We start from the raw sequence: 55,768 nt of genomic DNA on the forward strand, positions 1-55,768 counted from the left end.
AAACCAAAATCACATCCTCCCATTCCCCTCCAAGGGGACCAAATCCCCAGACAAGTGTCGCCTTGGGGGGGGGTTTATTTCTTGGGGGGGGGGGGGGGCCCCCCCCCTCCCCCCCCCCCCCGCCGCGCAGCGCGGCCGGATCCCCGGCGGGGCCTCCCCCGGGCGGACGTCTCCCCGAGGTGTCGACGGAGCGCAGGCGGGCACCCGGTGCGCATGAATGAGACGCGGGCAACCGGGGGATCGTATTGGATCGAGACCGCTCCCGGCGGCACTCCGTACCCACCCCTGGACACGGACACCCGAGCCGATGTGGTGGTCGTCGGAGCGGGCATCGCCGGTCTGAGCGCGGCGCGCGAGCTCGCCCGCGCCGGCCGCAGCGTGGTCGTCGTCGAAGCCGGCCGGATCGCGCAGGGCGTCACCGGCCACACCACGGCCAAACTCACCGCCCTGCACAGCCTTTCGTACGCCCGGCTGACCCGCACCCGTGACGCGCAGGCCGCACATCTGTACGCGCGGTCGCAGACCGACGCCCTGGAGCACGCCGCCGCCGTGGTGGACGACCTGGGCATCGACTGCGACTGGGAACGCGTCCCCGCCTACACCTATCTGCGCGACACCAGCCGTATCGAAGAGCTTCGCGCGGAGGCGGAGGCGGCCCGGGCGGCGGGGCTGCCCGCCGAGTTCGTGCGGGAGACCGGGTTGCCGTACCCCGTCGCGGGCGCCGTACGGCTGGCGGACCAGGTCCAGTTCCATCCGCGCAAATACCTCCTGGCACTCGTCGACGACCTGCTCGCCCACGGCGGGAAGATCTACGAACACACCACCGTCGTCGACTTGGACGAGGGCGAGCCCTGCCGTGTGACCACCGATACGGGAGTGACCGTGACGGCCCGCGATGTCGTCGTGGCCACCCACTACCCCATCTTCGACCGGGCCCTGCTCTTCACCCGCCTGGCCATCCACCGCGAACTGGTCGTCGCCGCGCCGATTCCCGCCGACCGGGACCCGAAGGGTATGTACATCACCCCCGAGCTGAACACCCGCTCGGTACGGACCGCGCCCTACGAGGACGGCCGGCGGCTGCTGATCGTCACCGGCGAGAGCTTCACCCCGGGCGCCGAGGACACCCCCGCGCGGTTCGACAAGCTGGCCGAGTGGGCGCGGCAGCACTTCCCCGGCATCACCATCACCCACCGCTGGGCGGCCCAGGACACCGACCCCACCGATCAGGTGCCCATGGTCGGCCGTCTCCACGCACGGGCGTCGCACGCGTATGTGGCGACCGGCTTCGGCGGCTGGGGCATGAGCGGCGGCATCATGGCCGGGCGCCTGCTCACCTCGCAGATCACCGGCGAACCGCTTCCGTGGAGCGGCCTGTACGACCCGACGCGCATCCTCAGCGCCGTACGCCAGGCTCCCGAGTTCCTCCAGAACCAGGCGAAGGTCGCCCGCCACTTCGTGGGCGACCGGCTGCGTCCGCCGAAGGTCGGGGACGTCTCCGAGATCGAACCGGGCAGTGGTGCCGTGGTCCGCGTCGACGGCGAGCGGTGCGCGGTCTACCGTGACGAACGGGGCGAAGCGCACGCAGTGTCGGCGCGCTGCACCCATCTGGGCTGCCTGGTCGCCTTCAACAGCGCGGAACGCACCTGGGAATGCCCGTGCCACGGCTCCCGCTTCGACACCGACGGCAAGGTCATCCAGGGGCCCGCGACCCGTCCGCTCGGGCAGCGGAAGGTCTGAAGGTGTAGAGCCCCCGGTTGTGAAAACAGCCCCCCACGGCAGTGCCGTGAGGGGCTGTTTCCGTTCCGGACGGAACCACCGGGTCAGCGCAGCAGCGCCGGCCGGTTCCAGTGCCGGTGTGCGGCGACGGCCTGGATGAAGCGTTCGGCGAACTCCTCGCCGTCGGCGGAGGGCCGGGCCGTGGGATCCGTGACCACGCCGTGGTCGGCGGCGACACCTTGGCCCTGCTCGGTGGTGACACCCAGCCGGTCCAGGAGGGCGACCGCCGAGCCGAGGGCGCCGATCGGCTTGCCGTGGCGGTAGGCGTCCCGGACGAAGCGGACGGCGGCCTCCTCGGTGAGCAGCGGGGAGTCACCGGGCGGGCCGTCCGGCAGCAGGACCGCGTCGTAGAGCACGGAGGCGACGGTGGGCAGGGCCCGGTCGACGACGTAACCGCTGCCGTCCAGGCCGGTGATCTTCCCGTCGTGCGGGGCGATGGCCTCCACGATGGCGCCCTGGGAGACGAGTGCTTCGCGGATCGGCGCGAGGTGTTCCGTCTCCAGCCCGTCGGCCACCAGCAGGGCGATCCGGCGGGTGCTGATGGAGCCCTCGCCGCGCAGGGATTCCAGGCTGAGCGCGGGGGAACTCCCCTTGTGCCGGTCCGCGCCCTGACGCGGGGCGGGGACACCGATGCCCTCGGCCACTGCCCGGGCCAGCGCCCCGTCCACCGAGGCCAGGACCTCGACGGTGCGGGCGCGGACGCTCATCGCCTCGACCTTGCCGAGCTCGAAACGGAAGGCGTCGATGATGTGCTGCTTCTCCCAGCCGCTCATGCTGTTCCAGAACAGTGCCGCCTGGCTGTAGTGGTCCTGGAAGCTGGCGCTGCGGCGACGGATCTTCTCGCCGTCCACCCGTTCGGCGTGGTGCCGGTACGCGTCGGCGTGACCGCCCGCGACCGCGGGGCAGCCGCCGCCGAGCGAGTTGGGGGTGTAGCTGGTGGCGCCGGAGTGGACCACGCCCTGGTGCGGGCCGTCGCGGTGGTTGGTCCGTACGGGTGCGAGCGGCTGGTTCACCGGCAGCTGGGCGAAGTTGGGGCCGCCCAGTCGCAGCAACTGGGTGTCCAGATAGGAGAAGTTCCGGGCCTGGAGGAGGGGGTCGTTGGTGAAGTCGATACCCGGCACCACGTTGGCCGTGTGGAAGGCGACCTGCTCGGTCTCGGCGAAGAAGTTCTCGGGGTTGCGGTCCAGGACCATCCGCCCGATGGGGCGGACGGGCACCTGCTCCTCCGGGATCAGCTTCGTGGCGTCCAGCAGGTCGAAGTCGAAGGCGAACTCGTCCTCCTCCGGCACGAGCTGGACGCCGAGCTCCCACTCGGGGTAGTCGCCCGCCTCGATCGCCTGCCACAGGTCGCGGCGGTTGAAGTCCGGGTCGCGCCCCTGGCACTCCTGGGCCTCGTCCCATATCAGCGAGTGGACGCCGAGCTTGGGCTTCCAGTGGAACTTGACGAAGGTGCCCTTGCCGTTCGCGTCGACAAAACGGAAGGTGTGCACCCCGAAGCCCTGCATCATCCGGTAGCTGCGCGGGATGGCGCGGTCCGACATCAGCCACATGATGGCGTGCAGCGTCTCCGGCTGGAGCGACACGAAGTCCCACAGCGTGTCATGGGCGGAGGCGCCGGTGGGTATCTCGTTGTGCGGCTCGGGCTTGAGCGCGTGGACGAAGTCCGGGAACTTGATGCCGTCCTGGATGAAGAAGACCGGGACGTTGTTGCCCACCAGGTCGTAATTGCCCTGCGAGGTATAGAACTTCGTGGCGAATCCGCGCACGTCCCGTACGGTGTCGGCCGATCCGCGCGGGCCCTGCACGGTCGAGAACCGGACGAACACGGGTGTCTTGACTTCGGGGTCCTGGAGGAACGCGGCCTGGGTGAAGTCCGCGCACGACTCGTACGGCTGGAAATACCCGTAGGCACCGGCGCCGCGCGCGTGCACCACGCGCTCGGGTATCCGCTCGTGGTCGAAGTGGGTGAGCTTCTCGCGGAAGTGGAAGTCCTCCAGCAGGGTGGGTCCGCGTTCACCCACCCGCAGGGAGTCGTCGGTGTGGTCCACGACGACTCCCTGGTCGGTGGTGAGCGGGCCCGATGCCGGGTCGTGCGCCCGGAAGGCGTCACGCTGTGTCCGCTTGGGGTCGGTCACCGAACGGTCCTCCCGGCCTTGTCGAACGCGGTTGTCAGCGCCTCGCAGAAGGCGGGCAGGTCATCGGGCTTGCGGCTGGTGATCAGGACGTTCGGCCCGTGGTCGCAGATCTTCACCTCTTCGTCGACCCATTCACCGCCGGCGTTGCGGATGTCCGTACGCAGACTCGGCCAGGACGTCAGAACCCGTCCGCGCACCACATCGGCCTCCACCAGCGTCCAGGGGGCGTGACAGATCGCCGCGACCGGCTTGCCCAGATCGAAGAACGCCTTGGTGAACGCCACGGCCTTCTCGTCCAGCCGCAGGAAGTCGGGGTTGGCGACGCCGCCCGCGAGGACGAGTCCGTCGAACTCCGCCGCGTCCGCCTCACCGACGACCTCGTCGACGGGGAACGTATCCGCCTTGTCGAGGTGGTTGAACGCCTGGATCTCCCCCTTCTCGGTGGAGACCAGCACGGGCGTGCCGCCCGCGGCGTCCACCGCCTGCCACGGCTCGGTGAGCTCTTTCTGCTCCACGCCCTCGGGCGCGACGAGAAATGCGATCCGCATGTCTGCTCGGTCCTTTCGTGTTGGTGCTCTGTGCGTGCCCCGGCCTCAGCCGGTCGACAGCGCCTCAAGAAGGTCGCCGACCTCCGGCGACGGCAGCGAGCGCGCCACGTCCGCCAGGGCGACCATCCCGACCAGGGTGTGGCCGTCGATGACGGGCAGCCGACGCACCTGGTGGGTCCTCATCGTCCGGAAGATCTCGTCCACGTCGTCGTCGGCGCCGATGGTGACGGCCTCGCCCTGGGCGAGGTCACCTGCCGTCGTCGCGGCGGGGTCCTTGCCCGCGCCCAGCACCTTGACGACGATGTCACGGTCGGTGATCACGCCTTTCAGGCGGTTGTCGCTGCCACAGATGGGCAGCGCGCCCACGCCGAGCTCGGTGAGCTTGACGGCCGCCTCCAGGACGGACTCCGTCGCCGAGGCGCACTCGGCGCCGGGCGTCATGATGTCGCGTGCGGTGGTCATGTCCGGTCCCTTCACTTCGGTGTGCGGCGCATGGGTCTGTCGGCCGCCGGGTGCCCCGGACCACCACCGGATAACGTGCGGAACGGGCCAGGCCGGCGATCGACGCCGAAAGCCGCGGCGTGCGCCGCCCGGAAGCGGGCCGCCTCACGCGCCGACGACCCGGCCGCCGCGCCGGTCGACGATCACTCAGCGCGTCACCGATCGCGGTCGTCCGTCGAGGGTTCCTGCTGCGACCCCGCCCGCCGGGTGCCGGAGTTCCCGAATCCGTGCAGTCCGTGCGGCTTCAGCCGGGCGCCGTCACGGGGTACCTCGTCCGGCTCGCGGCGCTCGACGATCTCGCCCACGGGCCCGGACTCGGGAAGCCTGGGCTGCTCCTCCGGACGGGGCACCCGGGCCCGGCGCCTGCGCTGGCCACGCCACACCAGGGCGATGAGCAGCGCCACGAGGAGTACACCGACGACGAAGGGAGCCACGCCGACAGCCAGGTCTCGGCCGGCGGCCAGTTCTGTGTTGCGCAAAGTCATGACAGGCGGATACCCGGCAGCCGGGCGCGAAACGGTGGGTTCCCCTCCGGAGCGGACTCGGTGCGTACGGTTCACACAGCGCGACACGGGTACTCGCAGGCCATGCTCACGTTTGGGGTCGAAGAAGAGTATCTCCTGGTGCATCCCACCACCGGGCTGCCGGTCGCGCGCTCCGAAGGCGTACGTGCCGCCGCCGGTCTGGGGAAGACCGTGGACGAGGACGAGGTCCAGCCCGAGCTGCTCCAGGCCCAGGTCGAGGTAGCCACACCGGTCTGTCAGGCACTTGAGGAGGTCGGCGGCCATCTGCTGCGTCTGCGGCACGCGCTCGGGTCCGCCGCCGAGGGCCTCGGCTGCCGTCTCGCCGCCGTCGGAGCGGCTCCCGTCGTGGGGGAGACCCCCGTGCCCGTCACCGAGCGCCCCCGCTACCGGGCCATGCATATCAGTGCGGGGCAACTGGTCGACGAGCAGCTGATCAACGGTATGCACGTGCATGTGGGGGTGCCGGACCGCGAGGTGGGCGTCGCGGTCCTCAACCGCATCCGCGTCTGGCTGCCCACCCTGCTCGCGATGTCGGTCAACTCCCCGTTGTGGGACGGCCATGAGACCGGATTCGCCAGCTGGCGCACGCTCGTCTTCAGCCGCTGGCCCGTCAGCGGACCGCCGCCGCGCTTCGCCGACCTCGACGACTACGAGAGCCGCGCGCAGGCGCTCAAGGCGGCGGGGGCCGTCATGGACAGGGGCCAGCTGTACTGGCACGCCCGTCTCAGCGAGAACTACCCGACCGTCGAAGTGCGCTGCCTGGACGTCCAGTTGCGGGCCGACGACGCGGTGCTGCTGGCCGCCATCGTCCGGGCGCTGGTGGCCACCGCGATCCGCGAGCACAAGGAGGGGCTGCCCGTTCCGGAGTGTCCGGGCGAGCTCGTGCAGGCCGCCACGTGGCGCGCCGCCCGGGACGGCCTGACCGGCAAACTGGTCACCCCCGACGGACAACTGCGCAGTTGCGGCGACGTGCTGTGCATGCTCATGAAGCACATCGGCCCGGCGCTGGAGGCGCTGGGCGACACCCGGGAAGTCGACGCCCTGCTCCACCGGCTCCTGCGCGAGGGGACGGGTGCGGACCGGCAGCAGAAGGCCTTCGCCGAGGGCGGGCTCGCAGCGGTACGCGAGCTGATCACCAGCCAGAGCCTGCTGGCCTGAGTCGGCGGCGTCGGGCGGCGCGCGGGAGGCGGGTCAGCGGCTGCGCAGATGGAGCTGCACATCCACTTCCTGGTCGCCCGACGCCGTACCGTCGTCGCTCACCGCGAAGGCCAGCGCGAAGGTGTCGCGCAGCCGCCCCACCGGCCCGGGGCCGCCCTGCATGTTGACGGTGACACTCTCGCCCAGCGTCACCGGCTCCACCTCGCCGGAGCGGTGGGAGGTGTCGACCATCGCGGTCCACACCGTGGGGTGCGCGGAGATGTCCCGCGTCGAAGGGGCCGTGACGCCCCGCTCGGAGGAGTACCACCGGTGCAGGCTCGTGAGGACCGCTTCGGCGTCGCCGGCTGAGCAGCCGCCGAGGACGACATGCACATGTTGCGCCGATGGCGCCTCGGTCCCGAGGGTGGGTTCCATGATCCGTCCCTCCTCACTGGTTTCACCAGGGGCGGCTTCCCGCAGGTACCCGTATGGCGGCGGCGAAACCGGAATGGGAAACCGAGTGATCGCGTGGGAGCGGGGTACCCGCTGTCCGCAGAAGACCCCGATACCCACCCGAGACGCAGGAGGCAGTGCATGTCGCAGGTTGAGCAGTCCGTCGAGGTGGCCGTCCCGGTCCGCACCGCGTACGACCAGTGGACCCAGTTCGAGTCCTTCCCGCAGTTCATGGACGGCGTCGAGCGCATCGAGCAGCGCACCTCCACCCTCACCCACTGGGTGACGAGTGTGGACGGTGTGAAGCGGGAGTTCGACGCCGAGATCACCGAGCAGCGTCCCGACGAGCGCGTCGCCTGGACCACCGTCGGCGGCGACGTGCGTCAGGCCGGTGTGGTGACGTTCCATCGCATCGACGACACGACCACCAAGGTGATGCTCCAGATGGACTTCGACCCCGAGGGCATGGCCGAGACGGTCGGCGACAAGCTCGGGTTCGTCAAGCGCCAGGTGAGCGGTGACCTGAAGCGCTTCAAGGAGTTCATCGAGTCGCGCGGCGCCGAGACCGGCGCGTGGCGCGGACAGGTCTGAACCCCGCCGGAGGCGAACACCCGGGACCCGACCCCTTGCTGATGCCGCCCGCGCACTTCTGTGCCGGACCTGGAACAGCAGGGGGTCGGCCATGTGTCGGCGCCGCCGACGGCTTCCCTGCCCCCCAGCCTGCTAGTCGGCGCGGCCCGTCGCCGCCACGGTCACGCCCAGGCCGATCATCGCGAGGCCGCCGGCACCGCCCACCATCGACAGCCGACGGTCCGAGCGCGCGAACCAGGAACGGGCCGCGGCGGCGCCCAGGCCCCACAGCGTGTCCGTGATCATGCCGATGGCGACCGGGACCAGCCCCAGCACCATCATCTGAAGGGGAACACGGCCGGCCGAGTGGTCCACGAACTGCGGCAGTACCGCAGCGAAGAAGACCACACCCTTGGGGTTGGTGACGCCGACGAGAACGCCGTCCATGACCGTACGCAGATCACCGCGCCGCTCCCCCGCGGGGGCCGCCATGGCCGCCGCGCGCATCTCCTTGCGGTGCCGGAAGGCCTGCACGCCGAGGTGGACGAGGTACACCGCCCCGGCCAGCTTCACGCCCATGAAGACCGTGGCCGAACTCTCCACCAGCGCGCCGAGCCCCCAGGCGACGGCGACCACCAGGAGATACGAACCGAGCAGGTTGCCGACGACGGTCGCGAGCGCCACGCGTCGGCCGTGCGCCAGGGCCCTGCCGATCACGAACAACACGCTCGGCCCGGGAATCACGATCACCAGCAGCGACATCGCCGCGAACGCCAGAATGCTCTCCGTGGACACCATCTGTCCGCCCCCTCATGCTGCTTTGTCCCGGAGCCCATACAAACAGGCGCCCAGCCGTCCACTCCAGAAGCGTCCACCCATTGATACCGCCCCACGGGCGCCCGCGCCGGGCAACGGCAGCGGGCTTGTGAGCCCGGCCCCTCAGCCGGGGGGGGGGGACGATGCGGCGGTGTCACGTGGCGTTCACCGCCCGCTCCCCCTCCCCCTCCTCGGCCTCCTCCTTCCCTGCCGTCCCCGTCGCCGCCCGTCGCGGCAGCAGCAACGGGGTCGCCAGCAGTAGGACGCCCGCGGTGGCGATCGCGGTGCGGGGGCCGGTGGTGGCCGCCAGCAGGCCCCACGCGGCGGTCAGGGCCGCGATCGCCGCGCTGCTGCTGATCGACCATGCCGCCAGGGTGCGGGCCAGCTTGCCGGGGTCGGTGTGTTCGAGGCGGTAGGTGGCCAGCAGCGGGTTGAACAGGCCGCAGCACGTCACCAGCCCCAGCTGGACGGTGATGATCAGGACGGCTCCGGACGCGCCGGGGCCGGCGAACGCCAGCCCGACCGGCCAGCACGCACGCAGCACCCCGGCCGTGCGCATCACCCTGTGCTGTCCGAAGCGCGCCGCGAGAGGGCGGGCGAGGCGGGAGCCGATCAGGCCCCCCACGCACGGGGACGCGAACACGAGACCGTACTGCCACGGGGCGTACCCGAGGTGGTCGAGCAGGAGGACGGCCATCAGCGGCTCGGTGACCATGATCAGACCGTTGACCGCGACGGTGTTGAGGAACAGGGGGCGCAGGGCGGGGTGGGTCAGGATGTGGCGCCACCCTTCGAGGAGGTCGCCCGCGCGCAGCCGCGGTGCGGCGGGCCGGGCGGGGCGCGGCTCGTTTCCGCCGATGGCGCGGATGCCCAGGGCCGAGAGCAGATAGCTGACCGCGTCGGCCACCACGGTCGTGACCGGGCCGAGGAGACCGATCGCGGCCCCGCCGAGCGGGGGTCCGACCGTGGTCGCGCTCCACGTGGTGGACTCGAAGCGGCTGTTCGCGACGAGCAGGTCCTCCGGCGGCACGAGCGCCTTGACGTACGCGCCGCAGGCCGCCTTGAAGGCGATGTCGGCCGCGGCCGTCACGACGGAGACGACCAGGAGCTGGACGAAGGTGAGGCGGCCGAGGGCGAACGCGAGGGGGATGCTCATCAGTACCGTGAACCGGATCAGGTCCATCGCCACCATGACCGGCCGCTTGCGGCGGAACTCCATCCACGGCCCCAGCGGCACCGCGAGCAAGGCGCCCACCGCCCGCCCCGCCGCGGCCAGCGCCGCCACCTGGGCCGGTCCGCAGTGCAGCACGATGACCGCGATCAGCGGAAAGGCGCCGAAGCCCAGCCCCGATCCGTACGAGCTGACCGCGAACGCCGCCCACAACCACCCGAAGCGCCGCCCCAGCGCCCGCCGACCCCGCATGCCCCGCCCCGCCCCTCGACCGTTCCGCACAACCACACGCTGACCACCGGTATCCAAGCGAGTGGCGGGCGCCGAAATCAAACAACCGGACGGCCCCGGCCGCACAACCACTGGTTGTCCGCATACGATCGCGGCCGTGGACCTCGACGCCGTACGCACCTTCGTGACCGCTGCCGACGGGGGGCGTTTCCAGGACGCCGCCGCGGCATTGTCGGTCACCCAGCAGGCCGTCTCCAAACGGATCGCCACCCTGGAGAAGACCCTCGGCGTCCGGCTCTTCACCCGCGGCGCGCGGGGAGCGAAGCTCACCATCGACGGGCAGGCGTTCCTGCCCCACGCCCGTGATCTCCTGCGGGCCGAGGAGCGGGCCCTCGCCTCCGTCCGTCCCGGCAGCCGTGCGCTGCGCGTCGACGTGATCGGCCGGCGGCTCGCGCCGGCCTCGCTGCTGCGTGACTTCCGCCGGGGACATCCCGAGGCCGAGCTCGACGTCGTGACGCTCTTCGACGCCGACGCGGCGGTGGACGCCATTCGCTCCGGCACGATCGACGCGTCCTTCCGCGCCGTCACCATGCCCGGCCGGCGCCTTCCCGACGACATCGAGACCGCGCGCGTCTACGACGAGCCCATCCAACTGCTCACCGGCCCGGCCCACGACCTCGCCTCCGTGCGCGCGGTCGCACCCGCCGACCTCGCGGGCCGCCGGATCTGGATGCCCGGCCTCGTTCCCGGCACCGAATGGGGCGCCTACTACGACGCCCTGGCCGCCGCGTTCGGGCTCACCATCGAGATCACCGGCCCCGACTTCGGCACCGAACCCCTGCTGGACACCATCGCCGACTCCCGGTCCCTGGCGACCTTCGTCGGCGAGCGGACCCATCTGGTCTGGCCCGCGGACCACGGTCTGCGCCGCATCGCGCTGCGGGATCCGGCCCCGGTGTACCCCCACTCACTGATCTGGCACCGGGACAACACGCACCCGACCCTCGCCGCGCTCCGCGCCGACCTCCACGCCCGGCGAGCGGGCCACTCCCCGGTCGGGACGTGGGCGCCGACGTGGGCTTAGTGCGGGGCGAGCGCCGAACGACTTGACGACGTGGTGCACACCCGGCCGGCGGATCAGCCGGTGGCGTCCGTACCCGTACCGGTACCCCCGCCCGTACCCGTGGCCGCGTTCGGGAGGGCGTCGAGCCGGGCGGCGAGGTCGGGGTGGGGGCCGGCCAGATAGGGCCGGGTCGCGGTCAGGGGAGGGAGGAGGTCGGCCGGGTCCTCCTGGCCGAGGGCCGCGTCGAGGTGGCGGAGCGGTATCCGGGCCGCGGCGGGGAGGTCGGTGAGCGCGGTGATCTGACCCGCGAGACGGCGCAGGTCGGCGGCGTTGTGGCGGGCCCAGGTGGCGACCGTGCGCTCGGCGGCGCGCTTTTCACGAGCGGCCTGGACACGCTGTTCGCCGGTGCTCCCGGCGAGGCCGGGCCGGTTGCGCAGATAGCGGCGCTCGGCGGCCTGGCGGCTGGCGACGCCGAGGGGGTGGGCGAGGTCGGCCCAGCTGGCGCCGGCCTCACGGGCGGTCTCGATCAGACCGGTCTCCCACCCGGCGAGCTGCTCGCGGACCTGCCGCAGCAACAGCAGGGAGGCGAGCGCCTGCTCCGGGCCGTCCCCGCCGGTGGCGGACGTACCGCCGGACCCTTCGTCCCGGGCCGCGCGCAGGGCGTTGTCGATGGTCTCCAGCGCCGCGGCGGCGGCGAGGAACGAGGCCGGGCTCCGGGCCTCGTCATTCGCCGAGGGCGGCTGGTGGGCGCCTGCCATGGGGGCCTCCTTCCCTGCTGTCGTCGTGTCGACGACACCGCATTTGTCATCCATCGGATGACATGCTACAACGTTTTCCGTGAGGCGCATTGGCAGGTACTGCCCGAACCTTCTGGAGGTGTTTCACGATGTTGATGCGCACCGACCCGTTCCGTGAACTCGACCGGCTGGCCCAGCAGCTGATCAGCCCGGGCACCGGCACCTGGACCCGGCCGTCCGCGATGGCGATGGACGCCTACCGCGAGAACGACGAGTACGTGGTGGCCTTCGACCTTCCGGGCGTCAGCGCCGAGGCGATCGACATCGACGTCGAGCGGAACATGCTGACCGTCAAGGCCGAGCGGCGGCCCGTCGGCAAGGCCGACGGAGTGCAGATGGAGCTGTCGGAACGGCCGATGGGCGCGTTCTCCCGCCAGCTCGTGCTGGCCGACACCCTCGACACCGAACGCATCAAGGCCGACTACGAGGCCGGGGTGCTCACCCTGCGCATCCCGATCGCCGAACGCGCCAAGCCCCGCAAGATCACCATCAGCGGGGAGTCCTCCCGCAAGGAGATCCGCGCCTGAGCCGGACCGACGGCAGGGAGGACGGACCGGTCCAGCCCCGTCCTCCCGCCCGGCCCCCCGCCCCTCCCCTCCGCCCGGCGTGCCGCCCCGAACCGCCGGGTCCTCCCCTCACGTCCTCGGCGACAGAAAGGCAACGACCGCAGTGATCTCCGACCTGCAGACAGCGCCCCGGCGCGTACTGGCGATGACCTATGAGCAGATGCTGGAGAAGGTCCGCTACGAAGGCGCGTATCCGACCCGGGAGCGGGCCGAGCAAGCCGTACGGCTGGTGGTGTCGGGGCTGGGGCGCCAACTGACCGGTGAGGAACGCGTCGAGCTGGCCGCCAGGCTGCCCCACGAGGCGGCGCGCATCCTGACCGAGCAGATCCCCGACGTGCAGCCGCTCACCGGCTGGGCGCTGGTCAAGGACCTGGCCGGCCGCACCGGCGCGACCCTCGCGACCACCCGCTGGGACACCGGATCGGTCCTGTCCACCGTCGCCGATCTGGCGGGCCCCGAACTCCTCACCCGCATCCTGAACCAACTCCCGGCCGGTTACGCGCTGCTGTTCGGCCGCGCGGAACTCACCCAGGCCGCGTAGACCCGCGGGGCGCCGCCACCCGCCCGCGTGGTCCGCGCCCCGTGCGCATGTCGCGTCCCCGCCCGCCCCCCGCCCCCTGACCGTCGAGCGCCGGAGCCGCAGCGTCCCACCACGCGGCTCCGGCCGACGCGTTGCGACGACGCCCGCAGGGCCCGCGGCCCCTGCCCGCCGCGGTGCGCCCGAACGGGTCACCCGCCTCGCCCCGGACCCTCCTGCTGCTTAGGCTCCTGGTGCGGTCCGGTCCGTTCGGGAGCCGGTGCGCGGCCGGTCCCGAACCGGGCGTTTCCCCAACGGCGAGCGGGGCAGGCGCGAGTCGTGCTTCGGACCGGAGGCACGCCCGCTGGACGCGTGTGTCCCGGCGACGCCAACTCCGGACGCGTCCTGGTCACATGAGGTTCGGCGGCGTCACCCACACCCCCGACGTGCAGGAGCCCGCGCCATGCCCAACAGCCTCGCTCGTAAGCGGACCCACGACGACGCCCCCGACACCCATGACGCCTTCGCCCGGCTGAACGCACTGGACGAGGGCCCGGAACACGACGCGCTGCGCGAGGACCTGGTGGCGCGGTGGATGCCGATGGCCCAGCGCCTGGCCGGCAAGTACCGCAATCGCGGCGCCGAGCTGGAGGACCTGTATCAGGTCGCGGCGATGGGGCTGGTGAAGGCCGTCGACCGGTACGAGGTCGCGCGGGGCGCGTTCGAGGCGTACGCGATCCCCACCATCAACGGCGAGCTCAAGCGTCACTTCCGCGACTCCCTGTGGGCCGTCCACGTCCCCCGCCGTGTCCAGGAGGCGCGCAACAAGGTCCGGGTGGCGCGCCAGCAGCTCCAGGCCGCGCACCCCGGTGAGCCCACCATCGCCGAACTCGCCGCCCACTGCGGGCTGGAGGAGGAGGACGTCCGGGACGGGCTGGAGGCCCTGGACTCCTTCAAGAGCCTCTCCCTGGAGGCCGAGTCCGGCCCCGGGAGCAGCGGCGGCGAGGGACTGTCGCTGGCCGACACCCTCGGGGCGACCGAGCCCGGCTTCGACACCGTCGTCGACCGGGAGGCGGTCAAACCGGCGCTGCGGGCCCTGCCCGAGCGGGAGTCGAAGATCCTTTACATGCGGTTCTTCAGCGACATGACCCAGAGCCAGATCGCTGCCGAGCTGGGTATCTCCCAGATGCACGTCTCCCGGCTCCTCAGCCGTACCTGCACCCGCGTGCGCCGCGAGGCCCTCGCGGAACAGGCCGCCTGACACTCCTGCCGTTCCAGCGATCCGTACGTCCGGACGACCCGAACTCCCCCGGACGCGCGCACATGTCACCGGCCGGAGACATCCCAGCGCCTTCCTCCCGCGCTGCCGGAGCGGCAGCCCCCCCACCCGCACACGTTCACCCGGAGGGACCAGCCGACATGCCCGAAGGACCTGTTGCCTCGAAGAATGAAGGGGCACCGGCGTCGCGCCGCGCCCCGGCAGAGAGGCCCCTCCCCATGCCAGGACCCAATCGTCGTCCACCCGGACCAGGCCGGGGCCACGCGCGGACCGACCAGATGCTCCGCACCCTGCTCCGGCGCCGCAAGCGGTCGTTGAGCAGCGCTGACGTACTCGTCGCCGACCGGCCCAAGGTGCGCCGCGCGGTGACGGCGGCGGCCCTCGGCAACACCATGGAGTGGTTCGACTTCGGCGTCTACGCCTATCTGGCCAGCACCATGGGCAAGGTCTTCTTCCCGGCGAGCTCGCCGGGCGTCCAGGTCGTCTCGACCTTCGCGACCTTCGCCGCGGCGTTCCTGGTCCGGCCGCTCGGCGGGCTGGTGTTCGGCCCGCTCGGCGACCGGATCGGCCGGCAGAAGGTCCTCGCCGCGACGATGATCATGATGGCGGCGAGCACCTTCGCGGTGGGCTTCCTCCCGACGTACGCGGCGGTCGGGGTCGCCGCCCCCCTGCTCCTCCTCGTCTGCCGACTCGTCCAGGGTTTCTCGACGGGCGGCGAATACGCGGGGGCCACGACCTACATCGCGGAGTACGCGCCCGACCGGCGCCGGGGCTTCCTCGGCAGCTGGCTCGACTTCGGCACCTTCGTCGGTTATGCCCTGGGGTCCGGCCTGGTCACGGTCCTCACCGCCGTGCTCGGAACCGATGGGCTGGAGGACTGGGGGTGGCGCATCCCCTTCTTCGTCGCCGGACCGCTCGGCCTCATCGGCCTGTACATGCGGATGAAGCTCGAGGAGACCCCGGCCTTCAAGAAGGAGGCCGCCTACGCAGCCGCGGAGAGCGGGAACCCGACGGCCGAAGAGGCCCCTCCGACGGCGAAGGGAACCCTCAAGGAGATCTTCACCCGGCACTGGCACGCGGTGCTCATCTGTATGGGTCTCGTCCTGCTGTACAACGTCACCAACTACATGGTGACCTCCTACCTGCCCACCTACATGACCGTCGCCCTGGGCCAGGACGACACCACCGCGCAGTTGCTGGTGCTGTGCACCATGCTGCTCGTGGTCCTCACCATCACGACAGTGGGCCACACCTCGGACCGCTGGGGCCGCAGGCCCGTCTTCCTCGCGGGCAGTATCGCCCTGATCGTGCTGGCCGTACCGGCCTTCCTGCTCATCAGGGAGGGCGGCATCCTGCTCCCGGCCGTGGGCTGCGCGATCCTGGGCCTGCTGCTGGTCTGCTTCGCGGGCACGGCCGCCTCCACCCTGCCGGCCCTGTTCCCCACCCGGCTGCGGTACGGCGCCCTGTCCATCGCCTTCAACATCTCGGTGTCGCTCTTCGGCGGCACGACACCGCTGTTCGCCTCCGCGCTCGTGGAAGTGACGGGGAACGACCTGGTCCCGGCGTACTACCTGATGGTGGCCGGGCTCATCGGTCTCGTATCCACGCTGTTCCTGCACGAGACGGCGGGCAAACCGCTGCGCGGCTCCGGCCCGATGGTCGAAACCCCCGACGAGGCACAACGCGTCATCGCCCACAGCCGCACGGCGGCGGGCCGCCAGGCCCGGGACATCTGGATCCGGCTCCGCCACCCGTGGGCGCGACCGCCCGGCGAGCACCGCGACTGACCCCGGACGCCTGCGACGAGGACGCGACCTGCGGGCCCGGGTGGCACCGCTCGGACAATCGGCTGGAAACACGGCCGGCCCGGTATCTAGGGTTTGCGCATGACGGACGAGCGTGAGGAGGCCGCCGTACAGGCGGCCATCGACGGGGAGCTGAAGCTCCTCGACCCCGAGGTGCGTGCCTGCGCGGCGCGGGTGCTGGAGCTGCTCGACCCGGAGTTCACCGAGACCGGGGCGTCCGGGCGCCGCTGGGACAGGAGGACGGTCCTCGCGGCGACGGGGGACGGCACGGTGTCCCGGGAGGCCCCGGTCCACGTGGAGGAGATGTCCGGCGTCCTCCTCGCCCCGGGCGTCGTCCATCTGACGTACTTCACCGAGCACGCGGGCCGCCGGGCGTGGCGGAGTTCCCTGTGGCGCCGGACGGAGGCGGGCTGGCGCATGTACTTCCACCAGGGCACACCGGTGGGTTGACCCCTGGGCCGCAGGGGTCCGGCGACCCTCGGAGGGAAGCGCGGAGCGCTGGTGGGGTCCGGGCCCGGCCCTACCCCGTCTCGCGCAGGGCGTCCACGGCCCCCTTGGAGAGCTCCACCCGCACCAGCGCAGCCGCCAGCTTCGGCAGGTCCTCGGCCGGGACGAGTCCCGCCAGCTCCTCGGGCGTCCGGGGCAGCCCCAGCTCGCCGGCGGCGTGTCGCGCCCGGTCGTCGAAGGCGGGGCGCAGCTCGGGCCACACGCCCTGCGCCTCCCGGCAGAAGATGTCCGCGCCTACCGGACCGATCCGCGGAACCTCCCGCAGCAACTCGCGCACCCGGCCGGGATCACCGCCCGCCTCCTCGCGCAGCCGCCGCAGGTCACCGCCGTACCGGTCGAGAAGAAGCTCGGCGCCGGCGCCGAGCGCGGTGGCCGTGCTCTCGTCGTAGCGGCGGTAGTGCGCGCGGCCGAGCGCGTCCACCCGGTCCTGCCAGGAGGCGGCGAGCATCGCCTTGGGGGTACGCATCCCGGCTTCGAACAACTCGCGGGCCGCGGCCACCGCGATGTCCGCCTTGATCCGTACCGAGAACAGCACGCAGAGGGTCAGCAGCTGGTACAGCGGGGAAGGTGTGTCCCGCAGGTGGATGCCCGCCTCCTCCGCGTGGGTCCTTCCGTACTCCTGCAACAGGCGCTCGGCCGTGACTCGCGGTGCCATGGTGCTCCTTCCGCCGCAGTCGTGGGCCCCGGGGTCGGGGGCCGGCTCACTTCGGGGCGGGATACGGGCGCCCTCACGGAGGTGGAGCCGGGGGGGCGCGCTCAGGGTTCTCCGGTCGCGCGAGTACCCCTTCTCCCTCGCCGGTACACGCGCGGCACCCAAAGCCCCCTCGCGTCCCGGGCCGCCGGGCGCCGGGCCTCACCCGAACGGCCCATCCGGCTCGCCGCCGGGCGCTTCGCTCCGGCTGTCGTCGGTGCGAGGGGGCAGGCTGGGCAGCGTCAGCGCGTGCCCCCGGCCCTGTGTACGGAAGGACCCCGCCATGCAGAGCGTGACCCTGAACAACGGCGTCGAGATGCCGATCCTCGGCTTCGGCGTTTACCAGATCCCCGCCGAGGAGACCGAGCAGGCCGTCGGCGACGCCCTCGCCGCCGGTTACCGCTCCCTCGACACGGCGGCGGCCTACCGCAACGAGGAGGCCGTCGGGCGGGCCGTCAAGAGCAGTGGCCTCGCGCGCGAGGACCTGTTCGTCACCACCAAGCTATGGGTCTCCGACGCCGGGGAGGACAGGGCCAGGCGCGCCTTCGATGCCTCGTTGCGCAGGCTCGGCCTGGACTACGTCGACCTGTATCTGATCCACCAGCCCTACGGCGATGTCTACGGCTCCTGGCGGGCCATGGAGAGCCTGCACCGCGAGGGACTCGCCCGGGCCATCGGCGTGTCCAACTTCCACCCCGACCGGCTCGTGGACCTCATCGACCACAACGAGATCACTCCGGCGGTCAACCAGATCGAGACCCACCCCTTCCACCAGCGCATCGCCGACCAGAAGCTGATGCGCGAGCGGCGGGTCCAGATCGAGTCATGGGGGCCGTTCGCCGAGGGGCGCAACAACCTGTTCACCCACCCCGTACTCGTACGGATCGCCGCCGTACACGGCAAGTCCGTGGCCCAGGTCGTCCTGCGCTGGCTCATCCAGCGGGACGTCGTGGTCATCCCCAAGTCGGTCCGCGCCGAGCGCATGGCGGAGAACATCGACGTCTTCGGCTTCGAGCTCACCGCCGACCAGATGGCGGCCGTCGCCGCCCTGGACACCGGGTCCACGCTCTTCTTCGACCACCGCGACCCGGTGATGACCAGCCGGCTCGGCACCAGCACCCTCGACGACTGACGGGCGGAGGACCGAGGGCCCGCGCGCCCACCCGGACGGGGGCGGAGCCCGTTCTCCGTTCCCACGGCCGATGGTGTACGAAGTCATGCGTGACCGAACAGACCCCTCCCCCGACCGTCCGCGTGTTCATAGCGCTCGCCCCGCCCGACGACGCCAAGGCGGAGCTGGAGCGCGAACTGGTGTCCGCGTACTCCGCCTATCCCCGGCTGCGGTGGAACCGCGTCGAGGACTGGCACATCACTCTGGCGTTCCTGGGCGAGCTCCCGGCGGCGACGGTCCCGCTCCTCCAGCCGCCGCTGGCCGATCTGGCGGCGGCGCACCCGCCCCTGCGACTGGCGCTGCGCGGCGGCGGGCACTTCGACGAGCGGGTGCTGTGGAGCGGGATCGAGGGGGACCTCGACGGGCTGCGTCTGCTCACCAAGGAGGTCCGCGACGCGGTCCGGGCGTGCGGGGTGGCGTTCGAGGACCGGCCTCTGCGCCCCCATCTGACGCTGGCCCGCGCCCGCCGCGACGACACCTCCAGCGTGGTGGAGCTCGCCGCCGCGCTGGCCGGCTTCACCGGGCGGCCCTGGCACGCGGAACGTCTGCACCTGGTCGCCAGCAATGTCGGCCGGGGGCCCGGGCCGATCCACTACCGGGACATCGCGGCATGGCCTCTCGGTGCGGGACCGTCCGGACGGTGACAGGCGCGCGGGAGATGGATCGCGCCGGGGCGCGTACGCCCGGAGGGTTGACGGTGTGTCACCTTCTTGGTTTGGTCAAGCATTGAACTTCCTCGGCCGGGTGGCCTGATCCGGACGTCAGAGTGAGATGACCGGCGTCCGGCACGTCATCGCCGCCAGGTCCGGTCCTGGGGCAGCCGCTGACCACCACGGGCCGGTGCCGCCGCCACGGCGCCGGGGGCGAGGAGGCCGGTACCCCCGGGGACAGGGGTACCGGCCTCCGGGCCGCAGCCACGTCCGGAGCGGAGGCCCGGACCGGGCGGCGACCCGTGGGAGAGCCCGTTCAACCCGCGAGGCGCGCCATCCACTCCTCGACCTCGTCCGCCGACCGCGGCAGCCCCGCCGACAGGTTCTCGTGGCCGTCGGCCGTGACGAGGAGGTCGTCCTCGATGCGGACGCCGATGCCGCGCCACTCCTCGGGCACGGTCAGGTCGTCCGGCTGGAAGTACAGGCCGGGCTCGACGGTGAGCACCATGCCCGGCTCCAGGACGCCGTCGACGTACTCCTCGTTCCTGGCCTGCGCGCAGTCGTGGACGTCCAGACCGAGCATGTGCCCGGTGCCGGCCATGGTGAAGCGGCGCTGGAGGCCGAGTTCGTAGGCGCGCTCGGCCGGGCCCTCGATGAAGCCCCACTCGACGAGCCGGGCCGCCAGGTGGCGCTGGGACGCCTCGTGGAAGTCGCGGTACGCGGCGCCGGGCTTCACGGCTGCCATCCCCGCCTCCTGCGCCTCGTACACCGCGTCGTAGACCGTGCGCTGAAGCGGCGTGAAGGTGCCGCTGATGGGCAGCGTGCGGGTGACGTCGGCGGTGTAGAGGGTGTTCGTCTCCACACCGGCGTCGAGCAGCAGGAGGTCTCCCGGGCGGACCGGGCCGTCGTTATCGGTCCAGTGCATGATCGTGGCGTGCTCGCCCGCGGCGCAGATCGTGCCGTAACCGACGGCGTTGCCCTCCAGGCGCGCGCGGCGGAAGAACGTGCCCTCGATCCACCGCTCGGACGAGGCTATCGCCCGGGACAGCTCACCGATGACGTCGGTGAAGCCGCGCACGGTCGAGTCGACGGCCTTGCGCAGCTCCCCCACCTCCCAGTCGTCCTTGACCAGGCGCAGATCGCTGAGCGCCTCCTCCAGCTCCGCGTCGCGCTCCTCGTCGGTGGCGACGGCGGCTTCCAGGGCCGGGTCGATCCCGCGCACGATGCGGGTGGGCGCGCCGGAGGCGGCGAGGTCGTCGGCCGCGGTGCGGACGTCGCGGCAGGGCAGCCCGAGCACGACGGCGGACTCGGCCAGGGAGCGGCGCCGTCCCATCCACAGCTCCGCGGTGGAGCCGGTCCAGAACTCGTTGTCGTCCCTGCTGTCGCGGGGGAGCTGGAAGCAGTAGGCGTCGTGGCCGCCGTCCGCCCGGGGTTCGAGGACGAGCGCGCCGTCACGGGCCTGGTCCCCGGTCATGTGGACGTAACCGGTGTACGGGCGGAACGGGTAACTGTCGTCGTTGGAGCGGACCTTGAGGTTTCCCGAGGGGATCACCAGCCGCTCGCCCGGGAAGCGCGCGGAGAGCGCGGCGCGGCGGGTGGCCGCGTACGGGGCCTGCTCGTCGGGCCGCAGGTCGCGCCGTTCGGTGTCCGCCCACCCCGTCCGCATCAACGCGGACAGTTCCTCGGAGATCCCTGAGTAGAGACCGTTCTTCCGGCCTTTCGCCACGGCGTACACCTTCCTTGGGAGGGGCTTGTGGTGCGTTCTGCCTGGACGGTACTCCGCGCCGCGCGCGCCCGGTGCCCAGGAGCGCCACTGGCACGGATCGGCCATCGTCCCGGCCCACGCGGGCCGATAATGGGGCCCATGACGCACCCGAAACTCGGCGAGGCCCTGCGGCTCCTGGGCATCGATCCCTCGGCGGCCCGGGTCTATCTGGCCCTGCTGGAGCTGGCCCCGGCCCCGCTGAGCGCGATCGCGGCGGCGGCGGGCCTGGAGGGCGCGGATCTCACCGCCGCGTACGGCGAGCTGGTCGACGCCGGTCTCGCCAGCGCCGCCGCGGAGGGCGGGGACGTGGTGGCCCCGGTCCCGCCTGCCGCGGGGCTGGAGATCCTGGCCCGGCACCGGGCGGCGGAGGTCGAGGAGTCACGCATCGCCGTCGGCGGCGCCTTCGAGTCGTTCCGGCGCCAGCGGCTCGCCGCCTACAACGACCACCTCGTCGAGGTCGTCACCGGTGACGCCGTCGGCCCCCGGATGCGTCAGGCCTGGGCGAGCGCCCGTGAGCAGATCCGCCAGTTCGAGTCACCGCCGTACTTCCCCCTGTCGGGTGCCACCGACGACGCGCTGGCCACGCTCGCGCGCGGGGTGACGCAGCGCGTCGTGTACTCGCGGGCGTCCCTGGAGTACCCGGGCCATCTGAAGGAGGCCGTCGAGCCGTGCGTCAACGCCGGTGAGCAGGCCAGGGTGCTGCCGACGGTGCCGGTAAAGCTCGTGATCATCGACGAGGCCTACGCCCTGGTGTCGTTGTCCATCATGGAGGCCGACGTGCACAACTCCATGCTGGTCGTCCAGCCGTGCGGTCTGCTCTCCGCCCTCATCGCGCTGTTCGAACAGTCCTGGCAGAGCGCCCTGCCCTTCCACGGCAGCACCTCCCGCCCCGGCGGTCTGCCCCCCGCCGACCGCCGACTGCTGTGGCTGCTCGCGGGCGGCGCGGGCGACGACGTCATCGCCCGTGAACTGGGCCTCAGCCGCCGCACGCTCTTCCGCCGGCTCCAGGTCCTGATGGCCCGGCTGGGCGCGGCGAACCGCTTCCAGCTGGCGTTGCAGGCGCAGCGGCAGGGGTGGCTGTGACGCCCTACGGCAGCGCCTTGGTGTTCCGTCAGGTCCCGGCGCGGAGCGGGGCGTACACGCCGTGCGGGGCACCACCGGCCCCCGGGGTTCCCACGAGCGGCTGATGCCGGCCGCGAGGGCTTCTGTCCCCCGCGCGCCGGCAGCCGCCGCGATCAGCCCGGAGCGCCGCCCCGCCGCGCCCGGTTCAGAACTCGCGGTCGATGCCGGTGACGGCCGCGGGCCCCAGAGGGGCGTCGTCCTGCGCCAGTCCGGAGTCGCGCAGCGCGGCAGAGACCAGCTCCACGGCTTTGGTCTCGGCCTCGTCGCGCGTCGCGGCCTCCACCTCCAGCCGGACGGAGAACATGTTGCCGTCCTGGAGGGTGAGGAGGCTGAGGTCCTCGTTCTCCCCGAAGTCGGTGTTCGAGGGGTCCTGTGGACGCAGCTTGCGCTCCACCGCGGAACGCTGGTCGTCGGTGATGCCGTGGACGAACGTCCCCGGCACGGTGATGACGTAGTCGGTCATGGAAACTCCTGCCATGCAGGCCCCCGCGGTCGACGGGGGCATCCCCTTGGAATGCCCCGAGACGGCGATACCAACCACGCCCGTCGCCCACTCGGTCCCATCCTCACCGGGGGAGCCACGGCCACTCACCCTTCCGACCGACCCTCCTCCCGTACGCACTCGATCAGGTAGTCACCCGTATCCGGGTCGACGACCACGCCGTGGGCCTCGCTGTGGAAGCCGGGGAAGGCGCGGTCGAAGGCCTCCAGGGCGCCGAGGTAGCGCAGGACGGGGCCGTCGGGGGCGCCGAGGGCCTCTCCGGGCATCAGCACGGGGATGCCGGGCGGAGTGACCGTCACCATGGCGGCGGCCACCCGGCCCGAGGCCTGCGCCAGGGGCAGGCGTTCGGTGCCGCCGCGGATCAGCTGCTGGTAGCAGCGCTGGGGCGGGACGACCGGGCGCGGCAGGTCGCGGAAGGCCGTGTCCAGGGCGTCGATGAGGTCGGCGCGGGTGAGGTGTTCGTGCATCTCCTGACAGAGACCGCGCAGGGTGGTCCGCTCGTAGCGCTTCGGGTAGGCCTCGACGAGCCGGGGCAGCACCTGCCGCAGCGGGGTCTGCGCGTCGTGGAGCGCCTTGAAGTCCATCAGGGCGTCCATCAGGGTGCCCCACTTGCCCTTGGTGATGCCCATGGAGAAGAGGATGAGCGTGGTGTACGTGTCGGTCTTCTCCACGACGATGCCGCGCTCGGCGAGGTAGGCGGTCAGGATGCGTGCCGGGATGCCCCACGGTTCGCTGCGGCCCGTCGCCGAGACCCCGGGGCAGGTCAGCGTCACCTTGATCGGGTCCAGCATGCACTGACCCTCGCTCAGGCCGGGGAAACCGTGCCAGTCGGCGTCGGGTTCGAGCTCCCAGCAGCCGGGCTCACGGGCGAGCAGCGCCGGTGAGGCATCGGCGAACGATGTACGGGACCCGGTGTCCGGATCGACCACGGTCTCGGGCTGCCAGACGCCGAAGAACCAGCTGGGGCGGTCACCGGCGGCGGCGATACGGCGCCCGATACGTACGACGGCCTGCCTGAACCGGATGGCCTCGGTGACCGCCTCGTTGATCAGCCACTGCCCCTGCGGACCGTCCATCATCGCCGCGGCCACGTCCAGGGAGGCGATCGCGGGATAGAGCGGCGAGGTGGTCCCGTGCATCATGAACGCCTCGTTGAACCGGTCGTGTTCGACCGGGGCACGGGGAGACGACCGTACGTGCACCATCGCGGACTGGGAGAGCGCGGCCAGCAGCTTGTGGGTGGACTGGGTGGAGAAGACCGTGGGCCGTTCCCCGCCCTCGAAGGTGTCCGGGCCCACGGCCATACCGTACCGGCGGGCGTAGAGCGGGTGGAAGCGCGCGTACGCGAACCACGCCTCGTCGAAGTGGAGCCGCGGGGTGCTGGGCGCCAGGGCCCGCGCGGTCTGGACGGTGTCGTAACACAGCCCGTCGTACGTGGAGTTGGTGATCACCGCGTACTGGGCTTCGGGGGAGACCGCGTCCGGTGTCAGCGGGTGGGCTGCGATCCGTGCGGCGACCGCGTCCGCGGCGGTCTCGCTCGCGGGGAGGGGGCCCGCCAGGCCGTAGCCGTTGCGGGTCGGCACGAGATAGACCGGGCGCGCCCCGGAGATGACGAGACCGTGCAGCACCGACTTGTGGCAGTTGCGGTCCACGAGGGCGATCTCGTCGGTGGTGACGCAGTAGTGCCCGACCATGCGGTCCGCAGTGGAGTCGCCGTGCAGGACGAAGTACGTGCGGTCGGCGCCGAAGATCCGGGCGGCGTGGCGCTCCGCCTCGCCGATGGGTCCGTTGTGCTCGAAGAGGGAGCCCAGCTCCCCCACGGAGATGGAGAGGTCCGTACGGAACAGGCGCTCGCCGTAGTAGTCGAAGAACGCCCGGCCCACCGGTGACTTCAAGAAGGCCACACCGCCCGAGTGCGCAGGGGTGTGCCAGGAGTATTCGTGTGCGTCGTCGAAACGCCGGAGCGCTTTGAAGAAGGGCGGAAGCACCGCGTCGCCGTAGGCGTGCGCCGCGTGGGCCACCCGGCCGGCGATGAAGGAGGGGGTGTCCTCCAGCGGCCAGATGTACCCGACGACGGTCTCCGCCACCCACAGCGGCAGTTGCTCCAGGCCGTGGTCGGAGTCCTCCGGCATGACGACGAAGACCGGCAGGTCCTTGAACCGCCGGGAGATCTGCCGCAGGGCGGCGGCGCCGCCCGTCTCCGCGCCCTGTGTGTCGGCGTCGGCGGGCTTCCCGTTCGCGGACGGCAGCTCCCACGCCACCACGGCCGCGGTGAGACCCGCCTCGGTCCGCAGGGCCGCACAGGCGGCCTCCGCGGTCCGCGCCCAGCGCACTTCCAGGCCGCGGTTCTCCAGCTCCTTGCCGATCCGCCGCAGTTGCTCCGCCCCCGCTCCCCCGCCGAGGGGATCTTCGCGCAAGGCCAGCAGGACACTACCGTTCGCCATGACCATCTCCACCCACGTCGCGCGGACAACTCAGGTGGCAAGCATCCTGCGTCCGGAGGAGGGCAGGCGGAGGGCGACGCTAAACCACCCGTATGAGTACAGGCAGGTGGATGTCGGCGTCCCGGGCGCCCGGGCCCCGCCGCCCCGAGGGGCATCAGAAGCGGTTCCAGCGGCCATACCCTGGGCGCCGGCCCGGAGTTGAGCTGGAGCAGCACGATCAGTCCGACCCTCAGATACGTACTGAAGACGCCGAGCAGCACCGAGACGGCGTACAGGATCCGGGCGATCACGATGCGCCGTTCGGCCGCCGCCCGCATCACGTGGGTGAACGCACCGTCGCCCTCGCCGTGGGCGAAGAGATCGGCCCGTGCCGCGTACCGCGGGCTCGCCGGCAACAGCATTTCGAGCAGGAGCAGATGGAGCCAGTACACCAGCAGCGCCAGGCGGAGGGCCGGGTACTCGGCGAGCGGGGCGGTCGAGGTTTCCCACGACTCGCCCCCCGTGCGCCCGTGAATCAGTGGACCTGACCGGACGGACGGACCACCACGCTGTTGACCTCCACCCCCGCCGGCCGGCCGAGCGCCCAGGTGATGGCGTCGGCGACGTTCTCCGCCGTCATCACCGGGCCCTGCGGGGCGGCTCCCTGCGGATGGCCGCTCCAGAAGGGGGTGTCGACGCGTCCGGGGGCGATCAGGGTGACACCGACCCCGGCACCGGTGACCAGGACGCGGGTGTTCTCGGCGAGGGAGGTGAGGGCGCTCTTGCTGACCGAGTACATGTTGCCCGGGGTGTTCTTGATACCCGCGGTGCTGCCCACCAGGACGATCCGGCCCCCGGTGGCGGTGAGTTCCGGGAGGGCCGCCTTCACCAGGAGGGCGGGGCCGAGGACGTTCACGAGAAGCATCTCGCGCCACTGTTCGGGATCGCCGTCGGCGAGGTTGTCGTGGGTGGAGAAACCGGCGTTGGCGACGACGCGGTCGAGCCGCCCGAACGCCTTGACCGTCGCCTCGACCGCCGCCTGTACCGCGGCATAGTCGGTGGTGTCGGCGGCCACGGCCAACAGGGCGTCCCCGGCCCCGAGTTCGGCGGCGAAAGCGTCAAGCTTTACCTGATCGCGACCGGTGACGGCGACCCGGTGGCCCTCGGCCAGAAGCCGCCGCACGGTCGCCGCCCCGATCCCGCTCGCCCCGCCGGTGACGAGGGTGACCGGACCGTCACCGTTGACGACCTGTTGACCGCTGCTCATAACTCCCCCTGGAACCAAGCCGATGATCAGCGACTGTCCTATCACGCACCCTGCCGCACCGCACCCGGATTCCCCACCACGGACGGCCCGTTCCGGCCGGCCCCCGACAGGGCCGTCTCCGTCCGCACCCCCGTCACCCCTCCAGCAGCTCCGGCCCATTGTTGCGCACGTTGTTCACCGCCGGGGAGACCGGTCGGGCGTCCAGGTGGCCGCCTGCCGGGCGGTCCAGCAGGGCGCGCAGTTCGTCCGGGTCGTGGTGGTGGGGGTCGAGCCAGGCGTCGTAGTGGTCCTCGGTCAGCGCCAGGGGCATGCGCGGGTGTACGCGGCCGGCCGCGTCGGTGGCCTCGGTGGTGATGATGGTGCAGGTCACCACCCACGCACCCGGGTCGTCGTCGTGCTTGACGGAACGGTCGCGCCAGTACGCGTACAGCCCGGCCAGCGCCATCACCCGGTCGTCCTCGGGATGGATGAAGTACGGCTGCTTACGGGGTTTGCCGGTGGCCGGGTCCTTCTCCTGCTGCCACTCGTAGAAACCGTCGGCGGGCAGCAGACAGCGGTGCTTGAGGAACTCGCGGCGGAAGGCGGGCTTCTCGTGCACGGTCTCCACCCGGGCGTTGATCATGCGGGCGCCGGCCTTCACGTCCTTCGCCCACGGTGGCACCAGGCCCCAGCGCAACGGCCGCAACTGCCGACCCGCCGGTCCGGCGTCGTCGTGCCCGCGCGCGGTGCGCTCCAGGACGGCCCACACCTCGTCGGTCGGCGCGACGTTCCAGCTCGGGGCCAGGCGCTCCTCCGTACGCCAGTCGGTGACGCGGAAGAGGCGGACCAGGTCCTCGGGGCTACGGGTGGAGACGTAACGGCCGCACATGAAACCACTGTGCCACCGGCGGCGCGGAAAACGCGGGACGCGGCGTCGGCGGCTGCCGGTGGCTCGCGGCCGGGAGGGAGAGTTGACCTCATGCCCGCTTGAGGTTTTACGGTCACCGCATGACGATCAAGGAGTACCCCCAGGACACACTTGCCGCCCAGCCGATCGGCTACTGGAGCAGAGAGGCCGCGGGCCTGGTCACCGATGGTCTGCGCGCCGCACTCGCCGTGGAGGACCTCACCCAGCCGCACTGGTGGGCCCTCAACCACATAGCCGGTGCACCCGGGCACTGGACCCGGTCCTCGCTCACCGCAAAGCTGACCCCGTTCGACGACCAGCACACCGACTTCGACGCCGTCTTCACCGACCTCGCCTCCCGTGGCTGGATCGCGGAGACCGACGGCACGCTGGTGCTTACCGAGGCGGGTGAGGCGGGGCGCCTGCGGGCCCACGACCGTAACGCCGAGGTGCACACACGGATGCGGACGGGCATCGACGACGCCGCCTACGCGGCGACCATCGACGTCCTGCGCCGCGTCGTCGCCAACCTCGGCGGCAACGGCGATCTGCCCTAGAGCGCTTCTTGCCGACACGTCCCAGCGGCCGGCCGGTCAGGGTGTCCGGGCGTCGGCCCCTTCTCCGGGTGGGTTCAGCCGTTCGGCCAGGAACGCGAGGATCTCGTCCCGGGCCTGCACCGTGGGGTGCCCGGCCTCGTCCACGAGGTGGGCGGTGACGACACTGTGCGGGGTGGCGACCACGTCGGCGAAGAACGGCGGCGGGTCGGTGCGGGCGCAACCGCCGTCCAGGACACGGCCGTCGAAGGCGTCGCCGAGGAGTTTGCGGTAGGCGGCGAAACGCCGGCCGGTGCACCAGCGGTCGTTGTCGAAGCGGTAGGCGAGAACCTTGAGTCCGTCGCGGGCTACGCGGTCGCGGACCGCTGCCGCGTCCTCCTCACCGATCTCCAGCCCGGCGGGATCGTCCAGCGGCAGCGAGGGGTGGTTGAGGACCGGCGCCACGACGGACGGCTCCAGCGCCATGGTGAGCGCGAAGTTGCCGGTGAAGCAGAGTCCGATCGCACCGACTCCCGGGCCGCCGCATTCGGCGTGCGCGAGGCGTGCGAGCCCGCGCAGCCAGGCGGTGACGGGGCTGGTGCCGCCGCCGGCGAACGCGCGGAACTCGGCGCTGACGCATGCGCGTCGTACGACCTCGGTCCCGGCGTCGGCCGTGGGGTAGGCGCCGTCCACCCCGAACAGCGAGGGGACGTGGACGGTGAAGCCCGCCTCCCGTATCCACCGCGCCAGCCGCAGGACGTCGGGGCTGATGCCGGGCATCTCCGGCATCAGCACGACGGCCGGCCCGGCCCCGGCCACGTACACCGTCTTCGCCACTCCCTCGATCTCCACGAGCCGACGGGAGAAATCCTCGATCGCGTCGTCGTCAGGGCGTCGTTCGTTGGCAGCACTCATGGCGGCAAGCCTGCCCGCGTGTGCCCGTGCGCGAGGAGGGGCCGGATCGCCATGCACGAAGGTAATCTCGCCATGGGCTGCGATGGGCATCCCATGGGGAGGAGGTGGGCGTGAGCGCTTTGCGTGTGGGGGTTCTGGCCTATCCGGGGTGTTTCGCCTCCGAGGTGTTCGGCGTGCCCGATCTGCTGACGATGGCCTCGCACGTCGCCGGGCCGGGCCACGCCGGGTACGAGGTGTCCGTCGTCTCCCCCCGCCGTCGCGTCACGGCGTCGGGCGGCGCGGCCTTGGGCGTCGCTCCGCTGCGCGAGGTCGACGTCCTCGTCGTGCCGGGCTTCGAGCTCGTGCCGGGCCTCGACCTGGACACCGTCCTCGCCCCGCTCGCCCCGGAGATCGCCGCGATCCGCTCCCACGGCGCCACGGGCCGTGCCGTGGTGTCGATCTGCGTCGGCGCGTTCCTGCTCGCCGAGGCGGGACTCCTGGACCGGCGCCGGGCGACGACGTCATGGCTCTTCGCGGACGAACTGTCCCAGCGCTGCCCCGGCGCCGATGTCCGGCCCGACCAGCTGGTCGTCACCGACGAGGGGGTGACGACGACGGCCGCCTTCAGCGCCATGTACGACTTCGCGCTGGACCTGATCCGCCGGCACAGCGGCGCGGGCGTGGCACGGACGACCGCGCGGATCGCCCTCGTCGACGACGCGCGTACGTCACAGACCCCCTATGTCGACGCGCGACTGCTGCCGCGCCCCGGCGACGAGTTCTCCCACCGGGTGATGCGGCACCTCGACCAGGCCCTCGCCTCCCGTTACGACCTCACCGCGCTGTCGGACGCCTTCAACGTCAGCACCCGGACCCTGCTGCGGCGCTTCGCCGAGGAGACGGGCCGGAGCCCGCTGGAGTATCTGCAGTCCGCGCGCGTCCGACGCGCCCGCCACCTCCTGGAGACCACGGACCGTACCGTCGCCGGTATCTCCTCGGCGGTCGGCTACCGGGACTCCGCGACGTTCGCGGCCCTGTTCGCGCGGCACACCGGGCGGCGTCCCAGGGACTACCGCGCGGCCTTCCGACGGACGGCGCCGGCTGAACGGCCCGGGGAGGCATCCGCTGCGACGCATGAGGGAGCGGCGCCCGGCGCCGCATCGTGAAACACCCCCGCCCCACCTCGCACCGGTGTGCGACACTCCCCCGCATGCTGGGTGTAACCGATCTTCCGACATACCTCGTGGGCCTGGTGCTGATCATTCTGGCGCCGGGGCCCAACTCCCTGTACGTGCTCTCCGTCGCGGCCCGGCGCGGTGTGCGTACGGGGTACGTCGCCGCCGCCGGGGTGTGGACCGGGGACACGGTCCTGATGACGCTCTCCGCGCTCGGGGCCGCTTCGCTGCTCCAGACGACGCCGCTGCTCTTCGCCGTCGTCAAGTACGCCGGTGCCGGGTATCTGTCCTGGATGGCGCTCGGCATGCTGCGCCAGGCCCTCGGCATGTGGCGCGACCGCCACACGGTGGCCGAGCCCGGCGCGGCCGACGAACTCCAGCAGGGGGCGGGCGTCGAGCGGCCCTATCGGCGCGCGCTGGTGCTCAGCCTCTTCAACCCCAAGGCGATCCTGTTCCTGATCTCCTTCTTCGTGCAGTTCGTGGACCCGGGGTACGCCTATCCGGCGCTGTCGTTCCTGGTGCTCGGCACCCTGCTCCAACTGGCGAGCTTCCTGTATCTGTCCACGCTGATATTCAGCGGGACCCGGCTGGCCGCCGCCTTCCGCCGCCGCAAGCGGCTCTCGGCGGGCGCCACATCGGCTGCGGGCGTCCTCTTCCTCGGCTTCGCCGCGAAGCTGTCGCTCAGCGGGGTGTGAGCCTCTCCCCCTGCGCCCCCTCCGAACAGCAGCGCATGGGTGGGCCCGTCGCAACGGGCCCACCCTTTCGTTACCCGCCGGTAAAAAATTGATCAAACACCCTGGTGGAACCCTGTGTGATGCGCGTAGACCTTGCCCATGCGCACTGTCACCAAGACCGCGGCAACCGTCGCCGCCCTCGCCGTCACCGGCGCCGCCTTCTACGGCGCCGGCGCGGCCACCGCCGGGAACAGCACGCCGAAGAGCGACAAGGAGATCCCCAACATCACCAAGGTCGAGGACAGGATCAACGCCTACTACGGCGGTGCTCCCGACTCGACCGGCGCCTACCAGGCCTCCCCCACCAGCAACTACGCCAAGCAGGTCGCCTCGATCGAGGCCCGTGCCAAGCGCCGGATCAGCCAGGCCGCCGAACACCCCGGCCACGACGGCCGCAAGCCCGCGATCGTCCTCGACGTCGACGACACGACCCTGCTGACGTACGACTACGAGAAGAAGAACGGCTTCGCGTACAACGCCGCCGCCTTCAACGCGTACGTCCAGAGCGCGCGGTCCATAGCCGTCTTCGGGATGCCCGACCTGGTCAACTACGCGGCCAAGAAGGGCGTCACCGTCTTCTTCCTCACCGGCCGCGACGCCTCGCAGCGCGAGGCGAGCGCCGCCAACCTCACCTCGGCGGGCTATGGCGTACCGGTCGACAGCGCGCACTTCTTCCTCAAGGACAAGGTCAATCCCCCGGCCTACCTGAGCTGCGCCAAGCCCACCTGGACCTGCTCCACGGTCGACTACAAGGCGGGCACCCGCCGGCACATCGAGAGCCTCGGCTACCGGATCGTCGCCAACCTGGGCGACCAGTACACCGACCTCGCGGGCGGCCACGCCGACCAGACGTACAAGATCCCCAATCCCATGTACTTCCTGCCGTGAGCGGACCGGCCGGGGTGCGCGCTGTCACACCGCGCACCCCGGCCGCCAGTCGGCCGCAGCCAGGCGGCGGGTCACCGGGCGGGTTCACAGTCGGCCACCGCCGACGCGCCGAACCAGGTGGGCAAGTGGGCGAGCAGATCCCTGCGATCGTCGCCGACCCACGCCACATGGCCGTCCGGCCGCAGCAGTACGGCGGGCACGTCCAGTTCCGCGCCGGCGTCGACGACGTGATCCACCCGATTCGACCAGCCCTCCACCGAGAGTGAACCGGTCCGGTCGAGCAGCAGACCGCGGCCCCCGCGCAGCAACTCGTACAGACGCCCCTTCGTCAGCCGTACGTCCCGCAGCCGCCTGCCGAGGAGTGCGTGGCCCTCACCGAAGTCGTAGGCGACGTCGACCGCGGTGATCATTCCGGTCACGTACCGGTTCACCTCCTCGAAGTCCATCAGCTTCGCGAAGAGGTTCCGCAGCGCGGTCGCGCCGGCGTCGGTGCCGAGGAGCGTGATCTGCGCGCGGGTGTTCTCCAGCACGGCGGCGCCGACCGGGTGCCGCTCGGTGTGGTAGCTGTCGAGGAGCGTTCCGGGCGCCCAGCCGTTGACGGCGGCGGCCAGCTTCCAGCCGAGGTTGAACGCGTCCTGCACCCCCAGGTTCATCCCCTGACCACCGGTGGGCGGGTGGATGTGCGCCGCGTCCCCGGCGAGGAACACCCGGCCGGCCCGGTAACGCTCCGCCTGCCGGGTGGCGTCCCCGAACCGCGAGAGCCACCGCGGCGAGTGCACACCGAAGTCGGTTCCCGCGTACGCGCGCAACTGCTGCTTGAAGTCGTCGAGGGTCGGCTCGGCCGCGCGGTCCTCAGCGATCCCGTCGGCAGGCACGACGACACGGCACACACCCGCGGCGTCGGGAGGGCCCACGGCGAACCGGACCTGCGTCCGATTGACCTCCTTGACGGCGGCGGCGACCGCGGCGGGGTCCTCCGCCACCTCCATCTGGCCCAGCAGGGTCTCGACCTTGGCCGGTTCGCCGGGGAAGGCGACACCGAGCAGTCCGCGCACGGTGCTGCGGCCCCCGTCGCACCCCACGAGGTAGCGCGAGCGCACCCGCGTGCCGTCCGCCAGCTCGACATCCACCCCGTGCTCGTCCTGGTTCAGCCCGACCACTTCGCAGCCGCGCCGGATCTCGGCACCGAGTTCCAGGGCACGCTCGGTGAGCAGCCGCTCGGTGACCGGCTGCGGGGTGGCGACGCCGTACGGGTGGGCCGTGTCCAACCCCTCCGGCCACGCCTTCACCACACCGCCGAACAGACCACCCGCCTGGAACTTCTCACTGACCGCGAGGAACCGGTCCAGCAGGCCGCGCTGGTCCATCACCTCGACGCTGCGGGCGTGCAGGCCCTGCCCGCGCGACTGCTCGGTGGGCTCGGTCAGTTTCTCCAGTACGGCCACGCGCACTCCGTGCAGCCGCAGTTCACAGGCGAGCATCAAGCCGGTCGGTCCCCCGCCGGCGACGATCACGTCGATCATGAATGTTTCCCGTTTCCGCAGGTCCTGGCATCGGCATGCGAGTCTGCCGCATGGCGGGGGCCTTGCCGCAAGCCCCCCGGTGCGCTATACCTTGAGAGTGGCAAGGAGCGGATGAGCTCCTTGCCTTCGTCGTTTCCCGCGGTCTCGTCCTCCCCGTTCCGCCTCGGCTGCCGGCCGCTTCGGGCAAGCGAGTGAACCGTCTGATCCCGGCGCGCGGGATCGTATTCCAACGGTTTTCATGTCCATATGACCAACACCAAGAAGTACCTGCTCGCCGCTCTTGTCGGCACTGCCCTGACCCTCGGTTCCGCCGCTCCCGCCATGGCCGACCACGGCCCGGGCCACGGCCACGGTTACGGCGGCCACGGCTCCTACGGCGACCGCGACCACGGTGACCGCGACCACCGTGAGCACGGTGACCGCGACCGCAACGACCGGGACCGCGGTGACCGTGACCGCTGGGACAATTACCGCGGTGACTCCCGCGGCGGGGAGTGCACCAACCATGGCAGCGCCTATGCCGAGGGGTACGTCGCCAACTCCCCCGGAGTCCTCTCCGGCAACCTGATCCAGGTCGTCATCGACGCGCCCATCAACATCTGCGGCAACAGGATCGGCTGACCGTCCGAGCCTTCCAACGCCCCCTTCAGTCCAGGAGAAGGGGATTGGGCAGGGCGGCCTCGGGGTGCATCCGCAGCAGGGTGTGGAGCACCCCGGACAGCCCCGACATCAGGCTCGGCGAGAAGGCCTCGCGGGCCAAACCACCCACCGGCCCGCGCTGTTCGAGGCCGCTGAGTATCTCGCCGTCGAGGTCATCGGCGTCACCGGCACCCATGGACGTCAGGAACTCCCACAGCCCCAGGTCGCCGTGGCACAACGTGTGGCTCCAGCCGAAGCCCTCGGCGGCGCAGGCCTGTGCGGCGCGCCGGGCCATGTCCAGGTGGGCGGGGTCGCCCGTACGCCGGTGCAGGTCGAGCATGCCGACGCCGATCCCCGCGCTCCCGTGGCACCAGCTGGTGAAGAAGTCCTCCTCGGCGCCGACGCGCACATCGAGCCAGTTGCCCTGCTCGGGCCGGTAGAGCGACTCCTGGAAGGCGAAGGCACGTTCACCGAGACGGGCCCACTCGCGGCGTTCGGCCGCGGAGCCCGCGTCGCTCAGGGCCAGCCGGGTCAGCGCCCAGCCGATGCCGGTCGCACCGTGCGCGAAGCCGCCGATGCCCTCGGGGTTGAGCCGGGTCGTCCAGCGCGCCCCCTCGGCGTCGACACCGGCGAGCCCGGACAGCCGACGGCCGATGCGCGCGGCGGCGTCGAGCCAGCGGTCCTGCCCGGTCGCCTCCGCCAGGTTGAGCAGCGGAACGACTCCCCCGGCCGCCCCGTTGAGCAGATCCACCTCCACGTCGTCCTCGACCAGCGGCCCCCGCGCGAGCAGCAGCGCCCGCTGCGCCGCCCGCTCCAGCAACCACCCGTCACCGAGCACCCGGTGCAGCGCCAGCCACGTCCACACCTGCGAAGCCGCCCCGCTGAACGCGCCGGCCGAAGGTGTCGGCGTGCGGTCCTCGGTGCCGATGAGCACCCGCAGCGCGCCCTCGAACGCCTCGGACACGCCGGGCACTTCGTCCGCCCGCCCGGCCCGCGCCTCGGTGACGTACTCCGCGAGCGTCAGCGCCACACCCCCCTGCCCGGTGTACAGGTCGGCGGGCAGCACCCTGATGGACCATCCGGCCGGCGTGAAGACCGGGCTGATCCAGGTGACCGTGCCGTCCTCGCCGCGCACCGCGCCGTCGCACAGCCGGCGCACCATCTGGGTGGCCAGGGCGCGGCGGCGCCGCTCCCGGTCCCGGGCGTGCGGGTCCCGGGCGGCGGCCTGGACCCGCTGGGGCAGTGAACGCTCGTTGAGGTAGGCCCCCACCAGCGCGTCCTGGATCACCGCCTCCTCCAGGGGCAGATCGGCGGTGCGCCAGTCCTCGACCGTGGCGTGTACGACGGCCGCGTCCACCACGAAGGTGGACATCGGGACGTCCCCGGCCAGCAGGTCCGCTATCTCGCCGTCGATCGCCGCGCGGTCGGTGGGGGCGCCGGGCAGCACCTCCGCGTTGCGCCGCAGGATGTCGCGGGCACGCTCGACGGCCGCCGCCTCGTCGTGCAACGACGCGGGGTGCCACAGCATCCGGCCGATGTCGACGTACGCCTGTGTCGGCCGCAGGATCCGCCGCACCTGAGCACCCTCGAAGCGGCGCAGCATCCGGTACGGGTCGGTGCCCGGCCGACGCAGTCGCGCGGTCATCTCGCGGAAGCCCGCCAGGACGCGGTCCCAGTACGCGCTGAGCACCGGGGTGGGGCTGGGGTGGTTGCCCGCGGTGGGCATGGCCACCAGGTCCACTTCGAAGCGGGCCGCGGCGGTGCCGCCGTCCGCGATCACGGGGTTGGGGATCAGTGGCTGCTGACCGGGCAGCGCCCCGACCCCGGAGATGTCCACACCGCCCAGTGCGAAGCCGGTGCCGCGTACGGGCAGCAGTCCGGTGCGCAGCACCGTACGGCGGATGGCCGCCGCCGCCACGTCCACCGCGTCGCCCCGACCGCTCGCCGGGAAGGGGGCGGGGGCGTCGAAGAGCGTCTCCGCGTCCACGATCACCGGCACCGGGCCCGCCGCGATCATGTTCTCGGCGTGCATGTCGGTGCCGCCGGTGAAGCGCAGGACGGCCAGCCAGTGCCCGACGTTGCGGTAGAACGTGGCGAGTTCGACGTCGTCCGCGCAGTAGCGGTGGCGTACGAACTCGGCCCAGCCGTAGCCGTCGCGCACCAGCGTCCGGGGGACCCGGATACGTTCATCGGGTCGGGGCGCGTCGGGGAAGTCCGCGAACACGTCCTCCAGCAGCTCGCCCAGAGCCACATCCACCTGCGAGGGACGGGGCTTGTACATGACGGTGCCGCCGTCGAAGTCGACCCGGCTGACCGTCAGACCGCCCCGGTGGGTGTCGCCCTCCCCGAAGACGACCGCCCGTATCTCCCCCGCGGGCGCGCCCAGGAGCGGCCCCAGCAGTTCACGGTCGGCTGCCAGCCGTGCGGCGAAACCGGCCGTGGCCGTCACCGACAGCCGCGCCACCGACGTGATCCGCCTTCCGAGCGTGGGGTAGCGGTCGACCAGCCGGCCGAGGTAGTCCTCGTCCTCGGCCTGCTCGATGAAGGCTGACCAGGTCGCCGTGTCGTCTCCCGTGTCGTCTTTGAGGCGTCCGCCGCTTTCCGCCATGCGCAGGGCGTGCAGTTCGATCAGGAACAGCCGGGACAGCTTCGCGTGCAGGGAGCCGAGCAGGGCGGTGTGGCCCGCCTCCAGCACCACGTCGCGCTCGGCACTCGCCAGGGCGTCCACGGCGGCCAGCCGCCGGGCCAGCTCCTCGCGCCATGGCCGGGCGATGCTGCGTACCGGGCGGACGAACCACTCCGCCTCGTCCTTCTTCTCCGGCGCCGATCGGTCCAAGGCCCGCCCCTTCCCCATCCGTCACACGTCGGCGCCGTCGAGGCGCCCCACCCGTTGCTCCACCACGTGCTCCACGCGGCGTGGGGAACCGCGCGACCAGCCCCGGCCCGTAACGCGCCGCGGCATGGTGAGCGGTTCCCCACCCGTCTTACTTTCCTTGATTCCGTACGCTGTTTCCGTACGTTTCTGTCCACGAGCGTCACCCGGCGGCGGCGCGCCCATCGGGCGCGCCGACCGGGACGCTCAGGAGGCGCGCCCCGCGAAAGGACCTCTGCGGGGGCACCCGTGAACGGTCAGCAACACCAGCTTCCGCGCGAGCCACTCGGGCTGGAGCAGAACCCGTACAGGGAGTCGCTCGGGTCGGTCAGCGCGGCCTCGGCGGCGGCGCCGCCGACGTAGAGCGGACCGGCGGGGTTGGACTGGCCGTACGCGCTCTCGGCGCCGGACAGCCAGGCGTTGAGCACGGCGGTTGCGGGAACACTGGTCTGGGGCATCTGCGGCCTCCGGACGTAGGAAAGTGGGCGGACTGCCCAGTGCCGAGTATTGCCGGATCCGAACACCTGTCAGATGACTAATCCGGCCACAGTCCTGGGGGTCTGCAGCGCGGTATCGCGGTCCGTGGGACGGCGGTTGACGGCGATGCGGGGAGGGCGGCGGCCTGCTCCCGGGCTACGGGAAGGCGTGTTCGGCCTCTGACGTGATCGACTTGGATGGCCGCATTGCGCCTTGACGTTCGAGGCAGACACCGCGAAGGGGCATCCGGCACGCAACGCGTCGGCCACATCGGGGTAGCGGGAGGCGGGGCCGGGGCCGGGCGGGGTTGTGGAAAGGGTGTCTGCCCGCCGCCCGATGGCGGGCAGACACCCGCGGCGCACGCCGAGACGGGGGACCTCCGCGTCACCGCACCCGGCGGCCGGGCCAGGAGAGAGCCCACCGCCGGAGCCACAAGGGCTGGAACGAGCGTGACAGCCACTGTCCCCGGCTCAACAGCACCCCCTCGGCCAACAAAGCGGGGGCGATGGCCGACGCGCGCAGGCCGGTGTCGCCCGGCCGCGCCCGATCCCGCCGGACGGACCGAGGGCGGCCGAGCCCAAGACGAACCGACGGCGAACGGAAGGCGAACCCGGAAGCGAAACGAAGGCGGCCCGCCGACGAACCGAAGGCGGACCGAGGGCGGACCGTGCCGAGCGGACCGGACGGTCCGCCACTTCCGGCACGGCACGGTGGGGGCGCATGGGGAACGATGGCCGTATGACTTCTGTTTCGCGCGCCCTTTCCTTCAGCACTGCTGCCGCCCAATACGCCGCGAACCGCCCTTCCTACCCGCCCGTCCTCTTCGACGCCATCGAGGAGATCACGGGCCGCCCGCTCGCCGGCGCCCGCGTCGCGGACGTCGGTGCGGGCACCGGTATCGCCACGGCGTTGCTGCACGATCGGGGCGCCGAGGTCATGGCCGTCGAGCCGGGCGACGGCATGGCCGCCGAGTTCCGACGCGCCCTGCCCGAGGTGCCGATCTTCCTGGGCGACGGCAACGCGTTGCCGCTCGCCGACCTCTCCTGCGACCTGATCACCTACGCCCAGTCCTGGCACTGGACGGACACCAGCCGCTCCGTGCCGGAAGCGCTTCGTGTGCTGAGGCCCGGCGGCGCGCTGGCCCTGTGGTGGAACACGGGTGCCCCCGACGTGCCCTGGGCCGCCGCCCAGGACGAGCGCGTCGCACGCTGGTGCGGCATCCCCTCCCAGGACCGTCCCCGGCCCGACGACATCAGCGCCGGCCGCCTCGCCGGGCTGGACGGTCTTCCCCACACCCGTCGCCTGCTCCGCTGGAGCCGGACCGTACCTCTCAGCACACACCTGGCGAACATCACCAGCCACTCGGCGTTCCTGGTGCTGGACGAGGCCAGGACACAGGAGTTCCTGGTCGAGGAGCGCGAGCTGCTGGGCGAGGTCTTCCCGGACGGCATGGTCGAAGAGACGTACGTCGTGGACCTGTTGGTCGTGCCCAAGCCCTGACGGGCGGCCCGGACAACGCACGACGAGGCCGGCTGCCGTGATGGAGGGGTCACGGGGGTCGGAACCACCGGTGCGCTGAGCCCCGGCACTCCCGGAGGGCGCGCGCCTCAGCTCACCGCCTGCTTCACGAGCGCGGCGATCCGCGCCTCCACGTCGGGCGTGACCTCGGTCAGGGCGAAGGCCGAGGCCCACATCGTGCCCTCGTCGAGCTGGGCCTGATCGCTGAAGCCCAGGGTGGCGTAACGGGTCTTGAACTTCTCCGCGCTCTGGAAGAAGCAGACGACCTTGCCCTCCAGGGCGTACGCCGGCATCCCGTACCAGAGCTTGGGCGCGAGTGCCGGAGCGGTGGCGGTGACGACCGCGTGGACACGCTCGGCCATGATCCGGTCGGAGTCCCGCATCTCGCCGATCTTCGCCAGTACGTCCCGCACCGCCTGGGCCGCCTTGTCCGCGCGCGAGGTGCGTCTCGCGGCCGACCTCAGCTCCTGGGCGTGATCCTTCATCGCGGCCCGCTCCTCGGCCGAGAATCCCTCGTAACTGCGGTCATCGGTGCTGCTCATGACGCATCCTCTCCTTGCCGACCTTGACCGGACTGCTCTGGAGAAGACCCTAGCGAGGGGCACTGACAACGGGGCCCGACGACCGCGCTCGGGCCTCGGGAGGCGACGACCCGACTCGGGCGGCCGGTGCCGTCACCACGGCACCGCCGCCCGTCACGCGCCCGTTGGTCAGGACGCGGCGACGGCGAGCGCGGCGCGCCAGGCGGGGCTGTCGACATAGTGGTTGTCGTAGCGCTCGGAGGACTCCGCGATCTTCTTCGGGTCGGTCTCACCGCGCATCACGCTGCCGAGCAGCCGCAGGTAGTCGAAGCGGCCCATACCGGGCGTGAAGGTGAAGAGGACGTCGGCCTCGCATCCCGGGGCCGCGGCGAAGGCGTGCGGGGTGTGCGGGGGCACGGAGAGGAAGTCACCGGCGTTCAGGATGGTGACCTCCTCGCCCACCAGCACCTGGAGGGAGCCGCTGATCACGAAGAAGAGCTCCGTCGCCTTGGTGTGGAAGTGCGCGGGAGCGCCGACGGCTCCCTTGGCGAAGGTGGAGCGGTACGAGGTGAAGCCGCCGCCCGGTGCGTCCGTGTCGGCCAGCAGCGTCATGACACTGCTCGGGTCGGCACAGGTCTCGGCCTCGGCGGCGCGGGTGAGGACGGCGGCGGAGGTGGCGTTCGTGCTGTTCATGGTGGTTCCCCGTTCGGTCTTGCGGCGGACTCGGTGTCGCTGTGATCACTACTTTACGTAGCCCAAAGACCCGTCACAGAGTGCAATTCACGGCCGGAATTCGAGGTCAATTGGGCCTGGGGGCGACGTCCCGCGGGCTTCTGGGCGGCCCTACGGCCAGCCTCGGCGGACTCGCGGACTCGCGGCCTTACGGACTTACGGACTCGCGGACTTACGGGCTTGCACGGCGTGATGGCCGGGTACGCGGCACCCTGGAGTGCAGACTGCCCCTGAAGTCCACGAAAGGGACACCCGATGACCATCGCGGTGACCACACCGACCGGACACGTGGGATCGCGCGTGGTGCGACTGCTGCTGCAAGCCGGCGTCCGCCCTCGCGTCCTGGTCCGCGACCCGGGCCGCCTGGACGGCGAGACCCGGGCGCGCGTCGACGTACGCCAAGGCGACCTGACGGACGCCGAGTTCGTCCGCGAGGCGGTGGCGGGCGTGCGGACGGTCTTCTGGGTGGACCCGACGCCCCACACCACGGCCGACCCGATCGACACCTCGCTGCGTACCGCGGCGCCCCTCATCGAGGCGGCGCAGACCCGCGAGGTGCGACGGGTGGTGCTGCTGAGCAGTATCGGGGCGGAGAAACGGCATGGAGTCGGGCACATCGACGCGCTGGCCGGGATCGAGGAACGGCTCGACGCGACCGGCGCGGACGTCCTGCACCTGCGCTGCGCGTACTTCTTCACCAACTTGCTGTTCGACCTCGACGGAATCGCCGACGGTGCCCTGACCACGGCGTTCGATCCCGACCACCCGATGCCCTGGGTCGATCCGCGCGACATCGGTGACGTGGTGGCGGCCCGACTGCTGAGCGACGCCTGGCGGGGCCGCGTGGTGCAGGCAGTCCACGGACCCGAGGACCTCACCTTCCGCCAGGTCGCGCGGATCCTCACCGACGCGCTCGGGCGCCCGGTCCGGGTCAACCCCGTCGACGACGACGCGACGAGGGATGCGCTGCGCGCCGCAGGGCTGGCCCCATCCGCGATCGAGGGCATGGTCGGGATGACCGCCGGATCCCGCGACCTGACCCCCGAGCAGCCCCGCGACCTGCTCACCACCACGCCAACCCCGCTGAGCGGCTGGGCCCACGCGCATCTGCGGCCGTTGCTGGAGAAGTGAGGGGGCGCGCCCGTCACCGCAACCGGTATGCCGACCGCCGACCTCACCCGCTATGCGCCCGCGCCCACCCTGCGCGCGCCCCTGAAACCACCGTCTCCGCGCCGACGGCCGGCCAAATCACGGGCGGCCTCCGGCCAGTCGCCGTGGTCGAAGGTGAAGCCCGCTTCGAGGAGGCGGCCGGGGACGACTCGACGGCTCTTCAGCAGGAGCTCGGTGTCCGTGCGCAGTACGTACGCGCCGAGTTCCGCCATGCCCTTCGTCGCGGGCAGACCGAAGGGGGCTCCCCAGGCGGCGCGCAGGGCGCGCATGAAGGCGCGGTGCGGCAGCGGGGCGGGGGCGGCGAGGTTCACCGGCCCGGAGATGTCGTCGCGGTCGGCCAGGAACTGGACGGCTCGTACGAAGTCGTCCTCATGGATCCACGACACGTACTGGGCTCCGCCCGCGACGGGCCCCCCGAGGCCGAGTCGCGCCATCCACGACATGACGTCGAAGACACCGCCCCGGTCGGGGCTCATCACCATGGCGGAACGCAGCGCGACCTTGCGCGTGTCCGGGGTGTCGGCCTCGTGCTGCGCCCGCTCCCAGGCCTGGGCGATCCCGACGCTGTAACCCCAGTAGGCCGGGACACCGGCCTCGGTGCCACCGATCACTCCGGAGGCTTCGTCGTGGGGTGCGTCATGGCGGTGGGCGTAGATGGTCGCGGTGCTCATCTGCAGCCAGAGGCGGGGCGGCCGGGCGGCGCCCGCGATCGCCCGGCCCACAACTTCCGTCGAGCGGACCCGCGAATCCATCATGGCTCGCAGGTTGGCCGGGGTGTACCGGCAGCTCACGCTGCGTCCGGCCAGGTTGATCACGACATCGCTGCCGTCGATCTCCCGGACCCACGGCCCGGTGCTCTCACCGTCCCAGTACACCTCGCGCTCGCCCACGGGCCGCCGGGTGAGGATCACGACTTCATGACCGGCGGCGGTCAGCGCACGGTCCAGCACAGTCCCGACCTGACCGGTGCCGCCGGGAATGACTACCTTCATCGACTTCCCCTCCCTCTGTTGCCGCGAGCCTAGAGGAAGGAGTTGAACGCGTTCAAATGGGGGGGTGGGTGTGACTTCAAAATGGGGGGGGGTGGGTGTGACGGCGGACGTACACATCACACCCACCGGGCCGCCACCCACCGAGCGACCACCCACCGGGCTGCCGCCCACCCGTCAGGCTCGGCGGCCCGCCACCCAGGACGTGGCGACCCTCCACAACCTCGACGGCTGGCTGACCACGGTGGTCAGCCGGATCAGCCTCGACGCGCTGCGGGCGCGCCGGACCCGCCCCGAGGCGTCGTACGGCGACCGGCTGCCCGAGTTCGTGGTGGCGGTCGACGACGGGCCCGTCCCCGAGGACGACGCGCTGCTCGCCGACTCGGTGGGGGTCGCCCTCCTCGTCGTCCTCGCTCCGGCCGAGCGAGCGGCTGGCGTTCGGGCTGCACGACCTCTTCGCGGTGCCGTTCGCCGAACCAGCCGCGCCCGCAGGAAGGTACGGGCGACCGAACGGCCGCCGGGTGCCGGACCGGAGCAGCGCGCGGTGGTCCAGGCGTTCCTGGCGGCATCCCGCGACGGGGACTTCGAGGGTTTGCTGCGGGTGCTCGACCCGGACGTGCGGCTGGCCGTCGACACCCCCGCCGGTGTGGTCGTCACCCTCGGCGCCACCGAGGTCGCCGCCGGCGCGAAGCTGTCGGCCGACGCGGCGGTACGCGGACGGGCCGTGCTCGTCAACGGCCTTCCGGGAGTCCTCTCCTGGCGCGAGGACGGCACCCCGCTCGCGGTCCTCGCGTTCACCGTCACCGACGGCCGGATCGCGGAGATCACGGCTGTGGTCGACCCGGCCAGACTGGCGCGGATGGACCTTCCGGCGCCGGTCTGAGGGTCGGAGTACAGGAAGGAGTGGTGCATCCGAGGCCGGGGAAACGCGCCGCAGGCAGCAGGCCGTACCCACCGGCACCCGTCGGTGTCCACCGGCCCGCGCAGGCGCACGAAAATGAGTGGAACAGAACCACCGTGCGCCCCTACCGTGGTTCCGAGCCACATCGTTGAGGCAAGGACGTGCCGTTGTACACCAAGTGAGACCCCCCGACTGCTGATTCGTCGCGCGTCGCGCATAGGCGCCGCGCTGCTTCCTGCTGCGGATTTCTCACTGGAACCGGTGTACTTCTGTGCTCACCACCTGGGTGGTCATGCCCACCTGCCTGCCCGTCGTTCTGCGCCGCTGTCACACGTGCGCGTCCGAACGCTTCCGGGCGAACGGCAAATTCCGCGTCAACGCCCATCACAAGCTGATCGACGTCTGGCTCCTCGCGCTCTGCGCCACCTGCGGGGAAACCACCAAGATCACGATCCTGGAGCGGACGAACGTACGCTCCGTACGGCCGGAGTTGCTGGACCGGCTGCACGACAACGATCGGGACCTGGCAGCCGAACTGCTGCAGGATCCGCTCGTGCGGCGCCGTAACCGCATCGCCCTCGACTGGGACGACGCGTGGCGCCTCGACACCGGGGGAACGGATCACCTGGACCGGGAGGCGATCGATGTCTCGGTCCGCTTCGCGGCCCGGATTCCCGTCCGGCCGGTACGGCTGATCGCGGAAGGCTTCGGCCTTTCACGGGCGGAGGTCGAGAGACTGCTGACAGAGGGCAACCTCGTGTCGGTGGCCCGGTTGAGCGGCAAGCTCTCCGGCGACTTCACCTTCACGCTCAAGCGCTGATCCCGCGCACGGGGACCAACGGCCTGCCCGGCGGATCCGCCGGGCAGGCCTCCTCCCTCCCCCTGCCGCCCCCGCCGCACGCCGATCCCCGGGGCGCGGGCGGCCTCCCGGGTACGGCCGTGCGAGCATCAGTGCATGAGTGGCCCCGGGTGCCGCCGTACACCTGGGACGGTCCGGAACAGGGGAAGGAAGGGGCACGGGATGGACGAGAAAGTCGCCGCTGTCACGGCGGTCTGGGAAGACATCGAGCGGTGGTACGCCTCCCAGGGCGCCCTACGGGTGCTCCAACCCCCGGCCACCGACGAGCAGATCTCCTCGGTCGAGACAACGCTCGGCGTCGAGCTCCCCACCGAGGTGAAGGCGTCGCTGCGCAGGCACGACGGGTCCGCCGACGGGGGCTGGCCCAAGGGCCGGCTGTTGTCCTGCGACGGCATCCTCAGCGAGACCCGCGTCTGGCGGAATCTTCTGGCCGATGGCACCTTCGACGACCTCAAGGGTTTCCACTCGGGCGGCGACACGCTCAAGCCGGGCTGGTGGAACCCCGGTTGGGTCTCCCTCGACGCCGACGGCGCCGGCAACGGCTCGGTCCTGGACCTGTCGCCGGGACCCGCGGGCCGGGTCGGCCAGGTGATCGACATGGACCACGAGGTGGGCCCGAGCGGTCCCATCGCGAGCGACTTCGTCGGATACCTGACGGATGTCGCCGCGCGGTTGGAGGAGTTCTCGGTGGTCGACGGGCAGTACGTGCGGGAACGGTAGCGGCGGAGGCGGCAGGGCAGGGCAGAACTGGACGCTTCGGGGGCCCGGCGAGGTCTCTCACCGCGCCGCCCTACTCTCCGGCATCACCCCCCACCCCACCACCCCGCTCCCGCACGAGTTCCGCGACGATCTCGGTGCCGAGCGCATACGCGGGTACCCCCGCCGTGATGAGCGCGGTCTCGGCGACGCCGATCAGGTCGGTGATGTCGGCTCCCGCGTGGAGTGCTCCCCGGGCGTGGATCCGGGCCGGGTGCGGTCGGCCGAGAGCCAGTAGTTGGCCGAAGTGGACCAGTTGCTGGACCCGTCCGCCGAGCGGGCTGTCGGTCAGCACGATGTGGCGCAGTGCCGCGACGGCCTCCTCCGTAGGCAGCCGGCCGAACCGCTGGGCCAGGCGCAGCCGATCCTCCACCCCGCCCGGGACGGTGCCGAGGGTGGAGCGGTAGCGGTCGCGTACGGCCTCCGTACGGGAGGCAGGGCCGTCGTCCGCCATCTCGGCCTCCGTACGGGATGCAGGGCCCTCGTCCGTCATCGTGGCCTCCGTACGGGAGGCGAGGCTGTCGTCCGTCATGACGCGACCCGGGCGATCGCGGCGCGCACGGCCTCCTGGGCGCCCGGCGGGAAGTCCACGGCCCCGCCGATCGCCGCCGCGGCGATCTCCGCCTCGGCGCTCTCCTCGATCGCCACGATGAGGCGGGCGGTGGCGGCCGAGTCCGGGCCGAACGCGAGCAGGCCGTGGTTGGCCAGCAGGACCGCGGCCGTTGTCGGGCGCTTTTCGAGGATGTCGGCGATCCCGCGCACCGAAACGTCCGACCCGCGCGGCCCCCAGGGCACCACCGGGACGTCCTCGGCCTGTCCGGAGCGCAGCATCGGCTCGGTGCGGCAGGGCAGCGGCCGGTGGGCCACCGCGAAGGCGGTCGCGGAGGGCGAGTGGGTGTGGATGATCGCGCCCACGTCGGGGCGGGCCCGGTAGACGACACTGTGCATGGCGATGATCTCGGCGCTGACCGACTGGAGTTCACCCCCCAGGACCTGCCCGTCGAAGCTCACGGCCGCCAGGTCCTCGGGCCGTATCCCGCGGACGTATCCCGGCGTGAGGAGCATGCGCTCACCGCCCAGCCTCGCGCTGAGGTTGGCGTGCCCCGAGTGGGCCATCACCCCGGCCGCGAAGAGGCTCTCCGCGGCTTCCACCAGCTGGTCGCCGCGCTCCTTGACCACATACGTATCGCTCATGGCGGTATCTCCAAGTGTCCCGGCAGCGGCGGCTCGTCCGCCGCTGTCCCGGTGCGGACCACTCTTCAACTTGAACTAAGGTTCAAGTCAACTGCCGGGCACGGAGAGGCACAGAAGGAGCGGAACGTGCGTATGACGATCGGCCGCCTCTCGGCGATCACCGGAGTGCCCGCCTCGGCCATCCGGTACTGGGAGCGCCACGGACTGCTGCCCGCGCCCGAGCGCGTGAGCGGGCAGCGCCGCTATCCGCCGGAGGCGGCCGAGCGGATCACGGTGCTGCGCAAGTGCCAGCAGGCCGGGCTGACGCTGGTCGAGATCGCGGAGTTCCAGCAGGAGCAGTCGCGCCGGGAGGCGATGATCCGCGCCAAGATCACCGAGATCGAACAGCGCATGGTCGACCTCGACCACGCGCATCAGCTGCTGACCCACGCCCTCAAGTGCAGCGAGGAGGACATCGTCAGATGTCCCAAGTTCCGTGATCAGATGGCGGAGTGGCAGACGATGACTCCGGCGCGCTGAGCCATCCGCCCTGACCCGTACGCCCCGAGACGTACACCCCGAGCCATGCACCCTCGTGCACGGTGGGCCCGCGCCGGGCGTCAACGATGGGGGCCCGCCGCCGCCCTCGCCCGGTTTGATCCCGTCGTTGTACCCGTCGCCCCCGCTCGCGCCGCCGCTTCCGCTGCCGGTGCCGTCGCCGAGGTCTGCCGGGACGGAGGCGGAGGGCACGGCCGGATCACTGGCCACAGCCTTGGGCCTGGCGGGGTTGCCGTCGTCACCGGAGGCCCCGTTATAGGCGTCGGGCCCAGGGAACCCGTCGGCCCGTAACTCCCTGGCGAGGCATACGGGTTGCTCGGGACCGGCTCCCGCGGCGGTTGCTCACTGGGTGGGTGGCTCACAGCCCTGATTCGGCCGAACTCACTGGCGACATCGCCAGGTTGACGTTTCGGGCACTTCCTATCACTCCGGCCAACAGGCAACGCGCGGTCAAATGGACGGGCCCGATGCCCGTACTAGCCGGGGCGCGATCGGTGTCGCGCGCCGGGCAATCCAGGCAAACCACTGCGGAGAGCGCCCGGCTTCATGACACTCGGAACGGCACGGAACGAACGCGACCGGGGTGCGTAGGGAAACGGGGGCGGGCCGGGTGACGCGGAACAGGGCTGCGGAGAACAGTGCGACCGGGAACGGGTTGGGTGGGGACGGACCTATGGAGCGCGGATCGGCGGAGGTCGGACCTGCGGCGGGCGGGACTCCGGAGGCGGAAACCGTCCGGACCGAAGCGCTCGCGGCGGTGGAGGGGCACCTCGAAGCCCTTTCCGCCGGCGCAGACCCGTCGTCCGTCTTCGACCCGGACGTGGCCGCCGATGTGGCCCGCCTGGAGGAGGAGTTCGCCGTCGCCCCGACACGCGACGCCATCCTCGCGCTGGGGTGGGTGGAGTGGCACCGCTCCCGTGCCCGCGAAGGCGAGGCCGCACGCTCCTACGAGGCCTTCGCCGTGCTGCGCCTGCTTCCCGCGTTCCTCGCCGGGGAGGCGACCGTGCCCAGTTCGTCGATGCCGCAGGAGTTGCTCCCTACCCTCGCGGCGGCGGCGCTGGAGCCGGGCATGCGGATGCTCCGACAAGCGGACGCCGACGAGAGCCTGGACGGGGCCACCCAGGCCGTCTGGGCGTGGCTGCGCATCGTCCAGCACCTCCCCGCCCACCCCGTCGCGGGACCGGGCTCGCTCGCCAACCTGAGCGTCGCCCTGCGGCTGATGGGACAGCGCGGAGCCGGCGCCGAGTACATCGAGAAGGCGGTCGCCACCGCCCGTCGGGCCGTCGCGACGATGGCCGAGGACGCCCCGGAGCGTCCGGAGGCCATAAGCATCATGGCGAGCGCTCTGTGGACGCGGTACGACCGCACGGGCGCCCCCGAGGATCTCGACGCGGCGATCGAGGCCGCACGCGCCGGCGCGTCTCCCGTCCGCTCCGGGGAGCCGTACCACCCCGGTTGCGCCGAGATCGCGGCCCAGCTCCTGCACCAGCGCTTCACCGGGTCGCACTCCCCCGGAGATCTGGAGGAGGCGGTCGACTGGATGCGCCGCCTGGTCGCGGCCACCGGCCCCGAGGAGCCCCTGTTCGCCGTACGCCTGGGCATGCTGGGCCAGGGGCTCGCCGACCTCGCCGAGCGCAGGTGCGACAGCCGGCTCATGGACGAGGCCGCCGACATCGCACGCCGCGCCTCCACCGTGGCCGCCGACGACGACGCGGGGGCCCATCTCTCCGTATCGGCCGTCTGGCAGACGGTCTTCGAGTACACCGGCGATCCGGCGGCCCTCGCGGAAGCGACGGCGCTTGCGGTACGGCACGCCCGCGCACTGCCTCCGGGGTCCGGAAGCCGTGCCCGGCGCCTGGCCAACGCGTCGCTCACCGTGTTCTCCAGCCATGTGCACACCGGCGCGCACCAGGACCTCGACGAGGCCGTCGAACTGGCCGAGACAGCCCTGGCCGCGGCTCCGGCCGGCCACCCCGACCGGGACGTGGCACTGCACGCCCTCAGCGGGGCGCTCGGCTACCGCTTCCAGCGCGACGCGCGACCGCAGGACCTCGACCGTGCGCTCGCCCTCGGCCGTGAGCTGCGGGAACTGCCCGGCGCCCGGCACGCGCGCACGCTCAACCTGTGCAACCTGAGCCTGCTGTACCGCACCCGCTTCCTGCACAGCGGCGATCTTGACGACCTGGCCCACGCGATCGAGGCCGCCGAGTCGGCCATCGGCAGCACCACCGACGAACGCGTACGCGCCAAGGCCCAGCAGCAGCTGGCGCTCTGCCTGGCCAGGCGGGCGTCGGCGCAGGGCCGCCCGGAGGATCTGGACCGGGCCATCGAGCTGGGCCGCGTGGCCCTCGCCGCCGTTCCGCGCGACCACCCCGACCGGGTACCGCTCATAGCCAACAACGCGCTGGCGTTCCTCACCCGCTACGAGCACAGCGGTGCGCTGGAGGACATCGACGCGTGTCTCGCCTCGATACGCGACGCGAGCAGCCGCCTGGATCCCGGTCATCCCGCGCGCCCTAACCTGCTGAACAACGAGGGATACGCGCTGCTGACCCGCTATTACCGCAGCCGGTCGGCCGCCGAGCTCGACGCGGCGATCGACAGCCTGCGACGCGCCGCGGAGCTGACGGCCCCGGGCGACCTCCGGCTGCCCGGGCGCCTGTCCAATCTGTGTCTGGCCCTGCGTGGGCGTTTCGATCTCACCGCCGCACCGGCCGATCTCCACGAGGCCGTCACGGTCGGCCGCCGCGCGGTCGCGGCGACCCCCGCGGGACATCCGGAACGCGCCATCCATCTCAACAACCTCGGCTACGGCCTGCTGGCCCAAGCCGTACTCGACCCCATGTCGACGGCCGCCCGCGACGAGGCCCTCCGCGTCTTCCGCGAGGTCCTGAGCCTGCTCCCGCCGGGTGCCCCGGCGCGGACCTATTCGCTCATCAACCTGGGGCAGGCCCTCGCCCTCACCGCTTTTTCCGAGGAGGCCCCGGGGGAAACCGCCCTACGCGAGGCCGTCGACGCGTTCACCGAGGCGTGGGAGCTCACCGGCACCGCGCCCCTGCGCCGCCTCACCGCGGTACGCGCGGCGGCGCGGCTGCTCGGCGACCGGCAGCCGAAGCGGGCGGCGGAGCTGCTGGAGGCCGCCGTGGACATGCTGCCCGCCCTCACCCCGCGCATGCTGGCCCGCACCGATCAGCAGAGCCTGCTCGGCACCTGCTTCGAACTCGCCGCGGACGCCGCGGCCCTGGCGCTGACCGCCCCCGAGGAACGGTCGTCGTCCGACGGCTCGGCGGCGGTCAAGGCCCTGCGGCTGACGGAGGCGGGGCGTGGTGTCATGCTCGGCCAGGCGCTCGACACGCGCGGCGAGGTCACCGACCTGCGCCGCCGGCTGCCCGAACTCGCCGCGCGCTTCCTCGCGATACGCGACCGGCTCAACGCCTCGTACGGGGACGACGCACCCACCGTAGGGGCGGCCGACGAGCCCTGGTACCCGGCAACCGAAGCACGGCGTGATCTGGCCGCGCGGTTCTCCGCGGTGCTGGAGGAGATCCGGTCCCAACCGGGCTTCGCTCGGTTCCTGCTGCCGATGGAGCCGCCGGACCTCCTCGCCCAGGCCGCGTACGGCCCCGTCGTGGTCTTCGCGGTGAGCGGCCACGGCAGCCACGCCCTGCTGGTCCGCCCCCGAGCCGTCACCCCGCTGCCCCTGCCCGGCCTGGACCGGGACACCGTGCGGCAGAAGGCGCAGGACTTCGCCGCGGCGCTGCGCTGGGCACCCAGTCCCACCCCCGCCCGCCGCGAACCGGCGCTGGAAACCCTCAACTCGACCCTGGAGTGGCTGTGGGACGTCGCCGCCGGGCCCGTCCTGGCCGCTCTCGGTCTCACCTCTCCCCCGCGCCCGGGCGAAGAGGCTCCCCGGGTGTGGTGGAGCCCCGGTGGTCTGCTCGGCCGGCTTCCCCTGCATGCCGCCGGATACCACCGGGACGCCACGTCCGGCGCGCGGGCGAGCGTCATGGACCGCGTGGTCTCCTCCTACACCCCGACGCTGCGCGCGCTGCGCCATGCCCGCAGACCGCTGCCCGACTCCGCCCCCCGTCGCGCGCTCGTCGTCACCATGCCGCTCACGCCCGACGCGCCTCCGCTGCCGCACGCCGTCGAGGAGGAGGGACATGTGCGCACCCACGCGCCGGACCCCCTGGTGCTCACCGCGCGGCGCGACCCGGCGGCCACCCCGGGGGGAGGGGCCACGTCCGGCATGCGCGAGGAGGTGATGGCGGCGCTGGGCGACTGCTCCCTGGCGCACTTCGCCTGCCACGCCGTCAGCGACCCGGTCGACCCGTCCCGCAGCCGGCTCCTGTTGCGGGACGGGCCGCTGACCGTGGGCGGCCTCGCCGGTCTGGACCTCGACCACGCCGCGCTCGCGTTCCTTTCCGCGTGCGGCACCGCCACCACGGGGGTGCCGCACCTCGCGGACGAGTTCGTGACCCTCGCCACCGCCTTCCAACTGGCCGGATTCCGCAGCGTGGTGGCCACGCTGTGGCCGGTCTACGACCGCCACGCCTCCGAGCTGGCCGGCCTCTTCTACGCGGCCCTCGGCAGCCCTCGCGAGCTCACCCCCGACCGGGCCGCCCGGGCGCTGCACGCAGCCGTCCGTGAGTTGCGCGACCGCCTGCCCGACCGGCCCGACATCTGGGCGGCGCACCTGCACTCCGGCGCGTGACGGCTCAGCCCCTGCTGAGCCGTACCGTGTCGCCCGCCGGGCCGCCCGTCAGGATGTCGATACGGGTCCCCGTGGCGGGGTCGGTGAAGCTCTGCCCGGGGGCGCGGGCGGCCAGGTCCAGTTCGGTGCAGCCGGTGGGTACGGTGGCGGGGTGCGTCGGGGCGATCCGGATCGGGCCCTCACCGGTCGCGGCGGCCGAGTCGACCTTGTAGACGAGCACGCCGGTGGAGCAGGCGGCGCTGTCGTTGCCCTCGGCGCGGCGCGACTCCGCCACGTACGCGGTCGTCCCGCCGGTACGCAGAACGGCGATCTGCGTACCGCCCGGGCGTTCCACCGGGGTGAGGCGGACGGTGCGCTGCCCCGGCGCCGCCAGACAGCCCACCTGGTCGTCGCGGAGCCAGCCGAGCTTCCAGGAGTGCCAGCCGAGGTACTGCGGGGCGGGTCCGGCGATGTCGCCCATGACGTCCCAGCCGCCCGCGTACTGGTGGGTGGCCCCGGTGAAGGAGTACAGGTCCGGCAGACCGAAGGTGTGGGCGGTCTCGTGGTCGGCGACCTTGGGGCCCCAGTGCCACATGTCCTGGCCGAAGGTGACGGCCCACTTCACCCGGGTGCCGTCCGCCGTGATGCCGGCGGTGGTTGGGTCGTAGAGGTAGGTCGGGGAGAACGGGATGGCCGTCGCCGCCCGGGTGGGGACGACGTACACCATGTCGTACCGCGAGAAGTCGGCGTACGGGTCGGCGGCGGCGACCGCGTCGCGCACGTACTTCTCGTGGGCCTCGAAGGTGATGCCGCGCGCGAAGCCGTACGAGGTGGAGGCCGCGGGCATCCGTATCCAGCGGCGCAGCGGGGTGAGGGCGAGGCGGGAGCTGCCGTGGCTGGCCGTGCGCATCCAGTCGGCGGCCGGGGCTATTCGGGCGGTGTACGGGGCGGTGGAGCCGGTCTCCGGTGCGTCGGGGAAGTCGACGAACAGGGTGAGGACGCGGTGGGTGCCGGTGGACTTCTGGAACTGGGTGCGGTCGGTGTCGTGGCCCTCGTCGGTCCAGCCCGTGCGGCCGGGCAGCGCGCAGTCGGAGGCGGGCGCGGGGTGCGGGCGGGGTGCGGCGGCAGCCGCGCCGCTCCCGGCCAGACACAGGGCGAGGGCGGCGGCAGCGGTGGCGAGGGAGCGTGGTCGCGGTGGGCGGACGGGCATGGTCTTCCTCCGGGGGGTGGGGACGGAACAAGTGGTCAGGCGTGTCCCGCGGCCAGGTCCATCAGGCGGGAGAGGACCCGGCCGCCCGAGGCGGTGAGTCCGTCGTGCTCCCACTCGTTGGTGACCCAGACCCGGCAGGCGCCGATCTGGCGCGCGGTGCGCAGCGAGAGCCCCGCGTCCACGTACATGTCGTCGTGGTAGACGACCGCGGCGAGCGGCACCTCGTTGGCGGCGAGCCGGCCGGTGTCGTACAGCGACGGCCAGTGGGTGCGTCCGGCCAGCAGCTCGGCGGCCTGGGCGAAGGGGCGCAGGGCCGCGATCTCCTGGAACATCCAGGGGTAGATCATCTCGCCGGTGAGGAGCAGTGGATCGGCCTCGCCGGCGAACTCGGGGAAGTGGCGGAGCGCGCGGTCGGCGGCCCAGCCGGTGGGCTCGGCGCCCTGGCCGTAGAGGGTCTCCTGGAGTACGGCGAACAGGGGGTTGCCGGTGAAGCCGGTCATGCCCAGCACCTGGTGGAGGAAGGTGTCGCTCAACTCCCCCTCGGTGTCGAGGGCTTCGTCGAGCAGCCAGTGCACTCGCTCGAAGCCGTCGCCCATGCCGAGGGCGAGGCCGAGGGTGCGCAGACGGCGTGGGGTGAGCCGGTCGCCGTCGGGCAGGCGTACGTCGCTGTCCGAGAGGAGGTCCGCGATGCGGCGCAGCCGCGCGGCGTCCTCGGGGTAGCGGGTGTAGAACTCCAGGACCCGGTCGCGCACCCGGGGGTAGGTGCGGGCGTACACGTCGTCGGCGGTGGCCGTCGTGCCGGGCAGACCGCCGGCCACGTAGCAGGCGCGCAGCCCTTCGGGGGCCTGGGACAGATAGGTGAGGGTGAGGAAGCCGCCGTAACTCTGGCCGAGGGTCTCCCAGGGTTCGTCGCCGCACAGCCGGCGCCGGATCAGCTCGGCGTCGGCGACGATCGCGTCGGCCCGGAAGTGCGCCAGGTGGTCGGCGAAGGCCGCCGGGGAGGGGAAGCGCGCGGCCGTGCGGCCGGTGACGGGGGTGGAGCGGCCGGTGCCGCGCTGGTCGAGCAGGAGCACCCGGTGGGTGCGCAGGGCGTGCTCCAGCCATCCCGGTGAACCGGCGGACGGCCGGGGTGACTTGCCGCCGGGTCCGCCCTGGAGGTAGAGGAGCCAGGGCAGCCGTTGGCCCACCCGGGCGCGGTCGACGACCTCACGGGCGAAGACCTCGAGGGTCGGCCCGTGCGGGTCGCGGTGGTCCAGCGGAACGGTGAAGACATGGTCGACGGTTGCGTACGCCGGGTTCATGGGTGCCTTTCGCGACGCGGGCGGCGCTGTGTGCCGGATGCCGGGTGCCGGGTGTGAGAGCCGGTGTCCTACGGGTCACACGGTCCGCTACGGCGCAAGGGTGTAGGTGCGGCTGGAGGTGTAGAACTCCAGGGCGGCCCGGCCCTGTTCGCGCGGTCCGTGGCTGGAGTCCTTGGTGCCGCCGAACGGCAGGTGGAAGTCCACGCCGGTGGAGGGAGCGTTGACGCGGATCATGCCGGTGTCGAGCCGGTCCAGGCCGTGCAGTGCGGTGTCCAGGTCCGCCGTGTGTACCGAGGTGACCAGGCCGTACGGGACCGAGTTGGTGATCCGCACCGCGTGGGCGAGGTCGTCGGCGGGCAGCAGGGCGGCGATGGGCCCGAAGACCTCCTCGCACAGCAGCGGATGTCCGGGGCCCGCCTTCTCCACCAGGGTCGGTGCGGTGTACCAGCCCGGGTGCCGGGGCGCGGTCCCTCCGGCGAGCACGGAGAGGCCTCGGGAGGCCTCGCCCACGCGGTCGCGGGCGCGCTCGTCGATAAGCGGCCCGCAGACGGTGTCCGCCGAGGCGGGGTCACCGACCGGCAGTGACCGCAGGGCCGCGGCGAGTGCCTCGCGCAGCGGGTCGAGAGCGGCGCCGACGGCGATGACACGGCTGGTGGCGGTGCACTTCTGGCCCGCGTATCCGGCGATGGCCGCGGCGAGGTGGGCCGCGGCCCGGCCCATGTCGGCGTCCGGCAGCACGATCGCGGCATTCAGGCCGCCCATCTCGGCCTGGGCCGCGACGCCCCGCTCGGTGGCGGTCCGCGCCACCGCCCGGCCGACGGCGGTCGAGCCGGTGAAGGAGACGACGTCGGCGCTGCGGACGAGCGCGTCCCCTTCTGCCGCCGCACCGGGCACCACCGTGAACACCCCCGCGGGCAGGGCCTGGTGGAGGAGCTCGGCCAGACGCAGGGCGCAGGCCGTGGCCTCGGGAGCGGGCTTGAGCACCACCGTGTTGCCGACGGCGAGCGCCGGGGCCGCCTTCCAGCTCGGGATGGCGAAGGGAAAGTTCCACGGCGTGATGAGCCCGGCGACGCCGTGCGGGCGGCGGCGGGTGAGCAGCAGCCCGGACCCGGCGGCGGGTTCGTGCACCGTGCCGACGGCCTCGTAGGGGGCCTGGGCGTAGTAGCGCCAGATGGCGGCGGTACGGGCGACCTCGGCCCGGGCCTCGGTGAGCGGCTTGCCCACCTCGCGCACGGCGAGCGCGGCCAGTTCGTCCGCCGCGGCCTCGATCACCCCGGCGGCGGCGCCGAGCGCGGCCGAACGCGCGGCGGCCCCGCCGTCCAGCCACCCGGGCTGGACGGCTCGGGCGCGCTCCACGGCGTCGGCGGTGGCACGCGGGCCGGGAGCCGGCATCCGGACGAGGACGTCGGCGGGATCGGCCGGGTTGCGGGAGATGAGAGGGGTGGCGTCAGCGGTCACGGGAGGAGTCCTCCAGAGGGAAATCGGCCCGGGCAGCGCCGGGCGGCGGGCAGTAATATTTCACATTGCACTCTCTCGGCCAAGAGGTGGCTCCTCACGAGCCGTTGGGACACGAGTGGATAAAGGAGCGGCCGAGGGGTTGTCAGTACAATTTCACATTACTATGTTACAGGTCACATTCCAGCCGCTCTGGCTGTCGGACTGCTCTCGCGCTCTCGGAGTGACCACTGATGAACAAGCGCACTCTCACCGCCCTCGCCACCGCCCTGGCCGCCTCCCTCGCCCTGGGGGCGGCCGGCTGCTCGAAGACCAAGCACGCGGACGCGGGCCCGGACGCCGGAAAGAACCCGGCGACCGCCAACGCGGGCACCGTGGTGGGCGGCACCCCCCAGAAGGGCGGCACCCTGACCGTGCTGTCCAACCAGGACTTCACCCATCTCGACCCCGCCCGCAACTGGGTGATGAACGACATGGACTTCGGGACCCGGATGCTCTACCGCACCCTGGTCACCTACAAGGCGGCCCCCGGCACCGGCGGCAGCGAGCTCGTCCCCGACCTCGCCACCGATCTGGGCACCTCCTCCAACGGCGCGAAGACCTGGACCTTCCATCTCAAGCCGGGGGTCACATACGAGGACGGCAGCCCCGTCACCGCCCAGGACGTCAAGTACAACGTGGAGCGCTCCTTCTCCCCCGACCTGCCCGGCGGCGCCGACTACGCGGCCCGCTACCTCGCCGGCGCCGACGGCTACCAGGGTCCGGCCCAGGGCAAGCACCTGGACTCCGTCAAGACGCCGGACGACCACACGATCGTCTTCGAACTGCGCAAGCCCTTCGCGGAGTTCCCCAACGCCACCGTGATGCCGACCTTCGCGCCGGTCCCCAAGGCGCAGGACAAGGGGCCGCAGTACGACAACCGGCCGTTCTCCTCGGGGCCGTACAAGATCGAGTCGTATGAGCGGGGCAAGAAGCTGGTGCTGGTGCGCAACACCCACTGGGACGCCGCCACCGACCAGGTGCGCAAGGCCTACCCGGACAGACTCGTGATGGTCATGGGGCTCAAGGCCAACCAGATCGACGACCGGCTCATCGCCTCCCAGGGCGCGGACGCCTCCGCCGTCTCCTGGGGCGCGCTGCGTCCGGAGAGCGCGGCGAAGGTGCTGCCCAGCGCGGAGGTCCGCAAGCGGCTCATCGCCGAGTCCACCAACTGCACGGACATGGTCCAGATGCACACCGGCCACGCCCCCTTCAACGATGTGAAGGTCCGTCAGGCCGTGCAGTACGCCCTCGACAAGGACGCCGTCCTCACCGCGTCCGG

General features: G+C 72.0%; 50 protein-coding genes and 1 pseudogene (1 of these 51 cut by a window edge). 25 read left to right on the forward strand and 26 right to left on the reverse strand.

The features are described from left to right. The first annotated feature begins 213 nt into the window (after positions 1-213). Positions 214-1,740 (forward strand): FAD-dependent oxidoreductase, encoded by a 1,527-nt coding sequence (locus ACZ5ID_RS10610; RefSeq protein WP_468895675.1) that lies wholly within the window; start codon positions 214-216, stop codon positions 1,738-1,740. Positions 1,741-1,823: 83 nt separating this feature from the next. Here the strand turns inward: ACZ5ID_RS10610 and ACZ5ID_RS10615 are convergent, their stop codons facing one another. From ACZ5ID_RS10615 to ACZ5ID_RS10630, 4 genes are all read right to left on the reverse strand, one after another. Next, positions 1,824-3,914, reverse strand: a complete 2,091-nt coding sequence (locus ACZ5ID_RS10615) for a catalase (RefSeq protein ID WP_468895678.1) — start codon at positions 3,912-3,914, stop codon at positions 1,824-1,826. Continuing rightward, positions 3,911-4,462 (reverse strand): type 1 glutamine amidotransferase domain-containing protein, encoded by a 552-nt coding sequence (locus ACZ5ID_RS10620; protein ID WP_468895681.1) that lies wholly within the window; start codon positions 4,460-4,462, stop codon positions 3,911-3,913. The genes ACZ5ID_RS10615 and ACZ5ID_RS10620 overlap by 4 nt, the downstream gene beginning before the upstream one ends. 45 nt (positions 4,463-4,507) lie before the next feature. Beyond that, entirely contained in the window at positions 4,508-4,924 is a 417-nt protein-coding gene (locus tag ACZ5ID_RS10625; RefSeq protein ID WP_468895684.1) for a CBS domain-containing protein, read from the reverse strand. Between the two features lie 194 nt (positions 4,925-5,118). Continuing rightward, the gene (locus tag ACZ5ID_RS10630; protein ID WP_468895687.1) at positions 5,119-5,448 is read right to left on the reverse strand and encodes a DUF6479 family protein; all 330 of its coding nucleotides are present in this window, start codon (positions 5,446-5,448) and stop codon (positions 5,119-5,121) included. A gap of 102 nt (positions 5,449-5,550) precedes the next feature. Here ACZ5ID_RS10630 and ACZ5ID_RS10635 point away from each other — a divergent pair, with 102 nt between their 5' ends. Further along, on the forward strand, positions 5,551-6,645 hold the full coding sequence (locus ACZ5ID_RS10635; protein ID WP_468895690.1) for a carboxylate-amine ligase: 1,095 nt from the start codon (positions 5,551-5,553) through the stop codon (positions 6,643-6,645). Between the two features lie 33 nt (positions 6,646-6,678). Here the strand turns inward: ACZ5ID_RS10635 and ACZ5ID_RS10640 are convergent, their stop codons facing one another. Continuing rightward, entirely contained in the window at positions 6,679-7,059 is a 381-nt protein-coding gene (locus ACZ5ID_RS10640; RefSeq protein WP_468895693.1) for a hypothetical protein, read from the reverse strand. Between the two features lie 159 nt (positions 7,060-7,218). Here ACZ5ID_RS10640 and ACZ5ID_RS10645 point away from each other — a divergent pair, with 159 nt between their 5' ends. Further along, positions 7,219-7,668 carry an SRPBCC family protein gene (locus ACZ5ID_RS10645; RefSeq protein WP_468895696.1) on the forward strand — a complete coding sequence of 150 codons (450 nt, stop codon included), beginning with the start codon at positions 7,219-7,221 and terminating at the stop codon, positions 7,666-7,668. A 132-nt stretch (positions 7,669-7,800) separates the two neighbouring features. Here the strand turns inward: ACZ5ID_RS10645 and ACZ5ID_RS10650 are convergent, their stop codons facing one another. Beyond that, positions 7,801-8,445 (reverse strand): LysE family translocator, encoded by a 645-nt coding sequence (locus tag ACZ5ID_RS10650; protein ID WP_468895699.1) that lies wholly within the window; start codon positions 8,443-8,445, stop codon positions 7,801-7,803. Positions 8,446-8,617: 172 nt separating this feature from the next. Further along, complete coding sequence (locus ACZ5ID_RS10655) at positions 8,618-9,886, reverse strand: MFS transporter (protein ID WP_468895702.1); 1,269 nt, start codon at positions 9,884-9,886, stop codon at positions 8,618-8,620. 136 nt (positions 9,887-10,022) lie between these two features. Here ACZ5ID_RS10655 and ACZ5ID_RS10660 point away from each other — a divergent pair, with 136 nt between their 5' ends. Next, on the forward strand, positions 10,023-10,949 hold the full coding sequence (locus tag ACZ5ID_RS10660) for a LysR family transcriptional regulator (protein ID WP_468895705.1): 927 nt from the start codon (positions 10,023-10,025) through the stop codon (positions 10,947-10,949). A gap of 53 nt (positions 10,950-11,002) precedes the next feature. Here the strand turns inward: ACZ5ID_RS10660 and ACZ5ID_RS10665 are convergent, their stop codons facing one another. Next, complete coding sequence (locus ACZ5ID_RS10665) at positions 11,003-11,686, reverse strand: type III effector protein (protein ID WP_468895708.1); 684 nt, start codon at positions 11,684-11,686, stop codon at positions 11,003-11,005. A gap of 128 nt (positions 11,687-11,814) precedes the next feature. Between ACZ5ID_RS10665 and ACZ5ID_RS10670 the strand changes: the two genes are divergently transcribed. The 5 genes from ACZ5ID_RS10670 (at position 11,815) to ACZ5ID_RS10690 (ending at position 16,342) form a co-directional block, all read left to right on the forward strand. After that, positions 11,815-12,252 (forward strand): Hsp20/alpha crystallin family protein, encoded by a 438-nt coding sequence (locus tag ACZ5ID_RS10670; protein ID WP_468895711.1) that lies wholly within the window; start codon positions 11,815-11,817, stop codon positions 12,250-12,252. 184 nt (positions 12,253-12,436) lie between these two features. Continuing rightward, entirely contained in the window at positions 12,437-12,832 is a 396-nt protein-coding gene (locus ACZ5ID_RS10675) for a DUF2267 domain-containing protein (protein WP_406554485.1), read from the forward strand. Positions 12,833-13,271: 439 nt separating this feature from the next. After that, a complete protein-coding gene (locus ACZ5ID_RS10680; RefSeq protein WP_468895714.1) occupies positions 13,272-14,069 on the forward strand; it encodes a SigB/SigF/SigG family RNA polymerase sigma factor in 798 nt (265 codons plus the stop codon). A 296-nt stretch (positions 14,070-14,365) separates the two neighbouring features. After that, on the forward strand, positions 14,366-15,874 hold the full coding sequence (proP, locus tag ACZ5ID_RS10685) for a glycine betaine/L-proline transporter ProP (protein WP_468895717.1): 1,509 nt from the start codon (positions 14,366-14,368) through the stop codon (positions 15,872-15,874). Positions 15,875-15,973: 99 nt separating this feature from the next. Further along, complete coding sequence (locus ACZ5ID_RS10690; protein ID WP_468895720.1) at positions 15,974-16,342, forward strand: nuclear transport factor 2 family protein; 369 nt, start codon at positions 15,974-15,976, stop codon at positions 16,340-16,342. Between the two features lie 70 nt (positions 16,343-16,412). Here ACZ5ID_RS10690 and ACZ5ID_RS10695 read toward each other — a convergent pair whose 3' ends face one another. Then, positions 16,413-17,054, reverse strand: coding sequence for an HhH-GDP family DNA glycosylase (locus tag ACZ5ID_RS10695; protein ID WP_468895723.1), 642 nt, complete (start codon positions 17,052-17,054; stop codon positions 16,413-16,415). Positions 17,055-17,373: 319 nt separating this feature from the next. On the opposite strand from ACZ5ID_RS10695, the gene ACZ5ID_RS10700 reads away from it, so the two are divergent. Continuing rightward, entirely contained in the window at positions 17,374-18,222 is an 849-nt protein-coding gene (locus tag ACZ5ID_RS10700) for an aldo/keto reductase (protein ID WP_468895726.1), read from the forward strand. A gap of 89 nt (positions 18,223-18,311) precedes the next feature. After that, positions 18,312-18,905 carry an RNA 2',3'-cyclic phosphodiesterase gene (thpR, locus tag ACZ5ID_RS10705; protein ID WP_468895729.1) on the forward strand — a complete coding sequence of 198 codons (594 nt, stop codon included), beginning with the start codon at positions 18,312-18,314 and terminating at the stop codon, positions 18,903-18,905. Positions 18,906-19,227: 322 nt separating this feature from the next. Here thpR and ACZ5ID_RS10710 read toward each other — a convergent pair whose 3' ends face one another. Continuing rightward, positions 19,228-20,637 carry an aminopeptidase P family protein gene (locus ACZ5ID_RS10710; RefSeq protein WP_468895732.1) on the reverse strand — a complete coding sequence of 470 codons (1,410 nt, stop codon included), beginning with the start codon at positions 20,635-20,637 and terminating at the stop codon, positions 19,228-19,230. 138 nt (positions 20,638-20,775) lie between these two features. On the opposite strand from ACZ5ID_RS10710, the gene ACZ5ID_RS10715 reads away from it, so the two are divergent. Further along, positions 20,776-21,759 carry a LuxR family transcriptional regulator gene (locus ACZ5ID_RS10715; RefSeq protein WP_468895735.1) on the forward strand — a complete coding sequence of 328 codons (984 nt, stop codon included), beginning with the start codon at positions 20,776-20,778 and terminating at the stop codon, positions 21,757-21,759. A gap of 184 nt (positions 21,760-21,943) precedes the next feature. On the opposite strand, the gene ACZ5ID_RS10720 is transcribed toward ACZ5ID_RS10715, so the two are convergent. The 4 genes from ACZ5ID_RS10720 to ACZ5ID_RS10735 form a co-directional block, all read right to left on the reverse strand. Further along, positions 21,944-22,261, reverse strand: a complete 318-nt coding sequence (locus ACZ5ID_RS10720; RefSeq protein ID WP_468895738.1) for a hypothetical protein — start codon at positions 22,259-22,261, stop codon at positions 21,944-21,946. A 125-nt stretch (positions 22,262-22,386) separates the two neighbouring features. Further along, complete coding sequence (locus ACZ5ID_RS10725; protein ID WP_468895741.1) at positions 22,387-24,744, reverse strand: Orn/Lys/Arg family decarboxylase; 2,358 nt, start codon at positions 24,742-24,744, stop codon at positions 22,387-22,389. Between the two features lie 514 nt (positions 24,745-25,258). Next, positions 25,259-25,990 carry an SDR family oxidoreductase gene (locus ACZ5ID_RS10730; RefSeq protein ID WP_468895744.1) on the reverse strand — a complete coding sequence of 244 codons (732 nt, stop codon included), beginning with the start codon at positions 25,988-25,990 and terminating at the stop codon, positions 25,259-25,261. 133 nt (positions 25,991-26,123) lie between these two features. After that, positions 26,124-26,858 carry an SOS response-associated peptidase gene (locus ACZ5ID_RS10735; protein ID WP_468895747.1) on the reverse strand — a complete coding sequence of 245 codons (735 nt, stop codon included), beginning with the start codon at positions 26,856-26,858 and terminating at the stop codon, positions 26,124-26,126. A 119-nt stretch (positions 26,859-26,977) separates the two neighbouring features. Here ACZ5ID_RS10735 and ACZ5ID_RS10740 point away from each other — a divergent pair, with 119 nt between their 5' ends. After that, on the forward strand, positions 26,978-27,433 hold the full coding sequence (locus ACZ5ID_RS10740) for a MarR family winged helix-turn-helix transcriptional regulator (protein WP_468895750.1): 456 nt from the start codon (positions 26,978-26,980) through the stop codon (positions 27,431-27,433). Between the two features lie 36 nt (positions 27,434-27,469). Here the strand turns inward: ACZ5ID_RS10740 and ACZ5ID_RS10745 are convergent, their stop codons facing one another. Then, positions 27,470-28,324, reverse strand: coding sequence for a dienelactone hydrolase family protein (locus ACZ5ID_RS10745; RefSeq protein WP_468895753.1), 855 nt, complete (start codon positions 28,322-28,324; stop codon positions 27,470-27,472). A gap of 110 nt (positions 28,325-28,434) precedes the next feature. Here ACZ5ID_RS10745 and ACZ5ID_RS10750 point away from each other — a divergent pair, with 110 nt between their 5' ends. The 3 genes from ACZ5ID_RS10750 (at position 28,435) to ACZ5ID_RS10760 (ending at position 31,100) form a co-directional block, all read left to right on the forward strand. Then, positions 28,435-29,469, forward strand: a complete 1,035-nt coding sequence (locus ACZ5ID_RS10750) for a GlxA family transcriptional regulator (RefSeq protein ID WP_468895756.1) — start codon at positions 28,435-28,437, stop codon at positions 29,467-29,469. 44 nt (positions 29,470-29,513) lie between these two features. Continuing rightward, positions 29,514-30,173, forward strand: coding sequence for a leucine efflux protein LeuE (gene leuE, locus ACZ5ID_RS10755; protein ID WP_468895759.1), 660 nt, complete (start codon positions 29,514-29,516; stop codon positions 30,171-30,173). 138 nt (positions 30,174-30,311) lie between these two features. Beyond that, positions 30,312-31,100 carry an HAD family acid phosphatase gene (locus tag ACZ5ID_RS10760; protein ID WP_468895762.1) on the forward strand — a complete coding sequence of 263 codons (789 nt, stop codon included), beginning with the start codon at positions 30,312-30,314 and terminating at the stop codon, positions 31,098-31,100. Between the two features lie 71 nt (positions 31,101-31,171). Here ACZ5ID_RS10760 and rox read toward each other — a convergent pair whose 3' ends face one another. Further along, complete coding sequence (rox, locus tag ACZ5ID_RS10765; protein ID WP_468895765.1) at positions 31,172-32,623, reverse strand: rifampin monooxygenase; 1,452 nt, start codon at positions 32,621-32,623, stop codon at positions 31,172-31,174. A gap of 246 nt (positions 32,624-32,869) precedes the next feature. On the opposite strand from rox, the gene ACZ5ID_RS10770 reads away from it, so the two are divergent. Then, on the forward strand, positions 32,870-33,244 hold the full coding sequence (locus ACZ5ID_RS10770; RefSeq protein ID WP_468895768.1) for a chaplin: 375 nt from the start codon (positions 32,870-32,872) through the stop codon (positions 33,242-33,244). Positions 33,245-33,269: 25 nt separating this feature from the next. On the opposite strand, the gene ACZ5ID_RS10775 is transcribed toward ACZ5ID_RS10770, so the two are convergent. Beyond that, positions 33,270-36,098 (reverse strand): type 2 lanthipeptide synthetase LanM family protein, encoded by a 2,829-nt coding sequence (locus ACZ5ID_RS10775; RefSeq protein ID WP_468895771.1) that lies wholly within the window; start codon positions 36,096-36,098, stop codon positions 33,270-33,272. A gap of 293 nt (positions 36,099-36,391) precedes the next feature. Beyond that, positions 36,392-36,592, reverse strand: a complete 201-nt coding sequence (locus ACZ5ID_RS10780; protein WP_190087684.1) for a DUF6229 family protein — start codon at positions 36,590-36,592, stop codon at positions 36,392-36,394. A gap of 757 nt (positions 36,593-37,349) precedes the next feature. On the opposite strand from ACZ5ID_RS10780, the gene ACZ5ID_RS10785 reads away from it, so the two are divergent. Then, positions 37,350-38,111 (forward strand): class I SAM-dependent methyltransferase, encoded by a 762-nt coding sequence (locus tag ACZ5ID_RS10785; protein WP_468895774.1) that lies wholly within the window; start codon positions 37,350-37,352, stop codon positions 38,109-38,111. 107 nt (positions 38,112-38,218) lie between these two features. Here ACZ5ID_RS10785 and ACZ5ID_RS10790 read toward each other — a convergent pair whose 3' ends face one another. Both ACZ5ID_RS10790 and ACZ5ID_RS10795 read right to left on the reverse strand, forming a co-directional pair. Further along, on the reverse strand, positions 38,219-38,671 hold the full coding sequence (locus tag ACZ5ID_RS10790; protein ID WP_468895777.1) for an iron chaperone: 453 nt from the start codon (positions 38,669-38,671) through the stop codon (positions 38,219-38,221). Between the two features lie 168 nt (positions 38,672-38,839). After that, positions 38,840-39,343 carry a cupin domain-containing protein gene (locus ACZ5ID_RS10795; protein WP_468895780.1) on the reverse strand — a complete coding sequence of 168 codons (504 nt, stop codon included), beginning with the start codon at positions 39,341-39,343 and terminating at the stop codon, positions 38,840-38,842. Between the two features lie 294 nt (positions 39,344-39,637). Here ACZ5ID_RS10795 and ACZ5ID_RS10800 point away from each other — a divergent pair, with 294 nt between their 5' ends. Continuing rightward, positions 39,638-40,513 (forward strand): NmrA family NAD(P)-binding protein, encoded by an 876-nt coding sequence (locus ACZ5ID_RS10800; RefSeq protein WP_468895783.1) that lies wholly within the window; start codon positions 39,638-39,640, stop codon positions 40,511-40,513. A 50-nt stretch (positions 40,514-40,563) separates the two neighbouring features. Here the strand turns inward: ACZ5ID_RS10800 and ACZ5ID_RS10805 are convergent, their stop codons facing one another. Then, positions 40,564-41,544, reverse strand: coding sequence for a TIGR01777 family oxidoreductase (locus ACZ5ID_RS10805; protein WP_468895786.1), 981 nt, complete (start codon positions 41,542-41,544; stop codon positions 40,564-40,566). Positions 41,545-41,728: 184 nt separating this feature from the next. Between ACZ5ID_RS10805 and ACZ5ID_RS10810 the strand changes: the two are divergent. The 3 genes and pseudogenes from ACZ5ID_RS10810 to ACZ5ID_RS10820 form a co-directional block, all read left to right on the forward strand. Beyond that, positions 41,729-42,424 (forward strand): annotated as a pseudogene (locus ACZ5ID_RS10810) (sigma-70 family RNA polymerase sigma factor family protein); the annotation flags it as partial. 289 nt (positions 42,425-42,713) lie between these two features. Continuing rightward, positions 42,714-43,262 (forward strand): DUF1062 domain-containing protein, encoded by a 549-nt coding sequence (locus tag ACZ5ID_RS10815; protein ID WP_468895789.1) that lies wholly within the window; start codon positions 42,714-42,716, stop codon positions 43,260-43,262. 201 nt (positions 43,263-43,463) lie between these two features. Further along, entirely contained in the window at positions 43,464-44,021 is a 558-nt protein-coding gene (locus ACZ5ID_RS10820; RefSeq protein ID WP_468895792.1) for an SMI1/KNR4 family protein, read from the forward strand. A 70-nt stretch (positions 44,022-44,091) separates the two neighbouring features. Here the strand turns inward: ACZ5ID_RS10820 and ACZ5ID_RS10825 are convergent, their stop codons facing one another. Both ACZ5ID_RS10825 and ACZ5ID_RS10830 read right to left on the reverse strand, forming a co-directional pair. Then, on the reverse strand, positions 44,092-44,589 hold the full coding sequence (locus ACZ5ID_RS10825) for a carboxymuconolactone decarboxylase family protein (protein ID WP_468895795.1): 498 nt from the start codon (positions 44,587-44,589) through the stop codon (positions 44,092-44,094). Then, the gene (locus tag ACZ5ID_RS10830; RefSeq protein WP_468895797.1) at positions 44,586-45,251 is read right to left on the reverse strand and encodes a class II aldolase/adducin family protein; all 666 of its coding nucleotides are present in this window, start codon (positions 45,249-45,251) and stop codon (positions 44,586-44,588) included. Before ACZ5ID_RS10830 ends, ACZ5ID_RS10825 begins: the two co-directional genes overlap by 4 nt. 132 nt (positions 45,252-45,383) lie before the next feature. On the opposite strand from ACZ5ID_RS10830, the gene ACZ5ID_RS10835 reads away from it, so the two are divergent. Both ACZ5ID_RS10835 and ACZ5ID_RS10840 read left to right on the forward strand, forming a co-directional pair. Beyond that, positions 45,384-45,770 carry a MerR family transcriptional regulator gene (locus ACZ5ID_RS10835; RefSeq protein WP_468896177.1) on the forward strand — a complete coding sequence of 129 codons (387 nt, stop codon included), beginning with the start codon at positions 45,384-45,386 and terminating at the stop codon, positions 45,768-45,770. Between the two features lie 691 nt (positions 45,771-46,461). Continuing rightward, the gene (locus ACZ5ID_RS10840) at positions 46,462-50,502 is read left to right on the forward strand and encodes a CHAT domain-containing protein (RefSeq protein ID WP_468895800.1); all 4,041 of its coding nucleotides are present in this window, start codon (positions 46,462-46,464) and stop codon (positions 50,500-50,502) included. A 4-nt stretch (positions 50,503-50,506) separates the two neighbouring features. Here the strand turns inward: ACZ5ID_RS10840 and ACZ5ID_RS10845 are convergent, their stop codons facing one another. From ACZ5ID_RS10845 to ACZ5ID_RS10855, 3 genes are all read right to left on the reverse strand, one after another. Then, a complete protein-coding gene (locus tag ACZ5ID_RS10845) occupies positions 50,507-51,691 on the reverse strand; it encodes a M6 family metalloprotease domain-containing protein (RefSeq protein WP_468895803.1) in 1,185 nt (394 codons plus the stop codon). 35 nt (positions 51,692-51,726) lie between these two features. Continuing rightward, positions 51,727-52,992, reverse strand: a complete 1,266-nt coding sequence (locus tag ACZ5ID_RS10850) for an alpha/beta fold hydrolase (RefSeq protein ID WP_468895806.1) — start codon at positions 52,990-52,992, stop codon at positions 51,727-51,729. An 87-nt stretch (positions 52,993-53,079) separates the two neighbouring features. Then, the gene (locus ACZ5ID_RS10855) at positions 53,080-54,450 is read right to left on the reverse strand and encodes an aldehyde dehydrogenase family protein (RefSeq protein ID WP_468895809.1); all 1,371 of its coding nucleotides are present in this window, start codon (positions 54,448-54,450) and stop codon (positions 53,080-53,082) included. 230 nt (positions 54,451-54,680) lie between these two features. Between ACZ5ID_RS10855 and ACZ5ID_RS10860 the strand changes: the two genes are divergently transcribed. Further along, positions 54,681-55,768, forward strand: the 5' portion of a protein-coding gene (locus ACZ5ID_RS10860; RefSeq protein ID WP_468895812.1) for an ABC transporter substrate-binding protein. It continues 661 nt past the right edge of the window; only the first 1,088 of its 1,749 coding nucleotides appear in the window; the start codon lies at positions 54,681-54,683; its stop codon lies off the right edge, out of view.

The organism is Streptomyces sp. NPDC031670, assembly GCF_055580545.1.

Bases quoted from the DNA above. Each gene is read 5' to 3' on its own strand.
- ACZ5ID_RS10610 (WP_468895675.1), top strand. From the start codon at position 214: ATGAATGAGACGCGGGCAACCGGGGGATCGTATTGGATCGAGACCGCT.
- ACZ5ID_RS10620 (WP_468895681.1), bottom strand. From the start codon at position 4,462: ATGCGGATCGCATTTCTCGTCGCGCCCGAGGGCGTGGAGCAGAAAGAG.
- ACZ5ID_RS10625 (WP_468895684.1), bottom strand. From the start codon at position 4,924: ATGACCACCGCACGCGACATCATGACGCCCGGCGCCGAGTGCGCCTCG.
- ACZ5ID_RS10630 (WP_468895687.1), bottom strand. From the start codon at position 5,448: ATGACTTTGCGCAACACAGAACTGGCCGCCGGCCGAGACCTGGCTGTC.
- ACZ5ID_RS10635 (WP_468895690.1), top strand. From the start codon at position 5,551: ATGCTCACGTTTGGGGTCGAAGAAGAGTATCTCCTGGTGCATCCCACC.
- ACZ5ID_RS10640 (WP_468895693.1), bottom strand. From the start codon at position 7,059: ATGGAACCCACCCTCGGGACCGAGGCGCCATCGGCGCAACATGTGCAT.
- ACZ5ID_RS10645 (WP_468895696.1), top strand. From the start codon at position 7,219: ATGTCGCAGGTTGAGCAGTCCGTCGAGGTGGCCGTCCCGGTCCGCACC.
- ACZ5ID_RS10650 (WP_468895699.1), bottom strand. From the start codon at position 8,445: ATGGTGTCCACGGAGAGCATTCTGGCGTTCGCGGCGATGTCGCTGCTG.
- ACZ5ID_RS10655 (WP_468895702.1), bottom strand. From the start codon at position 9,886: ATGCGGGGTCGGCGGGCGCTGGGGCGGCGCTTCGGGTGGTTGTGGGCG.
- ACZ5ID_RS10665 (WP_468895708.1), bottom strand. From the start codon at position 11,686: ATGGCAGGCGCCCACCAGCCGCCCTCGGCGAATGACGAGGCCCGGAGC.
- ACZ5ID_RS10670 (WP_468895711.1), top strand. From the start codon at position 11,815: ATGTTGATGCGCACCGACCCGTTCCGTGAACTCGACCGGCTGGCCCAG.
- ACZ5ID_RS10675 (WP_406554485.1), top strand. From the start codon at position 12,437: ATGACCTATGAGCAGATGCTGGAGAAGGTCCGCTACGAAGGCGCGTAT.
- ACZ5ID_RS10680 (WP_468895714.1), top strand. From the start codon at position 13,272: ATGCCCAACAGCCTCGCTCGTAAGCGGACCCACGACGACGCCCCCGAC.
- proP (WP_468895717.1), top strand. From the start codon at position 14,366: ATGCTCCGCACCCTGCTCCGGCGCCGCAAGCGGTCGTTGAGCAGCGCT.
- ACZ5ID_RS10690 (WP_468895720.1), top strand. From the start codon at position 15,974: ATGACGGACGAGCGTGAGGAGGCCGCCGTACAGGCGGCCATCGACGGG.
- ACZ5ID_RS10695 (WP_468895723.1), bottom strand. From the start codon at position 17,054: ATGGCACCGCGAGTCACGGCCGAGCGCCTGTTGCAGGAGTACGGAAGG.
- ACZ5ID_RS10700 (WP_468895726.1), top strand. From the start codon at position 17,374: ATGCAGAGCGTGACCCTGAACAACGGCGTCGAGATGCCGATCCTCGGC.
- ACZ5ID_RS10715 (WP_468895735.1), top strand. From the start codon at position 20,776: ATGACGCACCCGAAACTCGGCGAGGCCCTGCGGCTCCTGGGCATCGAT.
- ACZ5ID_RS10720 (WP_468895738.1), bottom strand. From the start codon at position 22,261: ATGACCGACTACGTCATCACCGTGCCGGGGACGTTCGTCCACGGCATC.
- ACZ5ID_RS10725 (WP_468895741.1), bottom strand. From the start codon at position 24,744: ATGGCGAACGGTAGTGTCCTGCTGGCCTTGCGCGAAGATCCCCTCGGC.
- ACZ5ID_RS10730 (WP_468895744.1), bottom strand. From the start codon at position 25,990: ATGAGCAGCGGTCAACAGGTCGTCAACGGTGACGGTCCGGTCACCCTC.
- ACZ5ID_RS10735 (WP_468895747.1), bottom strand. From the start codon at position 26,858: ATGTGCGGCCGTTACGTCTCCACCCGTAGCCCCGAGGACCTGGTCCGC.
- ACZ5ID_RS10740 (WP_468895750.1), top strand. From the start codon at position 26,978: ATGACGATCAAGGAGTACCCCCAGGACACACTTGCCGCCCAGCCGATC.
- ACZ5ID_RS10745 (WP_468895753.1), bottom strand. From the start codon at position 28,324: ATGAGTGCTGCCAACGAACGACGCCCTGACGACGACGCGATCGAGGAT.
- leuE (WP_468895759.1), top strand. From the start codon at position 29,514: ATGCTGGGTGTAACCGATCTTCCGACATACCTCGTGGGCCTGGTGCTG.
- ACZ5ID_RS10760 (WP_468895762.1), top strand. From the start codon at position 30,312: ATGCGCACTGTCACCAAGACCGCGGCAACCGTCGCCGCCCTCGCCGTC.
- rox (WP_468895765.1), bottom strand. From the start codon at position 32,623: ATGATCGACGTGATCGTCGCCGGCGGGGGACCGACCGGCTTGATGCTC.
- ACZ5ID_RS10770 (WP_468895768.1), top strand. From the start codon at position 32,870: ATGACCAACACCAAGAAGTACCTGCTCGCCGCTCTTGTCGGCACTGCC.
- ACZ5ID_RS10780 (WP_190087684.1), bottom strand. From the start codon at position 36,592: ATGCCCCAGACCAGTGTTCCCGCAACCGCCGTGCTCAACGCCTGGCTG.
- ACZ5ID_RS10785 (WP_468895774.1), top strand. From the start codon at position 37,350: ATGACTTCTGTTTCGCGCGCCCTTTCCTTCAGCACTGCTGCCGCCCAA.
- ACZ5ID_RS10790 (WP_468895777.1), bottom strand. From the start codon at position 38,671: ATGAGCAGCACCGATGACCGCAGTTACGAGGGATTCTCGGCCGAGGAG.
- ACZ5ID_RS10795 (WP_468895780.1), bottom strand. From the start codon at position 39,343: ATGAACAGCACGAACGCCACCTCCGCCGCCGTCCTCACCCGCGCCGCC.
- ACZ5ID_RS10800 (WP_468895783.1), top strand. From the start codon at position 39,638: ATGACCATCGCGGTGACCACACCGACCGGACACGTGGGATCGCGCGTG.
- ACZ5ID_RS10805 (WP_468895786.1), bottom strand. From the start codon at position 41,544: ATGAAGGTAGTCATTCCCGGCGGCACCGGTCAGGTCGGGACTGTGCTG.
- ACZ5ID_RS10820 (WP_468895792.1), top strand. From the start codon at position 43,464: ATGGACGAGAAAGTCGCCGCTGTCACGGCGGTCTGGGAAGACATCGAG.
- ACZ5ID_RS10825 (WP_468895795.1), bottom strand. From the start codon at position 44,589: ATGACGGACGACAGCCTCGCCTCCCGTACGGAGGCCACGATGACGGAC.
- ACZ5ID_RS10830 (WP_468895797.1), bottom strand. From the start codon at position 45,251: ATGAGCGATACGTATGTGGTCAAGGAGCGCGGCGACCAGCTGGTGGAA.
- ACZ5ID_RS10835 (WP_468896177.1), top strand. From the start codon at position 45,384: ATGACGATCGGCCGCCTCTCGGCGATCACCGGAGTGCCCGCCTCGGCC.
- ACZ5ID_RS10840 (WP_468895800.1), top strand. From the start codon at position 46,462: ATGGAGCGCGGATCGGCGGAGGTCGGACCTGCGGCGGGCGGGACTCCG.
- ACZ5ID_RS10845 (WP_468895803.1), bottom strand. From the start codon at position 51,691: ATGCCCGTCCGCCCACCGCGACCACGCTCCCTCGCCACCGCTGCCGCC.
- ACZ5ID_RS10850 (WP_468895806.1), bottom strand. From the start codon at position 52,992: ATGAACCCGGCGTACGCAACCGTCGACCATGTCTTCACCGTTCCGCTG.